This window comes from Parabacteroides caecihominis (genome assembly GCF_023656785.1).
In the GTDB taxonomy this organism is placed as follows: domain Bacteria; phylum Bacteroidota; class Bacteroidia; order Bacteroidales; family Tannerellaceae; genus Parabacteroides; species Parabacteroides segnis.
This window is the reverse complement of record NZ_JAMOKS010000004.1, coordinates 1-57,671: the sequence shown is the minus strand read 5'-3', so window position 1 is coordinate 57,671 and position 57,671 is coordinate 1. Positions and strand designations below refer to the sequence as shown.

Below are 57,671 nucleotides of genomic sequence, written 5' to 3'. Positions count from 1 at the left end.
TTTGTTATTCAATAGTGGTGTACCAATTGCTCTTCATCCAGTTCAAAGGAGCGTACCAGCTGTCTTCCTTACCTCCCAGATGGGCATTCAGGTTGGCTGAGTTATAGTCCTTTTCGTCAGACGGATACTGGATGCGGTCCAGAGGAAGCGGAGTTGCGACAGACTGCGGGTCGCGTTTGAAATAGATTTCCGGATATCCGGTACGGCGGACAACATTCCATGCTTCATATTCCTGGATGGCACCGTGATGGATCCAGCGCTGTGTCAGGATGCTCTTCTGCGGGTTACTGGCATCCCATTGTGTTTCGGCATATGCCTCTACTACAGCCGTAGAAGGAGGAGTCAGCGCGTCACGATAGGTACCGGTTGAATTCAAATCGAAATAGAATTCAGTGGAAAGTTTTATACCGTTGATATATTCGCTCTTGGCATTACCGGTAGCCCAGTTGTTGGCATAGGCTTCCGCCTTCATGAAAGCAACTTCGGCTGCTGTCATCCAGAGTCCCGGGAATCCGGGGTTACGGGTGAAGGTCGATGTATCCAGGGCTGCGTAATATTTAGCCGTACCATGCGTAGAGATACTCATATTCGTTTCCTGTTCCGTGAGTGTTTCAGACGGATCGAGGCCGATATATTCGTTATTCCAGTTACTGTCATACAAGACTTCCAAACGTGGGTCCGGATTATTGGTGTTGGCATTCAGTGCACGTTGCATTGGGCCGGACATGCGGTTGTAAGTTGAATTCTCGATTGCGTTTTGCAGGTCACGGTCAAAATCGAACTGGTCATCGTCGGTTTGTGTCACTGTGATATTATCAGAGTTTAGATCTACCATCGGATAAGTACCGGGATTTTCCAACATCGTTTTAATCGCAGCACGTGCCTCACTTACCAGGTCGCCGTTAGAAGCCAGGTGAGTAGCTACACGTAAACGCAGGGAATTCACATATTTACGCCATAAGGTGATGTCACCGTTGTTCACATAGTCTTCTGCATTCAGGTAAGTACTGGCATTGGCAGTAAGCGAACGTCCGTTGAGGTATGTGTTGACTTCGTCCAGGTCGCTCAGGATCATTTTATACAAGTCGATATCCGAATCGTATTTGGGTTTGGAAGCTTCTACGTCTCCTGTTGCCCATAATGTGCCGGCTTCAGAGAATGGTACTCCACCCCAGGCGGAACAAACTTCATAAAGTTGCTCTTCCATTACTGTACGTCCCAGCAGATAGAAGATACGATAGTCTTCTTTTTCTTCTTCCGGAAGGTTATTGAATTCGGTTTCCAATACCCTATACTGGGTGACAGTGTTGTAAAAGTTTCTCCAACGTTCGTTGAAATACCCCTGACCGGTACCGGCAAAACGGTCTTTACTGTTTGTATGACCGATTATTCCAGAGAAGAGACCGGAAGTAGTGGAAGATACATAATATCTGTAATAGACTGGATTCATCCATGTATTAGAGGCTTGCCATACCCCAACCATCAAGGCCGGGCATGATACCGTCTGTGTCTTTGACGGGTCCTGATATTGATCCGTGAATTTGTCGTCACTACAGGAAGACGTTGCCAGAAGGGCAGTACATCCAAGTGCGAGTGCATATATTTTTTTCATAAATCTTTCAATTTTAATATTCTATATTATTTTTCGTCAATTAGAAGCTTGCACGTAATGAGAAGCCGAATGAACGTGTTGTGGCTGTTGAACCACCAATCTGTGCCTGCGTGATCCAGGTTGTACCGTCTGTACATTCTGCATCGAATTCTTTCAGGCTCTTATAGAAGTAGAATAGGTTACGACCGTATACGGAAACCATCAGGTTCTTACAACCGAATTTGGAAGTGATGTTTTTCGGTAATCTGTAACCAAGGCTCAGTTCACGCATTTTTACATATGAATTCTTCTGTATTGCGTTTTCATAAGTGATGTTTCCGGAATATCCCCAACCGTATTGGTTGTAATATGATTCACCGGCAGTGATGATCGTTTTGTTTTCAGAACCGTCTTGTTTAACACCCGGCTGGATTACACCGTTATCGTAAACCATGTTACCGTTTACTGTAGATCCGGCAGGTTGGTCTGTCAAATGACGTTTTGAAGGGTCTGACAGGTCGTTTCCGTCTGCATACCAGGTAAGACCGCCACGTGAAGCATCACGGTTATCCAATGTACAATCCAGGATACCGAGTTCGGTCATATACTGGTAAGGCAAGTTCAGTACGTCACCACCAATACGGAAGTCGATAGTGGCATCCAGATAGAAATCTTTATAGCTCAATGAAGTGCTGATACCTCCGACAACTTTCGGCATGGCGTTACCTGCTCTCTGGCGTTCTGTATAGTCTACGATATACAGACCGTTATCGCCAACGACTTTGTTTCCGTTCTCGTCTTTTACCGTACCGTAAACATACCAGTCACCCATCGGGCGTCCTACTCTGGATTGCAGCACTGCGGCTCCGTTATCTACTGTAGAATGGTCGATAGAGTTGATGCCGTCTATCAGTTTCGTTACTTCGTTCTTGTTCCATGACCAGTTGGCGCGAATATCCCAGTTCCAGTCTTTAGTCTGGATAACTGTACCGTACATAGACATTTCAACACCGGCGTTCTTTAATTCACCGACATTCATCCAGATGGAAGTACCTCCTGAAGATGCTGATGTTGTAGTCTGAAGGATCTGGTCTTTTACTGTATTCTGGTAATAAGAAAGTTCGAAGCCCAAACGGTTGCCGAGGAACTTGTTTTCCCAACCCAATTCGAATTCGTATTTCTGTTCCGGTTGTATCTCATTGTTTCCAAGTGCCTGTGGGACCTGATTGTAGATATAACTGCCTACAGCGCTCTGGTTGTAACCGGTAGCTGCTTTATATATTTCCGGGGCGTTACCTACAACACCGTAGCTAAGACGAATTTTACCATAATCCAGCCATTCGGGTTTATTATCTTTCAGCAAAGATGAATAAATGACGCTACCGTTCACAGAAGGATAAACGAATGTGTTGGATCCGGGGTACAGTGTAGATGTTTTTTCCTGACGCACAGTTCCTTCCACATAAGCCCAACTGTCATAACCGAAAGAAGCTGTAGCAAAGAAGGCTTGTTTTAACAGCGATGCTTTTTTCATCGATGGATTTGCCGGTGTTAATCCGGAAGAGTTCAGGTGGAACCAGTTTTCAACACTCAGACCTCCGCGGGTACTCACTGAGGTGTCGAACTGACTTTCCTGGCGGGCAGACCAACCTGCGGTTGCAGCAACATTGTATTTTTCAGCAAATGTACGGTCAAACATCAACATGATATCACCATAATAGATCTCATACTTGGAGTTTTTCAATGTATAGGCTCCGGTATAGTTACCCGGCTGTCTGAATACGTTTGGCGTTTCCGTTGAGTTCTTATTCTCAATTACATTGTACGTCAAGTCTGTTGACAGACGGCCTCGCGCGGTCAAACCCGGAATGATTTCCCAACTTGGCGTTACACTCGCGATGAAACGGTTATTGTCTTCCAACTGTTCTTTACCTAAGATATTCCAGAAATACTCTGAAGACATCTGATAGTTGGCCGGATTCCAGTCCCAGGCTTCATCGGGAGTCAGTGTATTGCTGGTATAAGGGACGTTCATGTATCCCAAACTGGTAACAGTGCTGTTCTTCATTGCTGCGATGTCATCATATCCGGTGAACATACCTGCATAGTTTGTCAACAAGCGGCTGATACGGTAGGCACGGTTTTTAACATGCTGGCGCATATAGTTTGCCGAGTAATCCACTTTTAAGTTTTTCAGGATATTGGCGCTACCAGAAAGAGCAAAGTTGTGCTTGTTGTTGTGCGAGTTCAACTGTGTTGGCGTATTATCCATATAGGTATAGGAGAAACGCAGGTTGCCTTTTTCCGTTCCGTTGGTGATAGCCAGGTTATAAGTCTGGTTGATACCTGTCTGGAAAACATCGTTCCACTGGTTGTGGTCGATAGGCGCGTGAGTACGAATTGCCCCGTTATAATTGTATAATTGGGTGGTATAGTCGTATGGACGTCCCCATGAATAATAGGTATTACGCGGAGAGATTACCTGGTTTCCGTTACGGTCTGTACGGGTATTCTGGAAACCGGTTTGCTGTTCGAATTCACTTGCGGTGGCCAACAGGGCATTGTCGTATCCCGGACCGAATTCTTTCTGGATGCTCGGCATGTAGGCTACTTTGTCAAAGCTGACATTTGCACTGAAGTCTACACCGAGACCACTCTGGCCTTTACCGCTTTTAGAGGTAATCATCACAACACCGTTGGCTGCTTCAGATCCGTACAGGGCAGATGCGGCGGCACCTTTCAAGATAGAGATGCTTTCGATATCTTCCGGGTTGATGTCCACCATACCGTTGGATTCTACACGCTGGTTAGTCCAGTAACCGTCTTTGTTGGCGTCGCCGTTATGGATGGGCACACCGTCCATTACGATCAGCGGCTGTGTCGTACCGGTGATAGAAGACAGACCACGTACGGAGATGGATACGGAGGAAGTACCACCACCTGGAGCTGCCTGGATGCGCACACCTGAAGCCTTACCGTACAATGATGTGGCGAAGTCCGGAGTACCCGTTTTGATCAACTCTCCGGCATCGATTGTACTTACGGCATAACCTAGTTTTTTGGCGTCTTTCTTGATACCCATGGCGGTAACGACTACCTCGTCCAGTTTTTGAGTATCTTCAGCCAGTAGGACTGATAAGGAAGATTGACCGGTGTATGTCACTTCCTTTGTTGCATACCCGATGAAAGAAATCTGGATGACGCTTCCGTTCTTTACATCGTTCAGGCTAAAATTACCTTCTGTGTCGGTAATTGTGCCGTTTGTGGTTCCTTTCACAACTACAGATGCTCCGGCGATCGGGCCGAATTCATCTTCTACGGTACCGGTAACTTTCCCGTTCTGCTGGGAAATCGCGGTTTCATGCTTCTCTGGCGCAAAGTCAGCGGATGCACTTACGGGAAGTGTCATTGCTCCTGCGACAAGAATCAAGCTGACAGGTTTGAAGTTTTTCAACATAATAATTGATTTTATTAATAAATGAGGCGTTCTCTTTGTCCCCCTTCTTTTTCTTTTACTCTATTTTGTTTAAAATGTGTATAGAAAACTTTAGATCCTGACGTTTAATAGTTGGCGAATTCATAGTCCTAAAAGAACTCACGTGCTTTTATTATGTTGATTAATTGGGTTTAATTTGCATATTATCAACTTGTTAAACACGTGTTGGACTTGGTGTGTATTCGACCTGTTGGAATTTGAAAAAATCAGAGATATATCAGAATGAAAAAATTAGTCCGTTTATGTCTGAATTATTGAAAAAAGCGCCTGTTTTTAACACAATCTCCCTGTTTCATAAAGAAAATTAACAGTTTACTCCCGGATAACAGATTGTTCTTCTACTGCGGTTCAATATTAATCTCTGAGCTGCTTTTTGTAGTTATATTACATATCTATAGTGATTTATGGAAGATATTTATACTGCCTGAAAAGGTCGTGTTGTGCAATGTTTTCTTTTTTAACAATATGTATCGCTTTAATGTTTATTTTATATATTGATAAATAAATCTTCGCGATTTTTAGGATTGAGATATGAAAAAATATTATTTACGGTTAGTTAGGGGCATAATCGTTGGCGATATGTTAAAAAACGGACTATCAATCATTTTTTTTAAACAAAATGCAATATAATGAAACAATTATTCTATATATTTGCACTGTAATAATTGTATAGAGTTCTTTTAGAACTATGTTATATATCAATGAATTAAAGTCCTTTCCTGCCTTGTTTTTTATGTTTTTACCGGAATTCTTCCATTGTTTTAATTTCCTAAAAGATGTAACCCATATTTAAGTATTGAGATAAAGAGAGTTTATCTTAGGCTGCAAAACGAACTTTTCTGATAAAAAGATTGTATTTGTTTGAAAACTCACTGATTATTTGTATATTTGCGGGCGATTAAGCGAAGATGAGGAGGGGGCGGGTAGTCCCCTTCTTTTGTTCTTAACAGTATGTTTATGATTGAAAAGGGAGTAATAACTCAGTTGGTTGAAGAAAAATTGGCTTCTTCCGACAATTATTTGGTTGACGTAGTAGTTAAGCCGGGAAACCTTATTATTATTGAGATTGATAATGATGAGGCAGTTTGCATTGATGATTGTGTGGAATTGAGCCGGTATGTAGAGGAGCATCTGGACCGGGATGTGGAAGACTTCGAGTTGGAAGTCGGTTCGGCAGGGGTTACTTCTCCTTTTAAAGTGCTTCGTCAATATGTAAAAAACATAGGGAACGAAGTGGAGATGCTGCTGAAAAGCGGTGTGAAACTGACCGGAGTATTGAAATCGGCTGACGAGAACGGTGCAGTAGTTACCGTTGAAAAGCAGGTAAAACCTGATGGTGCCAAACGCAAAGTTACTGTCCGGGAAGATCAATCCTATACATTCGATGAGATAAAATATACAAAATACCTAATAAGATTCAAGTAAAGAAAGATTATGGCCAAGAAAGAGGAAACAATCAGTATGATTGACACACTTGCGGAGTTCAAGGAGTTGAAGAATATAGATAAGGATACGATGATCAGCGTGCTGGAAGATTCCTTCCGTAACGTAATCGCTAAAATGTTCGGTACGGATGAGAACTACGACGTAATTATCAACCCTGAAAAAGGTGACTTCGAGATCTGGAGAAACCGCACGGTTGTGGCTGATGACGAACTGGAAGATCCGAATCTGCAACTTACGTTGACCGAGGCCCGTAAGATCGATGCCGACTGTGAAGTTGGAGAAGAAGTAACCGATGAGGTTCATTTCGCCGATTTCGGACGTCGTGCTATCCTGAACCTGCGTCAGACGCTGGCTTCAAAGATTCTTGAATTGCAGAAGGATAGTTTGTATGCTAAATATAAAGATAAAATAGGTACAATCGTAGCAGCTGATGTATATCAGGTGTGGAAGAAAGAGATCCTGTTGCTGGATGACGAGGGTAATGAGTTGCTGCTCCCGAAATCAGAACAGATTCCTTCCGATTTCTATCGCAAAGGTGAAACCGTACGTGCGGTTGTACAAAAGGTGGATAATTATAATAATAATCCGAAGATTATCCTGTCCCGTACAGATAAAATGTTCCTGCAACGTTTGTTCGAACTGGAGGTTCCCGAAATTAATGACGGCCTGATCCTGATCAAGGCTATCGCGCGTATCCCGGGAGAAAGAGCAAAAGTGGCCGTTGAGTCATACGATGACCGTATCGACCCGGTAGGTGCTTGCGTAGGAATGAAAGGTTCTCGTATCCACGGAATTGTGCGTGAGTTGAGAAACGAGAACATCGATGTTATTAATTATACATCCAATGCGTCGCTGTTTATCCAGCGTGCATTAAGCCCGGCTAAAATTTCCTCTATACGAGTGAACGAAGAAGAACATAAGGCAGAGGTTTATCTTCGTCCTGAAGAAGTATCACTGGCTATCGGTAAAGGCGGTTTGAATATTAAACTGGCCTGTATGTTGACTGAATACACGATCGATGTATTCCGTGATGTGGAAGGAGCCGACGAGGAAGATATTTATCTGGATGAATTTACAGATGAAATTGATAGCTGGGTAATCGACGCACTGAAGAATATCGGTTGCTATACGGCCAAGAGCGTGCTTGCTTTGAGCCGTGAAGAACTTATTGAACGTGCCGACCTTGAAGAAACAACAGTCGACGAGGTACTTGCTATCTTATCTGCCGAATTTGAAGATGAAAGTCAGGAATAAAGTATTACGACAAAGTTAGATATGCCTATAAAATTAATACAAGTACAAAGAAAATTAAACGTAGGGATCAACACGGTTGTTGAGTTTCTACACAAGAAAGGTCATCCTGTTGAGGAGAATGCAAATCCCAACACGAGGATCAGTGATGAACAGTATGCTTTGCTCGTAAAAGAGTTTGGAAAGGATCTGCCTGAGGGTGGTTTTGAACGTCCGCGGGTAGAACGTCCTCACAGAGAGAAAGAGAGAGAGGCCGCTTCTGTGAAAGAAGAGAAGACCTCGGAAATAAAGACCGTGATCCCGGAAGAGTTCAAGCCTAAAATCGTAACGAAAGGCCGTATCGACCTGGACGGACAGCATAAAAAAGTTCAGGAGACTCCTGAAGTGAAAGAAGAACCGGTAGTAGCCAAGCCGCAGCCTGTCGTTGAACCGCAGCCTGTCGTTAAGCCTCAGCCGGAAGTCAAACCGCAGCCTGTTGCAGAACCGCAACCGGTTGTCGTTTCTGCTCCTGCTCCTGAAAAAAAGACAGCAGAAGCCCCTGCAAAACAGGAAAAACAGGAGGTTGCTCCTGTTGAAAAGCCTGTGGAGAAAAAAGAAGTAAAAGAGATAGTTGTGGAAAAAGAAAGAATCGAAGAGAAAAAACCGGAAGTTAAAGTGAAGCCGGAAACGACGACAAGCTCTTCTGAAGAAGTGAATAAAACGGCTGCAGAGGGTCAGACTTCTGCTGAATCGGAAGACAGTAGCTTGTTCCGTTTGAACACTCCGAAGTTCGAGTCGAATATCAAGGTAACCGGCAAAATTGACCTGAATGCCTTGAACCAGTCTACTCGTCCTAAAAAGAAAACAAAGGAAGAGAGACGGAAAGAACGCGATGATAAACGCGAAAAGTTCAACAACAATAACAGACCCGGACAACCGGGATTCCATAAAGGACCGAAAGATCCGAATGCCAAACCGGGTGCACCGGTGAAGCCGGGAGCTCCTGTTAAACCGGGCGAAGCTAATGCGGATGCGAAAAAGAAACGTAACCGTATCAAGAAGGACCGTGTGGATGTGAACAACACTCCGGGTACGAATTACAGCCGTCCCGCTAATCAGCATCAGCGCGACGACCGTGGCAAACCCCGTCTGAAAAAGCCGGTTAAGGCCGAAGTAAGCGAGGAGGATGTACAGAAGCAGATCAAAGAAACCCTGGCTCGTCTGACGAACAAGGGAAATAAGAATAATAAAGGTGCCAAATACCGTCGTGATAAACGTGATGCAGCCGTTAAACGCGAGCATGAATTGCTGGAACTGGAAGAACAGGAAAGCAAGGTATTGAAGCTGACCGAATTTGTTACGGCAAACGACCTCGCCAACATGATGGATGTGCCTGTGACGAAGGTTATCGCTACTTGTATGAGTATCGGTATTATGGTTTCAATCAACCAGCGCCTGGATGCGGAAACGATCAATATCGTGGTCGAAGAGTTCGGGTTCAAGACTGAATATGTCAGTGCGGAAGTGGTGGAAGCCATCAATGCCGACGAAGAAGACGATAACGAAGAAGACTGGGTAGCACGTCCGCCTATCGTAACAGTGATGGGGCACGTCGACCACGGTAAAACGTCTTTGCTGGATAATATCCGTAAAGCGAACGTTATTGCCGGTGAAGCCGGTGGTATCACGCAGCATATCGGTGCTTACAATGTGAAGTTGGCCAGCGGACGCCGTATCACCTTCCTGGATACTCCGGGGCATGAAGCGTTTACCGCTATGCGTGCCCGTGGTGCCAAGGTAACGGATATCGCTATTATTATTGTAGCTGCCGACGATGCCGTTATGCCGCAGACCATTGAAGCGATCAACCATGCTTCGGCTGCCGGTGTACCTATCGTATTTGCTATTAATAAGGTAGATAAGCCGCATGCCAACCCTGAAAAGATCAAAGAAGAACTGGCTAACATGAACTACCTGGTGGAAGACTGGGGTGGTAAATACCAGAGCCAGGATATTTCGGCCAAGAAAGGCATGGGCGTTGAAGAACTGCTTGAAAAAGTATTGCTTGAAGCCGACCTGCTGGATCTGAAGGCTAACCCGACAAGACGTGCAGTCGGTTCCATCATCGAATCATCCCTGGATAAGGGACGCGGATATGTTTCTACCGTATTGGTTGAAAACGGTACCCTGAAAATGGGTGATATCGTCTTGGCCGGTACACACCACGGACGTATCAAGGCTATGTTCAACGAGCGTAACCAGCGTGTGGAAAAGGCCGGTCCTTCCGAACCGGTTCTGATCCTTGGATTGAACGGTGCGCCTCAGGCCGGTGATACATTCAATGTATTGGAGACTGAACAGGAAGCACGCGAGATTGCAACCCGTCGTGAACAGTTACAACGTGAACTCGGTATCCGTACACAGAAAATGCTTACGCTGGACGATATCGGCCGCCGTATCGCTGTGGGTAACTTCCAGGAACTGAATGTGATCGTGAAGGGTGATGTGGACGGCTCCGTAGAAGCATTGTCCGACTCTCTGATCCGTCTGTCTACCGAAGAGATCCAGGTGAACGTGATTCACAAGGCTGTCGGTCAGATTTCCGAATCGGATGTGGTACTGGCTGCCGCTTCGAATGCGATCATCATCGGATTCCAGGTTCGCCCGTCCGTACAGGCTCGCCGTAATGCAGAGAAAGATGGCGTTGAGATCCGTCTGTACTCTATCATCTACGATGCGATCGAAGAGGTGAAGAGCGCTATGGAAGGTATGCTTTCTCCGGAAATCAAGGAAGAGATTACCGCTTATGTGGATGTACAACAGGTATTTAAGATCACGAAAGTGGGTACGGTTGCCGGCTGTATGGTTAAGGAAGGTAAGATCAAGCGTACAAACAAGATCCGCCTGATCCGCGACGGTATCGTTATCTATGCCGGCGAACTCGGATCGTTGAAACGCTTCAAGGACGACGTGAAAGAGGTTGTGGCCGGATTGGATTGCGGTTTGAATATTACGAACTTTAATGATATCCAGGTAGGCGACGTGATCGAGTCGTACGAAGAAACTGAAATAAAGAAAACTTTATAAACATGAACTGGTTAGACATTGTACTAGTATGTCTGGCAGGAATTGGATTTGTGAAAGGCCTGTTTGATGGAGTCATCAAACAGGTTGTTTCGCTTATAGCCCTGGTTGTTGCCATCTTTTTTTGTTCGAAGGCGGCAGCCTGGTTGAAGGGATATATCGTCGCCCTGAACTGGTTTCCGCCTGAAGGGGTGACCATACTTAGTTATGTGGCCGGTTTCCTGCTGATCGTGGGAGTGATCATGCTGGCTGGTGAGATCATGAGCCGGGTTGTCGGAGTTACGCCCCTCAGTGTGCTGAACCATCTGGGAGGAGGAGTGGTCGGGCTTTGTTTTATGTTAGGATTTGTCAGTCTTATACTGAATGCACTCGAAGGCATAGATAGGGGATCCGTGCTGATCCCGCGTCAGGCTAAGGTGGAATCCCACTATTATAACCCGGTTAAAGAGATTATTCCAACCATTTACTTCGATAAATTGTTTTGGGGAAAAGAGTAAATATCTTGAAGGTTTGTTATCCGGCAAGATGTATAATATATATAAATGTATATGGAAGATTCGAATAAGATAATAAATGAGGTAACGAGCAGCGACTATAAGTATGGTTTTGTTACTGATATAGATACGGAGATGATCCATCGCGGTCTGGATGAGGAGACCGTCCGTATCATCTCGGCCAAAAAGAATGAGCCTGACTGGCTGCTTCAATTCCGCCTGAAGGCTTTCCGCCACTGGCAGACGCTGGAGATGCCCACATGGCCTCATCTGAATATTCCGCCGATCGATTATCAGGACATAATCTATTATGCTGCTCCGAAGAAAAAGGAAGGTCCGAAAAGTCTGGATGAAGTAGACCCGGAGTTATTGAAGACATTCGATAAGCTGGGTATTCCTTTGCACGAACGTGCCCAACTGGCCGGTATGGCGGTCGATGCCGTTATGGATAGTGTCTCCGTAAAGACAACTTTTAAGGAAACGCTGGCAGAGAAAGGGATCATCTTCTGTTCGTTCAGTGAAGCGGTACTGCATCATCCGGACCTGGTACAACAGTATCTGGGAAGCGTAGTGAGCTATCGTGATAATTTCTTTGCGGCATTGAACTCGGCAGTCTTTTCTGACGGTTCGTTCGTTTATATACCGAAAGGCGTACGTTGCCCGATGGAGTTGTCCACCTATTTCCGTATCAATGCGGCCAATACCGGACAGTTCGAACGTACACTGATCGTGGCCGACGATGAGGCATATGTAAGTTATCTGGAAGGATGTACCGCTCCGATGCGCGACGAGAACCAGTTGCATGCGGCCATCGTTGAGATTGTAGCCAAAGAACGTGCGGAGGTGAAATACTCGACCGTACAAAACTGGTATCCGGGTGATAAAGAAGGTAAAGGCGGTATCTATAACTTCGTGACCAAGCGCGGCCTGTGCAAAGGTGAAGGCAGTAAGATCTCGTGGACACAGGTGGAAACCGGTTCGGCCATTACCTGGAAATACCCGAGTTGCATCCTGGCCGGTGATAATTCTGTCGGTGAGTTCTATTCTGTTGCTGTAACCAACAATTACCAGCAGGCGGATACCGGAACGAAGATGATCCACTTGGGTAAGAATACGAAAAGCACGATCGTGTCGAAAGGTATTTCGGCCGGTCATAGCCAGAACAGTTACCGTGGCCTGGTGAAAGTATCTCCGCGTGCGGAAGGTGCCCGTAACCATAGCCAGTGCGACAGTCTGCTGCTGAGTTCTACCTGTGGTGCCCATACGTTCCCTTATGCCGATATACAGAATGAAACGGCTGTGGTGGAACACGAAGCTACAACGAGCAAGATCAGCGAAGAACAATTGTTCTATTGCCAGCAACGCGGTATCTCCGTCGAAGAGGCCGTCGGCCTGATCGTAAACGGCTATGCCCGTGAGGTAATGAACAAGCTCCCGATGGAGTTTGCCGTCGAAGCACAGAAGCTGCTGACCATCTCCCTGGAGGGAAGCGTTGGGTAAAACGGAATCGCGCGACGTCCGCGATGGGTATCGAGTGATGTCCGCGATAGGGATTGCACATCATCCTCGATGAGTATGGAATAAATATAGAGAAATAACAACAGATATGTTAGAGATAAAGAACTTACATGCCAACGTGAATGGCAAAGAGATATTGAAAGGTATCGACCTTTCTGTAAAGGCTGGTGAGGTACATGCCATCATGGGTCCGAACGGTTCGGGAAAGAGTACACTCAGCAGTGTACTGGTAGGTAATCCGGCTTTCGAGGTAACTCAGGGCGAGGTGATCTTCAACGGGAAGAACCTGCTGGAGTTGGAACCCGAAGACCGCAGCCGTGAAGGTGTTTTCCTGAGTTTCCAGTATCCGGTGGAGATCCCGGGCGTAAGCATGGTGAATTTTATGCGTGCTGCCTTGAATGAGCACCGTAAATATAACGGTCTTGAACCGGTTTCCGCAACCGATTTCCTGAAACTGATGCGTGAGAAACGTGCTATCGTCGAACTGGATAATAAACTGGCGAGCCGTAGCGTGAACGAAGGATTTTCCGGTGGTGAAAAGAAACGTAACGAAATTTTCCAGATGGCTATGCTCGAACCGAAACTGGCTATCCTGGATGAGACGGACAGCGGCTTGGATATCGATGCGCTCCGTATCGTGGCAAACGGTGTCAATCAGTTGCGTACTCCGGAAAATGCAGCGATCGTGATTACTCACTACCAACGTTTGTTGGATTACATCAAACCCGATGTGGTACATGTATTATACAAAGGACGTATCGTAAAAACAGCCGGTCCGGAACTGGCTCTCGAACTGGAAGAAAAAGGTTACGACTGGATCAAGAAAGAGATGGGGGATGAGTGAGATGAGAGCCGAACAACAATATATCGATCTTTTTACCCGGTATGAGGACCTGGTGTGCCGTCATAGTACTGCGGTGATGAATGCTCCGCGTGTTGAGGCTTTGGCTGATTTTGATCGCCTGGGTTTTCCTTCGGTAAAGAGTGAAGATTATAAATATACAGATGTAGCGCAGGCTTTTGCTCCTGATTATGGGGTGAACATAAACCGCCTGGCTATTCCGGTCAATCCTTATGACGTATTCCGTTGTGATGTCCCGAACCTGAGTACTTCTTTGTATTTTGTCGTGAATGATACTTTTTATGACAAGATGATGCCGAAAGCGCATTTACCTGAGGGGGTATACGCCGGTGGTTTGAAAAACTTTGCAGAGAAATATCCGGAAGTGGCAGCCCGCTATTACGGAAAAGCTGCTAAAAGTAGCCATGACGGTATAATCGCATTGAACACAATGCTGGCGCAGGATGGTTTCGTGCTTTATGTGCCGGAAGGTGTGGCTGTGGAACGTCCTATCCAGCTGATCAATATATTCCGTAGTGATGTGGATGCGATGGCTAACCGGCGTATCCTGGTTATTATGGAACCGCGTTCGGAAGCTAAATTGCTGATCTGCGATCATAGTATAGACGATGTGAAATTCCTGGCTACCCAGGTCGTTGAGATATTTGCCGGCGAAGGTGCTTACTTCGATTACTATGATCTGGAAGAAAGCAGCATTTCCACTTCCCGCTTTGCCTCGGTCCATGTGAAACAGGAGGCTTCCAGCAATGTCCTGGTAAACGGTATTACCTTGAATAACGGTCTTACGCGTAACAACTATTATATTGAACTGAACGGCGAATATGCAGAAACAACCCTTTGCGGAATGTCCGTTATGGACCGTGAGCAACAAGTGGATACGTATAGCCATATTACGCATGCTGTACCCAATTGTACAAGTAACGAGCTATTCAAGAATGTATTGAACGATCATGCAGTCGGTGCTTTCAGCGGCCGTATCCTGGTAAAGGAAGGTGCCCAGAAAACGGCAGCTTTCCAGACAAACCGTAATCTCTGTGCTACCCGTGAAGCCCGTATGTATAGTAAGCCGCAATTGGAGATTTATGCGGATGATGTGAAATGTTCGCACGGTATGACGACCGGGCAGTTGGATGAGAATGCTTTGTTCTATATGCGTAGCCGTGGTATTCCATTGAATGAGGCACGTATGATGCTGAGTGTTGCTTTTACATCGGATGTGATTGATCATGTGCGTCTGGATGCGTTGAAAGACCGTCTGCATAAGTTGGTTGAAAAACGTTTTCGCGGAGAGTTGGCACGTTGTGCCGATTGCCGTATCTGTAAATAAGATATTATTCTGATTTTTATAAAGGCCCGGATAGATGTTATGTCTGTCCGGGTTTTTTTGTCTATCTTTGTATTTCACCAATCATTTATTATCATATGCAATTGAGTCATATAGCGATTTGGACGAAAGAATTAGAACGTTCCCGCGAATTTTATACAACGTATTTTAATGGGAAAAGCAATGAAAAATACGTGAATCCCAAGAAAGGGTTTGCTTCTTATTTTGTGACTTTTGAGGGAGGTGCTTCCCTGGAAATTATGCAACGGATAGATATTACAAAAGAGAGGGATGGGCTGTTTATAGGTCTTGCCCACTTTGCTTTCTCTGTCGGTTCAAAGGAAAAGGTAGATAGTATGATAGAACTGTTTCGTGAAAATGGTTATACAGTACTCGGTGAACCACGAACGACGGGAGATGGTTTTTATGAGGGGGCCATTGCTGATCCTGACGGAAATATTGTGGAAATAATTGCCTGATATGGAGATACATATTGAACAAACGACAGACTATCCTTATGATTTGCTTCTGTTAGCGGATCCGAACCGCGAGTTGGTAGATCGTTATCTGAAAGCATCCGATTGTTTTGTCGCTTTGTGTGAAGGACAAGCCGTAGGAGTGATTGTCGTTCAGAAACAGTCTATAAACGGGGCAGAAGTATTGAATCTTGCCGTAGGTGAGTCTTTCCAGCGGAGAGGTATTGCACGCCGTTTGCTTCGCTTTGTCTTTGATGAATGGGCTCGATCGAATCGAATCGCTCTGTTGAAAGTCTGTACCGGCACTTCTGCTCCCGGTCCCATGATGTTGTACCAGCAGGAAGGTTTTGACCTGAAAGAGTTGGACCGTGATTATTTTGTACGTAATTATCCGGAACCGATCTGGGAAAATGGCATTCAGTGCCGCCACCGGTTAATCCTCGAAAAAGAACTGTAACAACTAATTTATATAAAATAAATACAGGAAAACCGGATAATAATCTTTCAAGCTGGTATGCAGCTTTTTCAAGGCTTTGGAAATATGATACTCGACCCCTTTAGTGGTTATTCCCAACGTTTCCGCAATCGTTTTATGAGATTTGTTTTCATAACGGCTCATAATGAATACGACTCTGGTTTGTTCTGGTAAACCGGCCAGGGTTTTATTGACTATTTCTTGTGCTTCGGCAGTAAATAGTTCGCCGGGATCACAGGCCTCCAAAGTCGATATGCGGGTATTCAGTTCCCATTCGGCATGATTCAGTAATTGTTCGTTGACATCTTCTCTTACCTGCAGGTGCTGCAAATAGTTCAGGCATTTGTTTTTTATGATAGTAAGAATATAGGCAGGCACATTCGAATCTTTTTCCAATGAATGACGATTCTCCCAGTAATACATCAGGGCTTCGATAGTAAAGTCTTCAGCAACAGCTATATCCCTTACATACGTATTAGCAAAGCGGATGAACCGGCCCTGATAATCTGTAAATAATTGATTGAATGCTTTTAAGTCTGTTGTATTCTCCATTCCCCGAGATTTGTAATCGGTCGTAAATATAATAAAAATAATGTTACCGTTTCTCTCTTTGTTTGGGGGATTCTTATATAAAACAAAAGAACGACCTTCAATTGTTCTGAAAGATCGTTCTTTTATTTGGATTAGACTCTATTTTTCAACGAATATCCTCGTTCATTAATTTAGCCCAAATATTTCCTGGATACAGCTGAATAGCCTGATTAAAATCATTCTTTGCTGCCGACGGATTATTCAGCAGCAGATGTATCAGACCGGAATAATAGGAGATATTGCTCTGTTGTACGTTCTGATTGGCTTCACCGAACTTAGCATATGAATCCATCAGGTTTTGTTGCATGCGTTCCAGTGTTTTTTGCATATTGCTTAAAACAGCATCAGCTTTTTCATTTTTATTTAATTTCCTGAGAGATTTTATTTTGTAGTAATTCAGATCTGTCAGGTGGTCCCTGAAGTGTGTTTCAGCAGATTTTTCGAAACATTCCCTGGCTTTGTCTGCTTGTTTCATAGCTTCGTATGCAATACCGGATAAATAATATACCTTGGCTTCATAACCACCCCGGAGAGACGGAGCTACTTCCAAATTGGCAGGATACTGATTAGCCAGGTCGAATTCCCGGATCGCTTCTTTATACTGTTTTCCTTTTAGAAGTTGCATTCCTTTCAACATATGCGAATCGACATAGATGTCGTGTACCTGTCCGCCGCCTTCCCATAAATGGAAATGTCTGGTATCCATTATTTTTATTGCTTTATCATATTTTGCTGTGGCATTATAGAGCGTAAGCAACCGCATTACGGCATCGTCATGTTTCATGACGGTTTTCAGATGGGATTCCAGTCTTTTTAATCGCTGGGCTGCCGGAATATTCGCCTGCTCATATATTTTATCCGATTCTGTTAGTAATAACGGATCATTCGGGTTAGCATTGATTGCTCTGTCATAATACTTCATGGATTTTTCCAGGTCGTTCAGACATCCGTATCCGAAACCAACATTACGCGCTGCGATAGCGAAGGTAGGATCAGCCTCTGTTGCGTGTAGCCAGTGTTCTAGACCACTCTCTTTTTGTCCCAGATAATAGAGTAAGTTCCCCAGGTGATAGTGGAGGAGTGCATCATTCGGTCTTTCCTGCAATAGCGTTGTGAAAAGAACTATTTCTTCGATCCGGAAAGGATAGTTGTTCAACGGCGATAATGATGCGGCTTTATCCAGACAAGCCTGGAACTCTGTTGTATTCTTTCCTTTCAGCAGGTTATATGCTTTGTAATAATAAAGCAGCGGATAAGAAACATAGGGTTCACCTAAAGAAATGGCACTGTTCAGTAAGGTCAGTGCATCTTCTGTGGCTCCGATTGTCATGTAATTGTTCACGACCTCCAGCAATTCCTGTACGGCAATGATCCCTTTGCTGTTATGATTCGTTCCGGCTTTTAGGAAAGAAGCACCTTGTGAAACGGATAAGTTGGTTTCGGCAGCACTCCAGTAATCGAGCGGATCGATCTGCTGGATATAACGGATCGTTTCCTGTGCTTCCTCTTTCTTACCCTGCATCCGAAGAATGTAGGCTTTGAGAGTAAGTGCCTGTAAGTCGCGTCCTCCTACGTAAAGCGATTGGATAATCATGTCCATAGCCCGCTTGTAATCCTTGTCTTTCACTGCCAGGACAGCCAGTTCATAGAAAGAACGATGTTTGAAGTCGGGAGTCCAGGTAGCAGCCCAATAAGCATCCGTCGCTTTGCCGATATTGTCTGTCATCTGATATAGATACCCCAGATAATAAAGCGCTTCCGTGTTCTTTACCGTTGTATAATCGTGAGACAAACGCGCCTGGGCACGTAACAGATGTTGTTCCGCTTTCTCCCATTTCCCCTGACGGATATAATGTTTCCCTACTTCGATATTTACGCGGGCATCCATCGAGTCACGTAAAAGAGCTTCGTTATAGAAATCCATATAATCCAGACGGGCATTGTTGAACTGGTCGACGCGGAGACCGGCTAGGTAAAGCTCTTCGTTTGTCTTATATTCTTTGACTGGTTTGGTGCCGTCGATGACTTTAGGCAGCGGTTTTTCTTCCTGTACGATCGGACGGTAATCGACCAGCAGGTTACCTTCAGCATCGTAAAGTGCAGTATAAAGTGTCGAGGGATCTGACGGATCGGGCACGGATACCTGTTCGAGGAAATATTTGTCTGGATCGATGTTGATCCGCCTATCCATTATTATCCGGTCTTTATATTTTACGACAACACGGGCGTTTTCGTACAAAGTAGTCGCGCAATAACCTACACGATAGTTGTTGCCTTCGGTCGGTTCAAAGTTTACGGCTGCATCATTCGTGGCATTCTTTACACCTTTGATACCTTTTACCGGATACCATATTTGGCTGAATTCGCGGATTTCGCCCGGGTTTATCCAGCTGTAATCCGGTTGGTTATCGGAATAACCGCCTACCATCAACTCCAGGTAATGTCCGTCGTTGTCGGATAGTATTTTGTTCCACATCTCGCCGTTCGCGTTGTTTCCCCATAAGAAGAATTTCTTTCCGGGTACGACATGGCGGTTGGCCACATGTACTGTTCCTGCATCTTTTCCATAGTCGTAACCGGCAAGGAAAGACATTTCGCTTCCCCAGGCAAAAATAGAGCGGGAGTTCCCTGTAAAGTTTTTCCACCAGGATAAATCGTCATTTTCCCCACTGCCGAGGTTTGCTTCTCCGATCGGCCAGTTTGTGAAGTATACTTTATGGTGGTCGGCTCCGAATTGTACATCAGGCGGGAATATCACCTGATATTGATCGTTACAATGGACGGATACATTTGCCCAGTACAGCATCGACTGGATCATCGGGGTCGGGTTGATCACTTTGATTTTTGCTTCCACCCAAGAACGGTTGGGGTATACCGATACACCTACCGACCATTTTAGCCGGTGACGTAATTCTGTTTCTCCCACCCAAATTGTCTTGCTTCCGTCTTCATTTTCTTTCATTGTCCAGTTGATGGGCATGTAACTGCTGGCACGGTGATGGTCGGGGATATTCCATTCGACACCTCCCGAAAGCCAGGCACCTAACATACCGATCAAGGCAGGTTTTACTCCTGTTTGGGTGTAAAAGAAAGGATAGTCGTTGGTTTTGTCGGAGGCGGCAAAGATACGACCGCCGATCTCTGGAAGAATGGCAATGTCGACATACTGATTGTCCAGCCGGAGTACATTGTAATCTTGCTGAACTTGCTTTTCTGTCAGGACATCGTAAAGGGGATAAGGATAAATATATCCTTCTGCTCCCTGATAAACACGGCCGGTAAAGAAGATCGGATCGATTTCCGGGGCACCGATCTGATAGGTCGGAATTTTTTCTGTTACAGACTTCATGTGAACCTCCTGACCTAAAAGAGGAGTTGCACATAACAATAATGCTGATAGAAGTTTAGAATTCATGGTATCGCAACTTTGATTTGTTATTAAGTATACTAAAAATAGAGTGAATTTGAGAGAGTAAAGAACTGTCCGGGATCACTCCCGGGACAGTTCCCAACAAGGTATAAGCCTTAAAAACACACTTTTGACTAATACTTTATTTGAAGGAGCAATTCATCGAGTCAGGTTCGAATTCAGCTGGGCATCGGATGCTGGATACGGCAGATATATAGATTTTTCACCCTGCCAGGTTAGAGAAGCCGGTAATTCCACTTTTTCTTTTCGCACAATACCCGGAGCTACTTCGATAGCCGCATTGGCTTTACGTTCATTGAATGTTTGTTCCAGCAATTCCATACGCATCTGATCATCGCGGCGGGTTACCAAAGCGACAAAGTAACCGGCTACTTCCCAACCGTGTTCTTTCAAGGCAGCATTGGCAAATGTTTCTCCATTCATACCTGATTGTAGTGGTTCCAGGCCAGCGCGTTCACGTACCAGGTTTATACATTCGTAAGCCATTGCGTTCGGTGTACCCTCAGCACGTGCTTGTGCTTCGGCATACCATAACAATACTTCCGAATAGCGGATCAGGCGATGGCGATGATCGTTGGTCATTAAAGAAGTATTGGCAGGCTTCGTATAATCGTAATCACCTCCGTCTTCACTGATGGTAAAGGCACAGAACATAGGCTGCTGCTCGGGAATACTTTCGTCCCACCAATCCAGTAACTTTCCACCCTCTTTATTCCCTTCTAGAATCTTCGGGTTATAAGTTGCATCTTTTCTCGGACCGGTAGGGAATTCTTTCCAGAATTTGATTTCGCCCAGTGCATCGCCCCACCCGGTAAGCGATTCGAACAAGTGGCTATTTGTCATTTGTGAATCTTCAGACCATGTTCCTACTGCACTGGAGAAATTGATGCCGACAACTGTTTCATTTGTATAATTATGGCTTGGAGCATATACATATTTATATTCCGGTTCCAGAATATATTCATATGTTCCGCTATTTACACCATCAATAACAGCTTTTGCCTGTTCTGCAGCCGAAGCATAATATTGTGTCTGTTTTAAAGGCCATCCTGCCATAGCCATATAGACGGCAGCCAGTGTTGCCTGGGCTGCCTGTTTGGTAATGAAGATGTTGGCTCCCTGGAATTTCTGAGGAGGTTTGGAATAGTCGGTCGGAAGTGTAGCAACGCAGTCTTGTAAATCTTTGACAATCTGGTTATATACATCTTGAATATTGGCTAAAGGACGTTCGTAGTTAACTTCGGTGTCCAGAATCAGAGGAATGGCCCCCCAACGACGAACCAGCCAGAAATAATGTACTGCACGCCAATATTTGGCCTGACCTAATGCTATATTTATTTCTTCTTGTGTCGTAGGGGTTTTAGCCCCATTTTCGATGATATAATTGGCAGCCTTGATCACGACGTAAGAGGTAGACCATGCAGCTTCTACCCCCTTATTGGCATCTGAGCCGCGGAATGCATCTACTTCAGCATAAGCTTGTTTATTACTGCCGGGATTAGCGGTTACGTCGTCACCTAACCAGGAAGGAATTGTTGGGTTTGTGTTGGTCTGTGTCAGACAGACATTCTTATACAATGCATAGGTTGCCATTGTTAATTCCTCCTGTGTAGAGAAGAAGGTGCCCGGTGTCAGTTTGCCTTTTGGATCTTCGTCAAGAAAATCACTACATGAGCTTGATAACAAGGCTATGCCTAAGGTATATAATATATATTTCGCTTTCATGATAATTATTCTTTATTTAATATTAGAAATTCATACGAACTCCGAATGTATACGAACGAGTCAACGGATAAGCTCCCAAGTCGATACCGTCGTTTACATCTACACTACCTGTTCCTGTATCCACAAATGAAATACCGGCTGGATCCATTCCTTTATAACTGGTTATAGTGAATAAATTCTGGCAACTGAATGTAAAGCGTAGATCGGCAAATTTGGATACAGCTTTCGGTAGGTTGTATGATAGGCTGATATTATCCAGACGAAAATAATTTGCTGATTCCAAATACTTGGTAGAGGTTGCCGCTGCCTGATAATTATTCCCTTTAACATTTACAGAAGGATAGCGGGCCGATTGTCCTTTTGTATCGAAATTATCATTCAAATACTCTTTTAATGTGATGAAGGCAAAGTCGCCAGTCATGGATGTTCCAGTATAACGTACCATATTAAAACGTTCTGCTCCGAATGAACCGGTAAAGAATACGTTCAAGTCCCAGTTTTTCCAATGCAAGCTATTATTCCAGCCCAAAGTAAAGTCAGGAGTGGCTTTACCGATAAAGGTACGATCTTTACTGTCGATTATACCATCCTTGTTCCGATCGACAAATGAATCATTACCTGCAGCATCCAATCCAGTCCATTCATAGCCGTAGAATGCACCGATCGGTTGCCCTACTGTTATACGGGTAACGCCGTCTGTTGAAAACATGCCGCTAGCAATATTTGCTCCCTGGATAAAGTCCAGACCCGCCAGATCTTTTACTTCATTCTTTAGATAAGTGCCGTTGAAGGTCGTGTTCCAACTGAAATCCGAGCCTTCGAAAATATTTGCATTGATAGAAAAGTCAATACCTCGATTACTTATCTCTGCCGCATTCACCCAATAGGAACCTCCACCGTCATAATTCGGAATTGTCCGTTTTAACAGACCGTCTTTTGTTCGTTTGTCAAAATAGTCGAAAGAAACGTTCAATCTGCGATTCAAAATGGAAAAGTCCAAACCTAAGTCGAATTGGTGGGTTGTTTCCCACGATAGATCCGGGGTTGCGACAGTTTGTCCAATCCAATAACCTGTGTAATAGGCATTTCCTCCGAATGCATACATGGCTTGAGACATCAGTCCCAATGTTTCATACGGGTCAATGGCCTGACTGCCGATTAAACCGTAGCTGGCTCGAATTTTGAGGTCTTGTATAATATTCTGATGTTGCATAAAGTCTTCATTACCCATTGACCAGGCGGCAGCAATAGAGGGAAACCAACCCCATTTGTCGTTAAAAAATTTTGATGAACCGTCCGCGCGAATCGTTCCGGTCAGCATATAGCGGTCTTTGTAGTTATACATTATGCGGCCTACACCGGACATCAGAGCCCATTTTGAATAATCATTTTTCGCATTGCGGGTACCAGCCATTTCTGCGTTCCACCATCCGACACTTTCGGTCATCAGATTATTTCCGCTGATATCCATATAGCGGTATTCGGATTGTGTAGCTTCATAAACGGCTGTGGCAGTCAAAGCATGGTCACCCCATTTCCCATTATAAGTCAGGTTGTTTGTCGTTTGTAAAGTCATACGATACGCATCATTGTTTCCCATACTGCTTGAACTGGACACCTTTGTTGTTGCGAAAGAGTAATTTTTCACGTCGTTGTAATCAATACCATTACTGGTAGTAAAAGTCAGACCAGGAAGAATGTTGAATTTTAAATCGATATGAGCATTGACGATATCTCTCATCGACTCTCCTATTTGTTCATTAAGCAGACCAACCGGATTTAACTGTGTAATAGCACTGTACGGGTCACGTGTATAAGTACCGTTTTCATTCATGATACCAAGTACCGGTGCATAATTCATTGCGATATTGACAATGTTACCTTTTGCTGCACTGAAATCTGCACTTCTTTTCACATTATGAGAGGCATTCACGTCGGCTGTCAGATGTAACCAGTCTGTCAGCTGCGAAGTGATATTAGCACGTGCTTGGTAGCGTTTGTTTGTATTTTCCTTTACGACACCTTCCTGACCGACATAGTTTCCGGAAACAATGTACTGGATTTTATCGCTACCTCCGGAAAGAGTCAATTTGTAATCCTGTGTGATACCATTTTGAAAGATTTCGTCCAGCCAATCCGTACCGGCTGTTCCGTTCTGGAATGCAGATAACTGTTCCGGAGAGAAGGTATCTTTCCGATATGTGTTATATAATGTAGCAAACTCATACGGGTTGAGTGTTTCGTAACGTTTGGCTACGGTACCGATACCGATCTGTGCATCGAACATAATCTGACGGACATTCGCTTTACCGGTTTTTGTCGTGATCAGAACGACACCATTTGCACCACGGGAACCGTAGATGGCAGTTGAAGACGCATCCTTTAATATCTGCATAGACTGAATGTCTTCCGGATTCAATCCTGTCAGACCACTTTCGCGCACAATACCGTCGATTACATACAACGGATCGTTGCTGCGATTAATAGAGCCGGAGCCGCGAACACGAATCTTAACGGTTCCTCCCGGCACACCGCTGTTTTGTACCTGAACACCCGACACACGACCCTGCAAAGCGTCTGATACCTGAGTGATCGGTTGATCTTTAAATGCTTTATTATCCAAAACGGCTACGGAACCTGCTAAATCGGCTTTACGAACTGTACCGTAACCTACGACAACAACTTCGTCGAGTGACTGGCTGTCTTCCTTCAGCATGATGTTATAGGAAGATTGGCTACCGACTGTAATTTCTTGCGGAAGATAACCGATATAGGAAATTTGCAAAATAGCATTTGTCGGAACATTTTCCAATGTAAACTTCCCATCCAGATCACTGATTGTTCCGTTTGTAGTTCCTTTGATAACGATATTAGCGCCGGTAACCGGTCCCATGTTATCTCTTACGATACCTGAAATTGTACGAGTGTCTTTCTGTTTTGTTTCAGTGTTTACAGGTGTCTCTTTTTGGGAAATGATTATCTGACGGTCAGATATGGAGTAATTATTTTCCGTACCGAAAAATAATTGATTAAGGATAGTATCTATTTTCTGATCTTTTACATTTATAGATACTTTACGGTTCAGATCAATTGACTTGTCTAGGTAAAAGAAGATAAACTCGCTGTTGTTTTCTATTTCATTAATAACTTCTTTAACCGTTTTGTTTTCGTAGTTCATGGAGAATGATGTCTCTTGAGAATATATCTCTGAGGCAAAACATGATCCTGCTGTTAAAAACGCAAAAAGTAAAAAAAACTTCATGACACGTATTAGTCTTTTGGATTGGGTTTTCCTTTGAGTAAACCTGGTGTTCTCATTCATGTTGTGTAACGATTTAAGTTTATAATACGGTTTAATGCATGTAAATTATTAGTGAGGGGAAATTTCTAAAATTTTATCCCTCTAAATCTAAGGTCCCATAATTTTGTGAGTTTTAATGTTTGACAATAATATAAATCTGTTCGCCTGTTTGCTCGACTTTGATCGGGGCGGCATTCTGAAGTGCACTGAGTACTTTCTCGGGGGTTTCCTTCAAATCCAGTTTTCCGCTACAAGTGAGTTCACTGACTTTTTCGTCCCAATGGATTTTAATCCCATAGTATTTGCAGAGCTTCTCAAGAACAACATCCAGCTTCTGGTGATTGAACTGATAATATCCGTCTTTCCAGGCAACATAATCTTGTGTGTTTACGTGGTACACGGATTCTTCATCACTCTTGTTGTCATATAGGAACAACTGATTAGGACTTAATGTATTTTTTCTTTTTCCTTTTGTTTCTATTTCAACTTTTCCTTTTACCAGTACAACATGACTGCTTGTTTCATTATCGTAGGCAGAGACACAAAACTGGGTTCCCAGGTCTCTGACCTCCATTTTTCTGGTTTTTACGATAAAAGGTCTTTTTTCATCGTGTACAATGTCCAGATAAATTTCTCCCTCTACGAATATTTCCCGGCTGTCGGCGGTAAATTGAGCGGGATAAATCACTTTTGAACCAGCGTTCACCCACATTTTACTTCCATCTGTGAATGTAATGGAAGAACGTTTTCCTATCGGGACAATTAATTGATTGAACGATTGAACTTTTTCTTCTTTTATATCTTCTTTTTCAATGTTTACTTCTTCCGAGTTTACATTGATATTTCCTTCCTTTGTATATTCCAACCGGGTGTCTTTCCCTTCAATAGATATCTTTTTTTCTTTTGAAAGGATCAGCTGAACGTTCTCCGACGGATTGTCGGTTTGCGGAATGGTACTTATCATAGCTTCATAATCGATCGCTTGTTCCTGATTGTATAAAGTATGCCATCCATAAGCGGAGATTATCAGCAAGGAGGCTGCTACAGAAACCGCTATTTTCAGGAAATGAATCTTCTTTGTGTGTTTATCGTATACCGTATTGGCTGTTTGTATACGTTTCCATAATTCTTTTTCATCGTCGACTGATAGAGCTGAATTGTAGGATATCCTTTTGATACTTTTTAAGAAGAAACGAGCAGATTCTATCTCTTCAGCAAGAGCGTTGTCAGCTTGCTGAAGTTTATGCCAGAACTTTCGGTCTTTTTCTGTCGGATATAATTCCGATAGCAGGAAATAATCGTCGTTCAGTAACTCGTCTGCTTTATATTTTGTATAATCTTTTCTCATTTATATCAAGAAGGATTTTATATAAGGAGACGTTGTTACCTATTTTATACTCACTAAAGAGAATTTTTTTTGAAAGAGTCGTTTTTTGTTGTACTATTTCATTGATAGGTAAAGTAATAAAAGGAATAATCCGGTAGAACTATAATTTTGTCTGATTTTTTTTAATGATCGTTGTATCAGGTTTTGTGCAGACTGATAATTCATATCCATTAATATACATATTTCTTCCATGCTCATTTCTTGAATAAACCGATAGTATATGATCTCTTTTTGGCGGGGAGTCAGTATGGAGAGAATCTCTTTGACTTTCTTTTGCTGATTTTTGTATTGTTCATTATTGATGAACTCGTCTTCCACTGTGGGTTCGAGTAAGAACGGAACTTGTTCCATCGTACTTCTTTCGTAGATTGATTCTTTATAAAGAGCACGTAATACACAGTTCTTTATGGTAACAAACAAATATACTTTAATATTATCGGGAACGATGAGACGTTCTCTGTTTTTATACAGTTGAGTAAAAACTTCCTGTATGCAATCTTTTATTAGTTCAGGGTTTGAGGTAAAACGAAGGCTGTACTGATATAAGGTTTGTACATATTCATTATACAACCAACTATACGAGTCGTTATCCCCTGCGATAAACTGTCTCCATTTTATTTTAGTCTCATTATCCTGCATATTGCTGTTTTGACATACAAATATAAAACAAATAAAATATAATCAAAACGTTTGATTTATGGATAAGTCAGCTTCTTTCCAAAAATTCGTCCTGTCCTTATTTTAGATAGAGGTAGGTGTAAATCAATTTAGACGTACCTCTAAATCAATTTACACCTACCTCTAATTTCAATTAGACGTACCTCTTTTGGAAAAGACTTTTTGATGAAGTCAGGAAATGTCCGTTATTTTCCGGGTAGGTCGTTCAGATGGTTTCAAAAACTGAAAAGTTCATGATCAGGGGATCAGCTTTTGATTCGTCTACAACTAATTTGATTGCATCGAGCGTTTGTGCTTCAAACCTGTTTATATGTTTATGGCCGATGCAGGTACCCGAAGAAAGGTCAATCCATTCATTATTCATTTTACCTTTCAGGGTATATTTCAGAACCCGTTCTCCTTTTGAGATATCTTCCTGCAGGATGACACGGTTGATGCTGACCGGTTTGTCGAAAGAAATGACAAATTCCGATCCGGTGCCCGATGTTTGTTGCAGCGGACTACCATATTGGCGTGTAATCTCTTTGCCCAGCGCTTCCACTTGGCGGACGTCGGCATCCGGAATAAGTCCCTTGTCATCGATAACTAATCCCAACAGCATATTTGTGTTTCTTCCTACACTGGTCTCATATTTTGTCAGCAGTTCAGGGAGAGTGAACATCATGCTGTCCTGTCCGGCCGTCCAGAACCAGCCGCCCTGGAAGGAACGGTTCCAGCGCAGGGTGAAATCTGATTCCCCCGGACACCAGAACGGGGCGAAAGGATCGCCGTTCAAGCCATTTATGACACGCGTGCCGTCGGCATTGGTTGTCGAATCGGCAGTAGACCAGCACGGATAAGGGGCGACACCTTCCTCATTGCCTACCCATCTGATCAGGTTTGGATGACCGTACGGACCCTGGAAAGCGATGGCATTGGGTTGTAGTTTCTGTACCAGGGATAGTACGTCTGCACCGCCCTGGTCTTTGGAAAGCACGCCGCCATCAAACCATATTTCAAATAATTCCCCGTAATTGCTCCATAACTCAGTCAATTGCTGAGTCACAATTTTGTTGTATTCTTCCTGAGTGACCGGACTGCCTTCCTGGACAACGCCGGGATTGTCTACATACAGATAACCGTTTGCCGTTGTGCTGGCATAGATTCCCGGTTTGATATTATACTTTTTACAGGAAGCGATAAAATCGGCAACAATATCACCTTCGCCGTTTTTCCAGGGAGATTGTTTGATACTGTAATCATGTGCTTCCGTTGGCCACAGGCTGAAGCCGCTGCAATGCTTGGCTACCAGTACGGCATATTGGGCTCCCAGTTTGTGCGCGGTTTCCAGCCATTGGTCGGTATTCAATTCTGTCGGGTTGAAAATGGATGCGTCCGGATGCGTTCCCCATTTCCTGAAATTGTAGTCCGGTTGGTAAACAGGCATATCAAAATGGATCAATACGCCAACTTCGGCATTGGCCCAGGCCAGTTGCCGTGCGTTTGGGGTGACAACGTTCGTCGGTTCGTTGGATGAACAGGAAACAAGAACTGACAAGGCTGCCAGTAATCCTACAAATGTTTTTTTCATGATTGAGTCAGATTTTTATGTAAAAGAATAAGTCAATAAATATATAGATAATTACTATTTACTGAATAGTAATAACATATAATAATTGAAAAGTATATTGATAATATACTTGCTGAAATATATATTGTTACCTAAATGCTTAAGTAAGTGGGAGTTCTTGCTTTAACAAGAGAGAAAGAACTCTAGGGGAAGATAGTATACTTTTCAAATGTTTTGAAGAACTCTTTTTACTGACTACTTATAGTAATAAATAGTTCCATATTTACAAAGATTGAGTTAAAGGTCCCTATTTGAATTGGGGTATTAACATCGTATTTTATTGTACCATAGATGTTTCCACTACTAATTACACCAATATATTGCTTTCCGGTACTATTTTCAAGATTTAGATATAAAGTAACAGGAGCTAATACATTGCCGAAACTATCAGTAATTTTTCCATTAGTAGGATAAGCTCCATTAGAATTTAGATCTACGGTGAAACGATATTTGTTTTCACCGGATGCGAAAAAAGTATAGGTACGTATACTACTGTCACGGTATGTATAGGAATCACTTGCAGTCTCGCGAATTTGATAAGTGTAACCATAAACAGACATAAATAATGAACAAAATAGAATGGAGAGGAATAACTTTTTCATGATAATTGAATTTGAAATTGATATTGCTGTAAGGGACTAAGTCCTCAATTGTACTAGTAATAAATCAGATATAAAACATTGAGTTTTTATTAATTTAAATATGTCATTCGATGTTTTATATCTGATCTATATAATAGAACTTTAATTAGTTTGCCCAACCCGGATTTTGAGGTAATAAGTTCGGATTGTAAGTAAACTCGTCTGTCGGGATCGGATACAGGTATAAACGATCGTACCATGTGCGGGTCATACCCGGATAAACAACACGGTATTCACCTGTTGCCGGATCGCGCGGACCTAAATAAGTTTTTATGTTTTCCAGTAACTTCCCTGCTTTCCATCTGCACAAATCGTTCCAACGGAGGCCTTCGCAAGCCAACTCTACACGACGTTCGCGACGAATTTCGTTTAATAGAGGAGAGATGGGAACTTCCCATGCCGGCCAGTTCGGATCGGTAAATCCTACATCTGTTGTCAGATGTTTCATGCCTACACGGTCACGCAGTTTATTGATCGTTTTGTCCAGAACCGCCTGGTCGCATTCACCCAATTCGGCTTTTGCTTCAGCATAATTCAGAAGAACTTCACCGTATCGGTAGATCAGGTCGTCCAGTGTACATTTAATATATTCGTTATCTTCCGCTAACGGAGAATACATTTTGTATAAGCGGTAACCTGTATTTGAGAGATTACTGAATACCGGAGAATTTTCATATTCTTCAGAACCATCTGCCAATATAGCTATAGGACGTTCTGGTGTGTATATACATTGTTTCAAACGCGGGTCACGATTTTCAAACTCATCAGTGAATTTTACGTCACCTTTATACCGGTCGCTTAGAGCAATAGGTTTACCATCATCGCATAAGAATGATTCTACAAAGTCCTTGGTCATACCAGTTTTTGCTTCACGGACTGTACGAGGTCTGTTATTCATGCGTTTATCTGTCACATAGGCAGCAAAAAAGATTGCTTCCTTATTGTTTGAATAATCTTGTTGGTTGAACAGTGCATGATAGTCGTCTTCAATATTACCGGTAGAGTAAACAGTAAAATTACCACTATTGATAATTTTTTCGGCAGCATCTACACTAATACGTAGATACTTATCTGCATTTTCAAGATTTCTGTATTTTCTCCAGGTTCCTTCAAACAGACATACCCTGGATTTCAGAGTCAATGCAGCATATTTACTTAGACGTGAGTCTTGCATTGTTTCCGGCAACCATTCGCTGGCTTTGTCCAGGCAAGCATAGATAGAGTCGATAACAGCTCCGCGATCATTACGTGGATTGTATAGTTCTTCGGAAGAAGTAGTCAGGTCTGTTGTCAACCAGGGTACATCACCGAATCGAAGAACTTTTTCGTAATAGAACTTGGCTTTAAAGAAGTAAATCTCCCCTACATACTGGTTGATCTTTTCAGCATTCCCCTCAACGGTATGATAACGGCTCAAAAAATAATTACAACTTCTGATATTAGCCCAATCGCCTTTAGCCCAACCCCCTCCGGCTGTAGGGATGGTGTAATCACTCCAAACAAAGTCATCCTTAGATTGAGGTGCCTGATTGTCTGAGGCATTGTCACTGTTATATATACCGGTATTATCCAGTGTTGTATAGAACTGGTTGGCAAAGTTTTTCAAGTCGCTTTCAGTCTTCCAATAAGTCTCGTCATTGATCTTATCTTCCGGATACAAGTCCATAAAGTCGTTATTACATGCGGAAAATCCAAGTAATAAAGACATGCTTGCTATATAATATACTTTTTTCATTCTGTTCTTAATTTTAATTATTCTACAATGTTTCATCTTAGAATGTCAGGTTAGCACCAAAAGAGAATGACCGGATAAATGGATAAGCATTTACTGTAGCCAATTCAGGATCGAAAGTGTCAGGCATTCCGGAGAATTCAAACAAGTTGTCTGCATTGAAGTAAACTCTCAGCTTGGAGATTTTAGCCTTTTCCGTGATATATTTAGGAATAGTATAACCAAGAGCGAGCTGTTTACAACGGATATAAGCACCATTCAACATGAAACGGGTCTGGTTTTCATTTACAGCAGAACCGTTCATACGGGCACGTGGAAAGAACGCATCGCGGTTGTCTTCTCTCCAATAGTCATAATTCATCTTTTGGGGAACAGACCACTCAGATGTATAATGAGACAGATAGAATGTCTTTGACGGTATAATATCACGTTTCATAGTGCCCTGGAAGAATAACGTGAAATCGAAGCCCTTATACTCGGCTGTACCACGGATACCGAAGTTATAACGCGGTGTTTCATTACCGATGATCTTCAGGTCACCTGAGTTGTTGACCGTGTTTTCGCCTCTTGTAACCTCTCCGTCACCATTCAGGTCGGCAAATTTGATATCACCGGCATATTGCGTATAACCGACTATTTTTGACTGGTTCCATGAAGAGGCTTCTTCGTCAGACTGGAATAAACCATCTGTTACGAATCCCCAGATTTCACCCAGCTTTTTACCTTCATAATAATTGTCAGACAAGTTTTTTGTCGGATTATCATATTTGGTGATTTCAGCCTGATAGTCTGATAAAGATAGCGTCGCGCTATAGGCCAAACCATTCTGTAAGGCCGATTTCCAGGTTAAAGCAACTTCCCATCCACTGGTTCTCAAATCGGCAGCATTCATCTGAGGTTCAGAAACACCTAAAATGGAAGGTAATGTTTTTGATTTTGTCAACATGTCTTCTGTTGTTCGAACGTAATAGTCGAATTCTCCGGTCAGCTTGCTGTCAAACATAGAGAAGTTAAAACCTAAGTCCCATTGTTTAACTGTTTCCCAGGTTAGCTGGTCGCTTACCAATCCCGGAGCATATACACCCATCTGTTTTTCACCGCTAAACAGGTAGCCTACTTCACCTGTGGTATAGGTAGAAATATAGGGATAATACATGTCATTACCACCTTGCAGTAATACCTGATTTCCTAAAGCTCCGTAAGAACCTCTGATCTTGAAGTCATTTACGATATGGGCGATCGGTTTCCAGAATTTTTCCTGTGAAAGTCTCCAACCCAATGAGAATGTCGGGAAGAATGCAAAGCGGTCATCTTTCGGGAAACGTGAAGAACCGTCGTAACGGCCATTTACCTGTACCAGATATTTGTCGTCGTAAGCATAGAACAGACGGAAGAAAGCACCACGGATGGCCCACTGGTTCATATAATCACTGGTCGAGCGGTCGCCGGTTGCCAGGTTCAGAAATGGAATATCGTTGGCGATCAGATTATTTCTGCTCAGACCCACACCTTTATAAGTCGCATTTTCCTGGTTGAAACCGATCATTCCTTCCAAAGCATGTACTTTGTTGATTTTCTTCTTATAAGTAGCATATGCATTGAATACGTCGTACTGCGATTCTCTTTTGTTATAAGAGACCTGATTCGGAGATGTATGCGGGAAGATTGAACCCTGATTTCCATCAGCGTCATAGTCGATGTATTCACGTACATGGTTCTTGAAAGAATAGTTATAGTAGTTATATGTATAATCGAAGTTGATTTCCAATCCTTCGAACGGGTTCAGTTTAGCGAATGCCGTTGCATACATATTATTGTTTCTCATTTCGGCAGAACCACCTTGTGATAACCAGGCTGCCTGATTCGTAAAGTAACCGTCGCCACAGTAACCGGCAAAATGTCCGTCCGGATGATAAACCGGCATCAGAGGGCGGCTGTCGCCCGGAATCGTAGCTCCCAAAGAGTTGCTACCATATTTATTTTGTGGACCGGTATTCATTTTTACCATTGACAGAGTTGCTCTCAAGCCAACCTGCAACCAGTTGTTCACTTTGTAGTTTACGTGTTGCAATACATTGAAACGTTTGTAATCTTCGTCTGTCCATTTAGAGATACCGTCCTGCTGGAACATACCGGCCGATGTCATATATTTTGCTGTTTCGCTACCGCCTTGTACACTGATGTTGTACTGTTGCATCGGATAACTTTTCTTATTCAAGGCTTCATACCAGTCGGTATTGCCACAATAACGGTATTTGCTGGCTGCATCGTCCGGATGATGGAATACCGGAAGATTATTGACCGGATCATTGTAATAATTTCTGACATGCTCCATAGTAATGTCATCGAAATAGTTACTACCGTTGCTTGTCGTGTTGGCATCATTCATCCATTGGGTATATTCCATGGAGTTCATATAATTGGCATGAACGGTCGGAACGTTGATGGAATAGTTTGCGCTCAGTGAAACGACCGGTTTTTGTGATACGAAACCTGTCTTAGTGGTGATCAGGATTACACCGAAAGCGGCACGTGCGCCATAGATAGACGCGGAAGCCGCATCTTTCAGAACGGTTACATCCTTCACATCCTGCGGGTTAATCAGGTTTGGGTCCATTTCGATACCGTCCACCAGGACCAGCGGACCTCCGCCGGATAAGTTTGTCGTACCACGGATATTGAATGTCGAGCCTGTTCCCGGAGCACCGTTGGAAGAGCTGATATTCAAGTTGGCAATTGCGCCCTGCAACCCCGCTCCCAGGTTGGTCAACGGACGGTCTTCGATCACTTCCGAGCCGACAGTTGCCACAGAACCTGTCAAGTCTGCTTTTTTCATGGTACCGTATCCTACGACAACGACTTCTTCCAATGTCTCGGAGTCTTCCTGTAAGATGATTTCCATTCTTCTTCCGGCGTTAGCTTTCACTTCTTCTCTGACATAGCCGATGAAAGTGATTACCAGCGTTGAACCTGACTTTGCGTTAATAGAAAAATTCCCTTCTACGTCCGTTGTAGTTCCGTTGGTTGTTCCTTTTTCAACAATGTTGGCTCCGATAACGGGGTCTCCATTGGTGTCGATTACTTTACCTCTGATTGTACTACTTTGTTGCGGAGCGGCAGCCATAGTCTGTTTACCAAGTACGATATGGTTTCCTTCTACAGAATATGTGATACCCGAATCAGCCAACAATTCTTCCAGTACTTTTGAGACAGGCTGGTTTTTAGCCTTTAACGACACCTTCTTGTTTACGTTTACCTGGTTGTTGTAGATAAACAGGTAATCAGTCTGGTGTTCTATCTCGTTCAGTACTGTTTCCAGTTGAACATTTTTCTTGTTAATACTGACCCTCGCATTTTGTGAATGTGTATTTTCTGCAAAAGTGCAGAACACACATACTAAGAGCAGGAATGTCGTGATTCTCATAATTCTGAAAATTTTTAAGGGTCGCGGTGCCCGATAATTACACCTCGACAAAGTGTTTTCTTTCATACTTTGTTGTGATTTGAAATTAATAAATTAATAATTTAGTTTGTGTTAATTGGATGTCTGCCGGCTATTGCCCCCCAGCTTTCACCGGCATTACGGTTAACAAATTTTTTATCCCATAAGCATTTTAATTTAGGTGAAACATATTGTTAAAATCATTTGATATAAATAATGTGATTGTCGTCATCCCGTTCATAGGCAAACTTTATATCTTTTTGTAAAACCCTCAATGCATAATCAACGCCGTCGGTTTGTCTGAACTTTCCTGTATACAAGTATTTTTGTACTTGTTTATTTGTGATATAGATGTTTATCCCATAGTATTTCTCAAAATCTTTCATGATCGATGCAAATGTCTCGTTCTTGAAACAGATCAGGCCTTCCCGCCAGCGGTAAGGCGTATAATCGTCTACCGGTTTCACCCGTAGTTTGCCTTCATATAGATAGGCTTTGTTATTTGGGGTGAGCATCAGGCTTTCGTTTGCATCGGTCAGGGAAGAAATCCTCACACTTCCTTCCATCAGGGTTGTTTCAAATATTTCTGTTTCCGAATAAGAATCGACATCGAATTTAGTACCCAATACCTCTACGTTATAATTATTTGTTTGCACGATGAACGGTTTGTTTTTATCTTTTGTCACATCGAAATAGGCTTCGCCGTCCAGTTTTACCAGACGTTCCTTTTCGTTAAAGGTGATTGGGTATTGAATGGTAGTCCGTGCGTTCAGCCAGACATTTGTTCCGTCAGCTAATGTAATATTGATGCGTTGTCCTGCCGGGACAGTGATTGTTTGCAATGTTATCGGAGTCTGTTCCGTTTGCATTTGCCGGTAGATAAAACTCCCGCCAAGCGTAAGGGCGATGACTGCGGCTATTTTGATTAACTCAGTTCTAAGAGAACTAAGGTTTATCTATTTCTCTAGAAAGAGTTTTAATATTTCTTTGGAAGGATTCAAAAACAGGCCCGGCAGGATAAAAAAAGAAATAAAATGTAAAGTATCATTTTATTTCAGCTCTATTGGGCGGATCGGATTTCTACCGCAGAAAGTTTCTTTCGCTAAAATTCCCCACTGTTTTTGTTTATGTGGGGAATTTTCCCCACTACAAAGGGGAATAATCCCCATTACAATGGGGGAAAATACCCAGTGCAATGGGGTGAGAGTTAGGCTTCGCAAACAAATTTGATAAAATCAGAGCTGTTTCTGTCTTTATTGACACCACTGGAGACAATATCATATAAAGGAAAAATTGAGTTTGTAATATTTTTTTTATATTTTTACTAGGGATATGCAAGTGTGAACTGCTATTAATATAGAAGGGTAATCCTAAACGATATAAAATGAACAAAGATATATTATATAAATTTTTTGAAGGCAACGCATCATTCGAGGAGGAAGCGGCTGTAAAACAGTGGATGGAAGAGTCTGCTGAGAACCGCCTGGCCTTTTTGAAAGAACGGAAATTGTTTGATGCCATGTTGCTTTTGGGGAATGAAGAAATAATTAAGAACGGAAAGAAAAGATTTTCTATAAACCTTAGTTCTCTTAGAACTGAGTTAATCAAAATAGCCGCAGTTGTCGCAATCACTTTGGGAGGAAGTTATTTTTATTATCAGTCTTCGTTGGAAAAAGAATTGATGGCGATGCAGACAATCACTGTCCCGGCAGGCCAACGTATCAATATCACATTGGTCGACGGCACAAATGTCTGGCTAAATGCCAGGACTTCACTGTCATATCCGGTGAAATTCGGTAAAAATAATCGCCAGGTGGTATTGGATGGCGAAGCCTATTTCGATGTGACAAAAGATAAAAGCAAACCGTTCATCGTGCAAACGGATAATTATAACGTAGAGGTATTGGGCACCAAATTTGATGTAAATGCCTATTCAGAAACAGGCGAGTTTGAAACAACGTTAATGTCGGGTAGCGTAAAGGTAGCTTCAGCAAGCGACTCCACACAAAAAATAACTCTGAAACCGAACAATAAGGTTTATCTGCAAGATGGAAAATTGCATGTAACCGCTGTGGACGACTATAATCCTTACCGATGGAAAGAAGGCTTGATTTGTTTTAAGAATGAAACGTTTACATCCATTATGAAAGATTTTGAAAAATACTATGGATTAACAATTCAGGTGAAAAACAAGAATGTCTTTAAATACGTTTACACGGGTAAATTCCGACAGACAGACGGTATCGATTATGCGCTGAGGGTATTGCAGAAGGATATAAAGTTTACTTATCAGCGGGATGACGAGAACCAGATAATTTATATAGAATAAGATTGTAATAATGATATTTATTAACTTTAAAAGAATGCTTATGAATAATATACATGATCACTAGCTGAAAAATGCCGGCAAACGCTGGGGGGCAATTACCGGCATTCAATCAACACAATTCAATTAAAAACTGTATTAACTTCAAATCATCAACAAAGGTATGAAAAAAAACTCTTTGTCGGGTAGGTATTATCCTAAAAGCCCGAAACTTAAACAAATCTTTAGAATTATGCGAATCACCACGTTCTTACTTTTAGTATGTGTGTTCTGCTCTTTCGCAGAAAATACACATTCACAAAATGCCCGGGTGAGTATTAGTAAACGTAATGCCCAGCTGGACGAAGTATTAGGCGAAATCGAAAAACAGACCGATTATCTGTTTATCTATAATAATCAGGTAGATGTGAACCGCAAGGTCTCTGTCAAAGTTAAAAATGAGCCGGTATCGGCAGTCCTTAAAAACATCCTGAAGAATTCGGAAATCGATTTTGATATGGAAGGTACGCATATCGTACTAACCAAAGTAACAGGAAAAACGGATGCTGAAATCCAGCAACAGGCAAGAAAAATCGATGGAACGATACTCGATTCAAACGGCGAACCGGTTATCGGGGCGAATGTAGTTGTGAAAGGAACTACCAACGGAACGGTTACAGACATAAATGGCGAGTTTTCAATTGAAGCGGAAGCTGGTTCTATATTGAATATTTCTTATATTGGTTATTTGACAAAAGAAATACCGGTAGGAAATGAGACGAATATCCGTGTGGTATTGGTGGAAGATTCCAAAGCACTGGATGAAATTGTCGTAATCGGATACGGTACACAGAAGAAAGCCGACCTTACCGGTTCCGTGGCAAATATCAGTACCGAGAAGCTGAGTACGCAGAGTAATGTGAATATCGGGCAGGCCCTTCAGGGTAAAATTGCCGGGGTCGATATTGTGTCCCAGGGTGGCGCTCCGGGACAGAGCAGCCGTATCATGGTTCGTGGTATCGGTACCTTGAACAATGCCAGTCCGCTGTATATTGTGGATGGAATGTATATGAGCAGCATGGACCATCTGAATCCGAACGATATTGAAAGTATAGATGTGCTGAAAGATGCTTCTTCTGCTGCCATCTATGGTTCACGTGCTGCCAATGGCGTTATTATTGTTACCACAAAATCCGGTTCCAATACGGAAGGAAAACCGATTATCGATGCTTCGGTAAATGTCGGTGTGCAAACTCCGTCCAAATATCTGGATATGCTGGGTGCGGAAGATTGGGCGCGCCTGACAACCGTTTCCCGTCAGGCTATCGGTGCCAGTCCGCTTGAAATGGCAACCGATATGAAAGAAAGTAATGACTGGCAGGATGAAATGATGGGACCTGCCCTGATGCAGAATTATAACCTGACGGTCAGAGGCGGCACAAAGTATTTTACTTATTATACAGGTCTTGGTTATGTCAATCAGGACGGAACAATAAAAGGTACGAATTACCAACGCTATAATGCCCAGTTTAAATCGGAATATAAGCGTGGTTGGTTTACTTTTGGAAACAATGTCGTGTTCAGTTCACAACAGAATAATCCTTTGTACGGTTTTGCACGTGGTGGTTATCTGGGTATTATTCTTCAGTCTATACCGACTCTTCAAAAATATGATCCGACCAACGAAAAGGGAGGCTATGGTAAAGTGTATGGTGATGCAACCGATATTCCTAATCCGCTGGGTATCCTGGATGAAAACCTGACGCGCAGGACATGGAATGCTTACAATGCTTATATCAACCTGTATGCAGAGGTTAAATTGCCTTTAGGATTTAAATACCGTCTGAATGCAACTCCTGATCTCTCCTTTGAGCGGAATACGTCTTATGAAAATATTTATGATTTCGGTTTGCGTAATAATGCAGTGTCCAACATGACCGAATATCGTTATCAAAAGAATAATTTCCTGATTGAAAATCTGTTGACATTTGATCAGACATTCGGTAAACATAAAATCAGTGCTTTGTTGGGATATTCTTATCAGAATTATCATACCCGTTATATACTGGCTTCCGGTAAGGGGTTGCCTGAAGGAATAACTGAAGTAGGTGCTGCTACACAGGACCGTATGAATGATACATGGTCGAAAGAGAGCGCGTTGACCTCAATCATTTCCCGTGTATTCTATTCATATGATAATCGTTATTTGATTACGGCAACTTATCGCCGGGACGGTTCTTCCAAATTTGCCAAAGAGAATCGATACGGACATTTCCCCTCTGTTTCGGTCGGTTGGAATATCGCAGAAGAACATTTTATGGAACAGTCAAAGGATTGGATGGACCAGTTGAAGTTGAGAGCGGGATATGGTATCCTGGGTAATCAGGAAATTGACGACTATATGTACACCAGTGTTATTACATCCAATATTAATTATCCGGATGGCAACGGCGGTTTGATCAGTGGTGCATTCCCCAAAGATTTTGCGAATCCGGCAATTAAATGGGAAGAAACGGAAATGACCAATATCGGTGTAGATATGGCTTTTATGAACTCACGGTTGATGGTCACGGCTGACTGGTATCGTAAGAATACTAAAGATATTTTGTTGACAGTGCCTATTCCTATCTCGACAGGCGGTGCAAACGATCCCGTCCGTAATGCCGGTAAAATCAAAAATACAGGTGTGGAATGGACTGTGGGTTGGAATGATGCCCCTTCAAAAGATTTTTCTTATGGAATTACCTGGACCGGTAATGCGATGAAAAATGAAGTAGTAGAAATGGGAGATGCCAATCAAGTTATCGAAGGTGGTAAAAACCGTACCAATGTAGCTACAACCCGTACGTTGGCCGGCTATCCGATCGGTGGTTTCTGGTTGATCCCAACAGAAGGTCTGTTCCAGAACCAGGCGGAGATAGATGCATATGTAAAGGATGGTAATTTGATTCAGCCGAATGCAAAACCCGGAGATATCCGTTTCAAGGATTCTAATGGTGACGGAAAAATTACGGATGACGATCGTGTCTATTGCGGCAGTCCGTTCCCGACACTGACTATGGGATTAAATCTGAATGCAAGCTACAAGGGATTTGACCTTTTATTGGGCATGCAGGGTGTTTTTGGCAATAAAGTGTATAATGGAACCCGTTTAGAGTTGGAAGGTGTAAACAAAGGAACGAACTTCCTGGCTTCTACGCTCGATTACTGGACTCCGGATAATCCCGGTGCATCGCATCCCCGTTTAGTTTGGGATGATCCGAACCAGAACACCCGGCCCCAGAGTGATCGTTTCCTTGAAAACGGTTCATTCTTCCGTCTGCGTAATGTCCAGTTAGGATATACATTCCCGAATCGTTGGTTCCAGGATAAAATACAAAAACTGCGTGTATATGTGAATGCGGAAAATTTGTTTACAATCACAGGATATAGTGGTTACACTCCTGACATCAATAATGCAGACAATGCAACGTCCCGTGGTTTCGATAATTTTGTTTATCCGACAAACAGAGTATTCATGTTGGGACTTAATCTTACATTCTAAAAAATCATGTCATTATGAAAACATTAAAATTAATCATATTCGTTTTTATTGCCGTTGCACTCAATAGTTGTGAAGGCAAACTGGATCTGACTAATCCGAATAAGCCGACCGGAGAAACTTTCTGGAAGACGGAAGCCGACTTCAGACAGGCTATGGCCTCTTGTTATACGCCGCTAAAAAACTGGAATGGCGGATATTATGGAACCCGTGGACTGATGACCCGTATTTCACGTGCGGATGATATTGAGTTCCGTAATGATATTCAGGAAATATATTCAATGCATCGTTTCACGAATGATCCGAACAATGCAGTGGCAAATAATATCTTTTATCAGTTCTACAATGCTATTTACAGGGCTAATTCTATTTTGCAAGAAATAGACGGTAAAGATTTTACAGAAGAGTTCATTGACCAGATTCGGGGCGAAGCTCTTTTTATCCGCGGTATGTATTATTTCCAGCTGGCAAAAGAGTTTGGTGATGTTCCTCTGCGGTTAACAGCTTCTCAGGACCCGGCAACTTTCCAGTTGGCTAAATCGAGCCAGGCAGAAGTGTACGGGCAAGCCGAAAAAGACTTTATCGAGTCAGCATCTCTGCTGCCTTTGGCAAATGATAAAGGGAAGCCGACACGGGGAACTTCGTATGCTTATTTAGGTAAATTGTATGTGTATATGGAAAAATGGCAGGAAGCTAAAAATACCCTGGAACCATTGACTAAAGCTCCGTATACGTATAAACTGGTAGATGATTTTACCTGGAATTTCGATGAGGAGCATGAAAACAATGCAGAAAGTATTTTTGAGATCCTCTATGAACCGGTTGGCGGATCGGACCAGTGGGATAATGGTGAAACAGCCAATTCTGCCCAGTCGACCACCATTGCCGTTGAATATGCGGCCGGTGCTGTTGGCGGATGGTTTGAGGCAAAACCGACCCAGAAGATGATGGATATTTTCAGGAAAGAAAGAGCGGCAAACGGAGAGTATGATTATCGTACATTGACATCTGTGGCCTGGGATTATCCCGGTTGTATGTATTATATGAAGCCTATTCAGGAAGTATTATCCGGTGAAGACCTGAGTTCATACTGGATCCTTAAATATCAGAATTCCAAAACTCGTGAACAGGAAGTGGAAACAATTCCTTCCTATATCAACGAACGTGCCATGCGTTTTGCCGATGTGATTCTGTTATTGGCTGAGTGTGAGCTGAATCTGAATAATACGGCGCAGGCAATCGGTTACATAGACCAGATACGTACCCGTGGAGGTAACTTGCTTCCTTATTCCGGCAAGACAGATGCTGCATCGGTTAAGGAAGAACTGATCCATCAGCGTGCTATCGAGTTCTTTAAAGAAGGGGAACGTTTCTATGACCTTCGTCGTTGGGGGTTGCTTGAACAGGAGTTGAAAGCGCAGGACCCAATTCGTTTTGCCAGCTTCCAGAAACGTCATTATTATTTGCCCATACCGGCTAAAGAGATACAAACCAACTTGTTGTGTACTCAGAATGGTGACTGGTAATTGAATAGAATAAGTTGACAGGATAAGGCCGTTACCGTCTGGCAACGGCCTTATTTGTCTCTGATAACAACGTAAAAACATATTTGTATGAAATCGAATAAAATAATAGTTGCTGTATTTTTAAGTATCAGTTTTAGTATACAGGGACAGGCGCAATCAATGGTAGGAGCCACTCATTCCGGCCAATCTACCGGGCAAACACCTTTTCCCGTAGATACGTATGCAGAATTGCCTAATCCGGCAACAACGGATCCGGGATTATGGAAAAATGTAAAAGGGACAAGTGTAAGTTGGGGTTCTACCGATATACGGTATAAAAAAGAAGAACCGGCACCAGTCGGCCGGATAAGTAAAGAGATCGAACTGACGGCATGGAAGGGAGAACGTGTTGCTACCCAGTGGGTTGTATGGAGTGATCAACCTTTACATAGTCTATCCTTTTCTGTAACGGAACTGGTTCATAAAAATAAGAAAAGCAAGATTGGTCAGGATCGGTTGCTGTCAGGTTTTGTTCGTTATGTAATGACAGACGAACTGAATAAGGATGGAATGGGGGGATGTGGCTCCCGTCCGGATGCTGCTGCATTTGATTCGTCATTGGTTGCTGATCCGATAGATCACCTGACAAAAGTGCTTTCTTTACCGGAGCGTACTACCCAGGGAGGATGGGTACGCGTATGGGTTCCTCAAGATAGCCCGGCTGGTATTTATGAGGGCAAAGTGGTTTTGAAAGATGGGGATAAAACACTCGGGGAACTTATTTTAAAAATCAATGTGAAAGATCGCATCTTACCTATGCCGTCCGAGTGGACTTATCATCTTGACTTATGGCAGAATCCGTTCGCAATAGCACGTTATCATCAGGTTGAACCCTGGAGTAAGGCTCATTTTGATTGTATGCGTCCCTATATGGAGATGTATCGCCAAGCGGGAGGAAAGGTCATAACTGCCTCCATCATGCATAAACCCTGGAATGGGCAAACGTACGATTATTTTGAAACGATGATTACCTGGATGAAGAAAGCAGACGGTAGCTGGTCTTTTGATTACACTGTTTTCGATCGGTGGATAGAGTTTATGATGAGTGTCGGTGTAACGCAGGAAATAAACTGTTATTCGATGGTTCCCTGGAGGTTATCTTTTCAGTATTTCGACCAGGCAACCAATAGTCTGAAGTTTATAGAGATGAAACCCGGTGATCTGGAATATGAAGATATATGGGGAACTATGCTGAGATCGTTTGCTGCTCATTTGAAAGAAAAAGGCTGGTTCGATATTACCCATATTTCTATGGATGAACGTCCTATGGCGGTTATGCAGGAAACATTGAAAGTGATACATAAGGCCGATCCAGGCTTCAAGGTTTCTTTAGCCGGTGCTTTACATGAAGAACTGTCTGACGAGCTGGATGATTACTGTGTGGCATTACGGATGAAATATTCAGAAGAGATGAAGGCTAAACGCAGAGCTGAGGGTAAAGTCACTACCTTTTATACCAGTTGTGAAGAACCTCGTCCGAATACATTTACCTTTAATCCGCCTGCCGAATGTGAATGGTTCAGTTGGTATGCGGCGAAAGAAAATCTGGATGGTTATTCCCGCTGGGCATTGAACAGCTGGGTGATCGAACCGTTGCTTGACAGCCGCTTCTATACCTGGCCGGGAGGAGATACTTATTTTATCTATCCGGGTGCAAGAACCTCCATGCGTTTTGAACGTCTGATTGCTGGTATTCAGGCATTTGAGAAAATCAGGATTTTGAGAGAGGAGTTCAATTTGTCGGGGAATCAACAGGCAAAAGCTAAAATAGATAAGGCATTGAGTCTGTTTGATGAAAATACGCTGGAAACTGTTCCCGCTTCAGTTGTTATATCTAAAGCAAATAAGATCATAAATAGTTATTGATATCGATCAGCCTTATAAATTGTAATAGGAAATGCCGGATAAAATACTTTGTCCGGCAAGCATAATAATGAAGATTAGAAGAGGGAAAGGTTGTAGTCTTTCCCTTTTTACTTTTATGTGGCATAGGAACAAAACTTGGAGGTTTAACATTATATACAAAAAAAATTCCTATGTTTGTAAATAACTTTATTTAGAGAGACGGGAGACAATAAGTACCTTAGGTGTGAGATCTGTGATTATGGGAATGAATGTAGAGATTGAAGAAAAATATTTGAAAGAACTTGCAGGAGGCAGCCGTAAAGCCTTTGAAGTACTTTATATGACGTACGCTCCCCGTGTCGAGTATTTTTTGCGTGGCTTGCTTAAAAACGATCTTGAAGCGGAGGATATAACACAAGACATATTTTATAAGATATGGAGTAATCGTGAAACGATTGCCCAGATCGATTCGTTTAAGTCTTACCTGTTCCGTATGGCGAAAAATGCCGTATACAATCATTATTCCCATTTGCTGGTTAAAGAAAACTATATCGAGATCGAGAAGAACAAACAAAATTATGAGGATTTGATCGAGGAGAAAATACATGCCGAAGACCTGGAACTGCTCATCGTTATGTCAATAGAGAAAATGCCGCCTCAAAGAAAGAAAATATTTAAGATGAGCCGGTTTGAACATTTATCCAATGATGAAATCGCACAACAGTTGAATATTAGCAAACGTACTGTGGAGTCTCACATCTCGCAGGCAATGAGTGATTTAAGGAAGCTTTTGGTTTTGTATGTGATCACTTTCATGTAAAAAAATAATTTTTTTTTCAATAAGACTCCGTGTGTACAGTTACTTGGCTGTCTTATATATGTAACACCACTAAGAATGAGAACAAATTATATATATTCCATTATTACGAAATTTTTTGGCAACGATATGCCAAAGGAAGTTCAACTCCGTTTCCAGCACTGGTTTCTTCAAACTGAAGACAGCCTGGAAAAAGAGAAGGCTCTTCATAAAATATGGGATGGGATAGAGGTAAAAGCAGATGAGAAAACACGCAGGAAATATGCGAAACTGAATGCCCGTATCGATCTGGCGGAAGGGAATAGGAAATATTTTGCAGTGAAACGGATTGCGGTTGTCGCTGCCATGTTCCTGCTGATGTTGGGATCGGCTTGGATGGCGTGGAATATGAAAGATACGCAGGATGAAGAATCCTTCTATATCGTAGAAGCGCCGCTGGGTGAAAAAAGTAAACTGACCTTGCCCGACGGAACAGTTGTTTGGTTGAATGCCGGTTCGCAATTGCGATATTCCAGTCATTTTAATAAAAATAACCGGGATGTCACTCTGGAAGGAGAAGGTTATTTTGAGGTCACCAGGCAACAGAAAAAAGAATTTGTCGTTTATTCTGCCGGATGCGGGGTGCATGTTAAGGGAACAGTATTCAATGTAAAAGCATATCCGGAAGATCCGACCATGGAAGTCCGTCTTTATGAAGGTTCGGTTTGTTTATCCACACCTTCTGTCAGAGAAGAAGACGGAATTTATATGGAACCTGGCGAAAAGGTCAATTATAATAAAATGAATAAGACCACCAGAAAAGAAAAATTACTGTATCAGGATGATTTGTCCTGGAAAGACGGATATTACCATTTTGCAGATAATTCATTGAAAGAGATTGCAGCAGAACTGGAACGTATATTTAATGTCCGCATCAAAATAGAAGATGACGATATTGAAAAGTATAGGTATCATATATCCTTTGTAAATCATGAAGTGTTGCCTGATATGCTGGATGCGATCAACAATGATAAAAAGTTGATTATAACGTATAATAAGGATACGATTGAAATAAGGAAGAGAAGATAATAATTCAATTTATTTAGTGGAGATATAGGTAGTAAGCTGGAGCGTACGGTCAGCTGACGGATATTTCTATGCATGAATGTAAACTTTGTATAAACAATTAAATTAATTAACATGAGAACAAGACAGTCCTTTTATGAAAAACCGCTTCTTCTGTTTTTCCTGTTGATGATCTTTGTTTCTTCTACAGTGACGGCACAGGGTGCTGAAAAGATTTCCATGAAGTTAACAAATCTCACGATAGAACAGGCATTGGAGCAAATCACTAAACAGAATGGCTATTCGTATGTGATAAAAAGTTCAGATCTGAATATGCAGAAAAAAACGTCTGTAGATGTCACGGATGAACCGATCAGGGAGGTCCTTTACAAGGTGTTTGAAGGGCAGCCGGTTTCGATAGAGATTGTAGGGAAGAGTATCCGTATTTCAAAAGAAAACCGGAATGCTCCGACAGGAACTTCGCAGAAGAAGGTGGTGAAAGGAACCGTTACCGATGAGACGAACCAGCCGGTAGCCGGAGTGAATGTGGTCGAACAGGGAACGACAAACGGTACGATTACGGATATGAACGGGAATTATTCCCTGGAAGTAAGCGGTCCGAATGCGGTATTGCAATATTCTTTTATCGGCTCCAGGACAATTACGCAAAAAGTAGGTAATCAAACTTCCATTAATGTTGTTTTGCAGGAAGATTCGCAGGCTTTGAGTGAAGTGGTCGTGGTTGGTTTCGGTACGCAGAAGAAAGTGAATCTTACAGGATCTGTTTCTACCGTTGCTTCAAAAGCCTTGGAATCGAGACCTGTAGCGAATGTCAGTCAGGCGCTTCAGGGATTGGTTCCGGGATTGAATTTCTCGTATGCCGGTTCCGGAAACGGGGGAGAGCTGAATAATGATATGAAACTGAATATCCGCGGTGGTGGTACGATCGGCGATGGTTCGAAATCGTCTCCGCTGGTATTGATCGACGGGATGGAAGGTGATATGAATGCGCTGAATCCTCAGGATATCGAGAGTGTTTCCGTTTTGAAAGATGCAGCGGCTTCTTCTATCTACGGATCAAGAGCTCCTTTCGGAGTGATATTGATCACAACCAAGAAAGGGAGTGCCGGAAAAATATCAGTGAACTATAATAACAGTTTCCGCTGGTCTTCGGCAATCAATACGCCCGACATTGCAGATTCGTATACTTATGCCCAATATTTTAACCGGGCAGCAGAAAATATGGGAGAAACCGGACGTTTTACACCGGAATGGCTTGAACGCATTAAAGCATATCAGGAAGGAACGTATCTTCCGACAACCGTACCGGATCCTAATAATCCGACCCGTTGGGATTGGCAGGGAAATTCCAATAACGATTGGTACGATATCTATTTTAATAATGCCGCGTTTTCACAGGAACATGCCGTCAGTGCCAATGGGGGAAGTGAGAAATATCAATTCTATGTATCTGCCAATTATCTGGACCAGAGCGGTCTGCTCAAATTTAATACGGATAAGATGCAACGTTATACCGTTACCGGTAAAATCAATGCTAAGCCGACAGATTGGTTAAGTTTCAATTACAGTTCGAAATTTATCCGGAATGATTATAAGAAACCCTCTGCGGTGGATGATAATGTTTTCTATCACAATATAGCAAAACGCTGGCCTATGGAACCGTTCCTCGATCCTAACGGACACGGAATGAGTATGGCTGAAAGCTTGTTGCAGGGTGGGGATTATAAGACTCAGAAAGACAACCTGTACCAGCAGTTTCAGCTTATCCTGGAGCCAATTAAGGACTGGAAGATTTTTGGAGAACTGAATTACAGGACTACAACGGAGTTTTTGCATAAAGATGTGAATCTGGTAACCAAATATGACGTGAGCAACAACCCGTGGACGAATCCGGCTGAACAGTCTTCCGTATTGGAACAGGCAACTAAGAATAACTTTTTCAACCCGAACGTCTATACGGAGTATTTCAAGGAACTTAATGGCGGTCACGCTTTTAAAGTGATGGTCGGTTTCCAGGCGGAACTGAATAAATACCGGGAACTGGGAGCTTCCAGAACAGATATGATCACTTCTAATTTGCCGACCCTGAATACTTCCACCGGAACGGACAAGATCACGAAAGGCGGATATTCACATTGGGCTACAGCCGGTTTCTTCGGTCGTATCAATTACAACTATAAAGAACGTTATTTGCTGGAAGTAAATGCCCGTTACGACGGAACGTCTCGCTTCTCCCGCGATAATAGATGGAATGTTTTCCCTTCTGTGTCTGCCGGTTGGAATATTGCACGCGAAGCATTCTGGGAACCCTATACAGATGTTGTGAACAATCTGAAGTTAAGAGGATCGTGGGGTGAATTGGGAAATCAGAATACAACCAATTTGTATCCTTACTACCAGTTACTCAAATTCGTAGCGAACGATGCAAACAGTCATTGGCTGCTGAACGGAATGAAACCCAATACCGCTAATGCTCCTGATCTGATCTCCACATTATTATCGTGGGAAACAATGCGCTCATGGAATATCGGTATCGATGTCGGCGCTTTGCAGAACCGTCTTACGTTTAGTTTTGACTATTTCAACCGTAAAACACTGGATATGGTAGGACCGGCACCCGAGTTGCCTGTTATCCTGGGGGCAACCGTTCCTAAAACAAATAATGCCGATATGGAATCGAAAGGTTTCGAACTGGATGTCGCGTGGAGAGACCGGATCGGTAAAGTTGATTACGGTGCACATATTCTCTTGTCGGACGACCGTCAGCGGGTAACCCGGTATTCAAATCCGACAGGAACATTAAACACTTGGTATGAAGGACAGTATTCCGGAGAAATATGGGGATATGTAACTCATGGTATTGCTAAGACGGATGAAGAAATGCAGAGCTGGCTTGCCAACCATAAGCAATCATTCGGAAATAGCTGGGCTGCCGGTGATATTATGTATGAGGACTTGAATGGCGACGGTGAAGTGAATGAGGGCAGTAATACGATTACCGATTCGGGCGATAAGAAAATCATCGGTAATTCCAGTCCGCGTTATAAATTCGGTATCGACCTGGATGCTTCCTGGAACGGTTTTGATATCCGTATGTTTTTCCAGGGCGTAGCAAAACGGGATTACTGGTTAGGCGATAATATGTTTTGGGGGGCAAGCGGTGGATTGTGGCAGAGTACTTGCTTCACGGACCATCTGGATTTCTTCCGTTCCGAAGGTGACGACTGGGGAGCGAACCCGAATGCTTATTTTCCTCGTCCGATATTGGATGGCGGAAAGAATCAGAAGAAACAGACCCGTTATCTTCAGAATGCGGCTTATCTGCGTTTGAAGAACTTGCAGATAGGTTATACCTTGCCTGCCAGTCTGACAAATAAAGCGGGACTGTCAAAGTTAAGAGTCTTCCTTTCCGTGGAGAACCTGTTTACTATCAGTGGTTTGCCTGATAGTTTTGATCCTGAAACATTAGGCTCGGGATACGGAAACTGGAATGGTACGGTAACGGAGTCTGCCAAATCATATCCTTTGTCAAGAACGGTTTCGACCGGATTAAGTGTAACATTCTAAAATTAATACATTATGAAACTAAAATATATCTTACCCATACTGATAGGAGCATTTTCCTTCACATCATGTAATGATTTTCTGGATAGGGAACCTTTGGATAACGTCACGCCCGAAGCTTTCTTCTGGAGTGAGAGTGATCTGGCTGCTTATACAATCAAGCAGTATAGTTTTACAACCCATGACGGTTGGAATCTGGGCACATGGAAAGATGACAATAATACCGATAACCAGGTCGCTGGTTCTTTCAATAACCGTTGGGTGCCGGGTGAATGGCGGGTAAGCGAATCGTTTTCCAGCCGGAGCGATGACCCGTGGAACTTCGATAAGATAAGAAATCTGAATTATTTCCTCGAGATTGCAGTGCCCCGCTGGCAGAATGGAGAAATAAAAGGGACTGATGCCAATATCAAGCATTATATCGGAGAAGCCTATTTTATGCGTGCCTGGCAATATCTGGGTAAACTTCAGACATTGGGCGATTTCCCGATTGTACGTAACACATTGCCGGATGAACAGGAGGCTTTGACCGAAGCCAGCCACCGTCGTCCGAGAAATGAAGTGGCCCGTTTTATTATTTCAGACCTGGATTCGGCTATTATGTTATTGAATAACAGTCCGGCTGGCGGTAAAAACCGTATAACACGCAATGCCGCCTTATTGGTGAAGTCGAGAACCGCCCTGTTTGAGGCAAGCTGGGAAACGTATCATAAAGGTACGAACCGTGTACCGGGAGGTTCCGGATGGCCGGGCGCTTCCGCTACTTATCTGAAGGATTATTCGATCAACATCGATAATGAGATCAATTATTTTCTGGATGAAGCGATGAAAGCTGCTGCTGAAGTTGCTGATAATGTTCCTTTGACTGCAAATAACTTCGGGAAGAAGATGGATAACCCCTATTATGCACAGTTTGCCGCAGAAAGTATGGAAGGATATGAGGAAATACTTCTTTGGCGGGCATATGATATGGAGTATAAAGAGAAGCACTCCGCCGGCTATTATTTACAGCGTGGAGGTGGTAATTCCGGTTTTACCAGAGATTTTGTAGAAACATTCCTTTGTGAGGACGGCCTTCCGATTTATGCCTCTTCCAACTATGTGAGCGATAATACGATTGCCGAAGTGAAGGCAAACCGTGATTTTCGTCTGCAACTGTTCATGAAAGAACCGGGTGAGCTGTTAAGTGAACTGTCCGACGTCGATACGTTCGGATATCCGGATATCCTGGCAAAGCAGGAGGTGCGTGCCGTAACAGGTTATTGCCTGCGTAAAGGAATGCCGCATACCTGGTATCGCGACGGAGACTATTGTGTGGAAGGATCACCTGTCTTTCGTGCGGTAGAAGCCTATCTTAATTATATAGAGGCTTCCTGCATGAAAAATGGCGGAAGCAGTATCGACAGTAAAGCCGATTCTTATTGGAAAGCGATTCGCGAACGTGTCGGTCTGCCGGCAGATTACCAGATGACGGTAGCAGCCACCGATCTGGCAAAGGAAAAAGACTGGGCTGTATACTCCGGGGGCCAGCCGGTATCCAAACTGTTATACAATATCCGTCGTGAACGTCGTTGTGAACTGATGGAAGAAGGTTTCCGTATGAACGATCTGAAACGTTGGAGAGCGCTGGATCAGATCAAGAATTATCAGGTGGAAGGATTCAAATTATGGGGACCGATGCAGTACAACTATGTGGATAGTCAGGGTAATTCGTCTTTGATTCCGGAGGGAACTGAAGGCAAAACAGCCAACGTGTCCAGTCCCAGGAACAGTGAATATCTGCGTCCTTACCAGATCGTTAAAACATCGAACCTGGTCTATGACGGATACAACTGGTGTGACGCCCATTATTTAAGTCCGATCGCCATGCAGCATTTCCGTATTACGGCAACAGATCCGGAAAACGGGGAAACCTCCGTGATATATCAGAATCCGGGATGGCCTTTGAAAGCAAATGCCGGAGCAATCGGTTATTAAACGCGTAATCCGAAAAAAATATAGTACTTTAGCCAGCCTGGAGGACACAATTGTTGTGCCGGATTTCCAGGCTGGCTTTTCATTTTAAATCTTACATGCCATGAATACATATTTAAAGAAGTCTTGCTTGATTTTCATCTCTTTGTTTGGGATGTCCCTTTCTTTGTCATTTGCCCAGTTGAGTGAGCCGTTACCTTTTATGACTCACGCTAAGCCTCTTTCAGCCGAGATAGTGGATATCGGGATGCTGGATACGGTGCCTTCTACGGCTGCATTAGTTCGTTTACCTAATCGGAAAATCGTTTATATGGTAAAGGAACAAGGGAAATGGGAACCTTTCTATGTGAAGGCGATTGAAACCGGTTATTGGGATACCCGTTATGAAAAAGATACCGATTATGATTCGGTATTTGCCGATATGCGGGAGATGGGAGCCAACACAGCCTATGTCATGTTGCATTGGGAAGATATAGAGCCGGCCGACAACCGGTTTGATTATTCTTTTGCCGATTCGGTGGTTACGGCGGCCGGAAGACAGGGCTTGAAGGTCGGATGGGTCTTGTTCCTGCATGCCCAGAAAGAACGGGTTCCTTCATTAAAACCTGAAACAGCCTGGACGTTTCATCTGGATGACCGTGACTCGTCAAACTATACGATGCAGTGGGTGAAGCGGGACGGTAAGTTGTATTCGAATATCAAGGATATTTTAGATTATGGGGTACGTCCGCTACATGTGTATGGTCATAAGGAAATCTTTTACAGGGTGAGAAGGATGCTTTATCAGTTGGCTCAGCATTACAGGTTTGACGAAACGGTTATCGGTGTCCAGCTAGGAAATGAAGAAGGATTCAGCTTTTTGGATGAAAGCGATTTTAATCCGGTAACGGCTGAACTTTATAAAGAATGGATGCGTAAAACCAATAAAACGGATTATGCCCAGTTTAAAAAAGAGGCAATAGATTGGTGGTGGCAACAATTCACTTCTGCTTATCATGAGGGCGATCCGTATAAAATAATATCGTTCAACCTGGATGCGGCACAAGCGGAAGCCGGAGATCCCGAACGGGTAGCTATGACCGGAACAAGCGCCTCTACCTATGCCGACGGAAATCTGGATGTGATAGGCACTATGTTCTATAAAGGGTGGGGCTATAAAGCTATTCTGGGGTTAGACCACAGGTATAATAATTCATATAACTATCAGTTGCCCATATTGATCCCTTCTGAAATAGGTATCGGCCGTTTTAACTCACCTGTCTGGTTCCGTCATTTTATAGCGCATACCCTGGAAAGGGCGGCACAGGGATTCGGCGTTTATTGTTACGGGGAAGTTCGTAAAGAATTGCCGGAACTGGGGGACGTACGGAATGAACTGATCCGGATGCTGAAGAATATATCTCTGAATGAAGATATCATCTGGGAGGGATTACCCGGACCGGGTACTGTGTCCTGTCAGGTGGATGAACCGGGGGTACAGGTAAGCCATCTGAATAAAAACGGTCAGGAGACATTGGCCTTGATCTATTTCCCGGAAGCAAAAGAGATGACGGATAGTAGCCAGGTAAGTAATCTCCGGACTTTAAAATTGAACTGTATGACACAGAAAGAGGGGCAGTATAAAGTGGATATTTATAAGAATGGCGAATGTATAAAGAGTAATTCGCTTTCTCTGAAAGCCGGAATATCCCGGTCGATAAGGCTGGAGGGAATAAGAATGGATGATATTGTATTTGTTTCTATCCGCTAAATAAGCCGAAAAAATGCGATTGTTGTTTGTATATATTGGTGATGATGCGGTAGAATTAGTTTTTTATAATGTATCTTTGGATGCCCAACCTTATGATAGTAATATGCGAGAGGAAAGAAAATTATATTAGATATAAAATAACTATAGAAAATGAAAACTCAACTTGTATTATGTATTGGCGGTTCCTTGTTGGCCGGGATGTCCGCCTGTAAAGACAAAGCTCCGGAAAAAGAAGTTCCGATGAATGTTATTTACATTTTGGCCGACGATCTGGGATATGGGGATATCGGTTGTTATGGTCAGCAGAAAATCAAGACACCGAATCTCGATAAGATGGCGCGGGAAGGAATGCTGTTTACCCAGCATTATGCCGGCTGTACGGTCAGTGCCCCTTCCCGTTGTTCATTGATGACCGGTTTGCATACCGGACATTCGCAGATACGCGGAAACAAAGAAATTGCTCCGGAAGGGCAACAGCCGATGGGGGCTGATACCTATACTTTGGGTAAACTGATGAAGTCGGCAGGATATGCAACCGGTATCTTCGGCAAATGGGGGTTGGGGTATCCGGGTTCTTCTTCTGTTCCTTCTACGATGGGATTCGATGAATTTTTCGGTTATAATTGTCAGCGTCAGGCTCATTCTTATTATCCGGATCATCTGTGGCATAATAATGATACGGTATTCCTGAGTGAGAATGATAACAATGGACGTAAAGTGTATTCGCAGGATCTGATCCACGAACAGGCCTTGAAATTTATTCGTGACAACAAGGATAAGCCGTTCTATGCCATGCTGACGTACACCTTGCCGCATGCGGAATTAAATCTGCCGCACGATTCTATCTACCAGATGTATGAAAATACTTTTGAAGAAGTTCCTTATGATAAAGGAGGATATTATCCGTCAGAAAAGCCATATGCGTCTTTTGCGGCTATGGTAACACGGTTGGATAAATATGTAGGCGATGTAATGGCGGAATTGAAAGAACTGGGATTGGATAAGAACACGATCGTGATCTTTACCAGTGATAACGGCCCGCACAGGGAAGGGGGAGCCAATCCGGATTATTTCCTGAGTTACGGTCCGTTGAAAGGGGTGAAGAGGGATGTCTACGAAGGCGGTATCCGTGTTCCGATGATTGCCTGGAATCCTGCCAAGATCAAAGCCGGAGTGAAAACGGAACATATCAGTGCCTTCTGGGATGTGATGCCGACTTTAGCAGAACTGACAGGTGTCGCTTTGCCTCAGGCAGGCGATGGCATCTCTTTCCTGCCGACCTTATTTTCTAAAGAAGGACAGAAGCAACATGAATATCTGTATTGGGAATTTCATGAACAGAATGGCCGTGAGGCTTTGCGTTGCGGTGACTGGAAACTGATCCGTCAACCGATCGTCGGTGAAACGATTCTGGAACTTTATGATCTGAGCAGCGATCTGCATGAAGATAACAATCTGGCTCAACAAAATCCGGAAAAGGTAAAAGAGTTGGAAGCGTTAATGGATGGTGCCCGTACCGAATCGCCTTTATTCAATTTCGGCAGGTAATATCAATACATCTTAGTCACAAATAAAATAAATAATAATGAAGAAGCTAGTAACGTATCTTGTATTGCTTTTTTGCAGCCTTCCTTTATGGGCGGCACATCAACCGGAGTTCTCGACTGCCGGATTCTTCCGTATGGATAATTCCGGACGTGAGGTTTTCTCGATGAATCCTGCCTGGCGTTTTTATAAAGGAGGTCTGGCTGGTGCAGAAGCCAAAGATTTTAATGATAAAGACTGGACGGTGGTTTCCTTGCCGCATGGCATCGAATACCTGCCGACAGAAGCCAGCGGCTGTATCAACTATCAGGGAGAATCCTGGTACCGCAAGCATTTCACACCGGATGTTGTTTTGAAAGGGAAAAAGCTGTTCCTGCATTTCGAAGCCATTATGGGTAAGAGTAAAGTATTTGTGAACGGAAAACAGCTGACGGAGCATTTTGGCGGTTATCTGCCGGTAGTGGTAGATGTGACAGAGGCACTGGACTGGAACGGTGATAACGTGATTGCCGTCTGGACCGACAACAGCGACGATCCTTCCTATCCTCCCGGAAAGGCACAGGATGTATTGGATTATACTTATTTCGGAGGAATTTACCGCGACTGCTGGCTGGTAGCCCATAACAACATCTTTATCACAGACCCGAATTATGAGAATGAGATTGCCGGAGGCGGCTTGTTCGTCGCTTTCGATAAGGTCTCGGATGCTTCGGCCGAAGTTTTGTTGAAAATACAGGTATGTAACGAAACGAAGAAAGCATTTACCGGTGTGGTAGAATATGAATTGCAACAACCGGATGGCAAGCAGGTCGCTTTTTTGAATGATAAGATCAGGATAAAAGCAGGTAAAGCCATGACAAGTTCGGATAAATTGCTGGTGAAGGAACCGTTGTTATGGAGTCCTTCTTCTCCTGCATTATATAACCTGTTGGTTCGTATCCGCGATGAAGAAGGGAATGTGATTGATGGTTATCGCCGCCGTATCGGTATCCGTAGCATTGAGTTTAAAGGGAAAGACGGCTTTTGGCTGAACGGCAAACCTTATGATAAGCCATTGATCGGGGCAAATCGTCATCAGGACTTTGCCGTTGTTGGCAATGCCGTGGCAAATAGTATCCATTGGCGTGATGCCAAAAAACTGAAAGATGTCGGTATGGAGGTAATCCGTAACGCCCATTGCCCGCAAGACCCGGCTTTTATGGATGCTTGCGACGAACTGGGGTTATTCGTTATTGTGAATACGCCCGGCTGGCAGTTCTGGAACGATGCGCCTGAGTTTGCGCAACGTGTTTACAGCGACATCCGTAATCTGGTGCGTCGTGACCGTAACCATCCTTCGGTATGGCTTTGGGAACCGATCCTGAATGAGACCTGGTATCCGGCAGACTTTGCCAAAAACACCAATGATATCGTGCATGCCGAATATCCTTACCCCTCCTGCTATTGCGGCAGTGACAGCGAAGCACGTGGTCATGAAGTATTTCCGGTGCTCTTCGCTCATCCCCAGAATGCGGACAAAGAGTGGGCCTTGAAACAAACGGACGATTCAAAGACTTATTTTACCCGTGAGTGGGGAGATAACGTAGACGACTGGAACTCTCATAATTCTCCCAGTCGTGTTGCCCGCAATTGGGGTGAACAGGCCATGCTGATACAGGCACAACATTATGCTTCTCCGTCTTATCCTTATACTAGCTATGACGCTTTGTTTCAGACTTCCCGCCAGCATGTGGGTGGTTGTTTGTGGCATTCGTTCGACCATCAGCGTGGTTATCATCCGGATCCTTTCTACGGAGGAATCATGGATGTATTCCGCCAGCCTAAGTTCTCTTATTATATGTTTATGGCACAACGTCCGCCAGTGAAAACCGGTCTGATAGCCGAAACGGGTCCGATGGTCTTTATTGCCCACGAAATGACACCATTCTCCGGAAAGGATGTGGTTGTCTATTCCAATTGCGATGAGGTGCGGCTGACTTACAACAAAGGAGGAAAAACATATACTCATAAGAAGGATAAGAACCGTAAGGGGATGCCTTCGCCTGTTATCACTTTCCCCGATGTCTATGATTTTATGATAGATAAAGCCTTGTCGAGAGAACAGAAACAAGCTGATGTTTATCTGCTGGCAGAAGGACTGATAGACGGAAAAGTAGTTGCTACCCATAAAGTAACCCCTGCTCGCCGTCCTGAGAAACTATTGCTTTGGGTGGATAACGCAGGTACGAACCTGGAAGCAAACGGCTCTGATTTTGTAACAGTTGTTGCCGCCGTAGCCGATAAGCAAGGCAATATTAAGCGGCTGAACAATTACTTTATCAAGTTCCATATCGAAGGTGAAGGTCGTATCCTGGGAGGTTCCGATGTGATGGCAAATCCGGCTCCGGTGAAATGGGGAACAGCTCCGGTACTGGTACAGTCTACCTTGAAACCGGGGAAGATCAAAGTCATAGCCAGTGTCCTGATGGAAGGCTCCCAGATGCCGATCAGCGCAGAACTTGAACTGGAAAGTATCTCGGCCGTTTATCCATTACTCTATAATCAATCGGAGGCCGCTCTTATTCCTCTGACTGTAACCGGCAAGGCAGATATGCAAATGAGCAAATCCTCAGCCGAACGCGAAGTAGAACGTCTTCAAAAAGAAGTGAATGCCTTGAAACTGAAAGAGGTGGAAAGACAGCAGACAGAGTTCGGAGAACAGAGATAGGGTTATTATAGAATATGAGCCAATATGGTAATATGCCAATGTGCCAATTTAGAAAGATTTGAGCTATCTGCTAATTATAGTATGAACCAATTAGTGACGGTGCCTTCAGGCTGTAGGCCTGTAACAAACTAGCCCAGGGTTCTAACCCTGGGTTCCCTTGAATCCTTCTCTTTTTGAGGCACCCTGTAGGGTAGGGTGTTCAGTAAAGTGTTCTCAAAAACGCATTTTAGCATGGCAAAGTATAGACTTCCTCTAACGGAAAATAGGGCAAGTATTGTCTAATATGTTCACCGTAAGACTTGTTTTATTGGTTGATTATCAGTATCTTTGAGTATTAACAACAAATTAATTAATCATGGGGAAGAATAATCAAGAAGTGGAAAATATCCGCCTTCGAGAAGAAGTAAAACAACTAAAAAAAGCGAATAAGTCTCTTGAGAAAAAGTTGGCCACTGCCAATT

33 protein-coding genes are annotated in these 57,671 nt (G+C 43.3%); 20 read left to right on the top strand and 13 right to left on the bottom strand.

From position 1 onward, the window contains the following. Nucleotides 1–4: 4 nt before the first annotated feature. The gene (locus NBH14_RS04090; RefSeq protein ID WP_186959887.1) at nt 5–1,612 is read right to left on the bottom strand and encodes a SusD/RagB family nutrient-binding outer membrane lipoprotein; all 1,608 of its coding nucleotides are present in this window, start codon (nt 1,610–1,612) and stop codon (nt 5–7) included. Between the two features lie 40 nt (nt 1,613–1,652). After that, entirely contained in the window at nt 1,653–5,048 is a 3,396-nt protein-coding gene (locus NBH14_RS04085; RefSeq protein ID WP_186959886.1) for a SusC/RagA family TonB-linked outer membrane protein, read from the bottom strand. 996 nt (nt 5,049–6,044) lie between these two features. On the opposite strand from NBH14_RS04085, the gene rimP reads away from it, so the two are divergent. The 9 genes from rimP (at nt 6,045) to NBH14_RS04040 (ending at nt 15,978) form a co-directional block, all read left to right on the top strand. Continuing rightward, nucleotides 6,045–6,512 (top strand): ribosome assembly cofactor RimP, encoded by a 468-nt coding sequence (rimP, locus tag NBH14_RS04080; RefSeq protein ID WP_186959885.1) that lies wholly within the window; start codon nt 6,045–6,047, stop codon nt 6,510–6,512. Between the two features lie 9 nt (nt 6,513–6,521). Continuing rightward, nucleotides 6,522–7,787, top strand: a complete 1,266-nt coding sequence (nusA, locus tag NBH14_RS04075) for a transcription termination factor NusA (protein WP_007655272.1) — start codon at nt 6,522–6,524, stop codon at nt 7,785–7,787. A gap of 21 nt (nt 7,788–7,808) precedes the next feature. Further along, nucleotides 7,809–10,850 carry a translation initiation factor IF-2 gene (gene infB, locus NBH14_RS04070; protein WP_186959884.1) on the top strand — a complete coding sequence of 1,014 codons (3,042 nt, stop codon included), beginning with the start codon at nt 7,809–7,811 and terminating at the stop codon, nt 10,848–10,850. Nucleotides 10,851–10,852: 2 nt separating this feature from the next. After that, a complete protein-coding gene (locus NBH14_RS04065; protein ID WP_007655270.1) occupies nt 10,853–11,344 on the top strand; it encodes a CvpA family protein in 492 nt (163 codons plus the stop codon). A gap of 51 nt (nt 11,345–11,395) precedes the next feature. Continuing rightward, nucleotides 11,396–12,841: a Fe-S cluster assembly protein SufB gene (gene sufB, locus NBH14_RS04060; protein WP_222622107.1), complete on the top strand. Its 1,446-nt coding sequence runs from the start codon at nt 11,396–11,398 to the stop codon at nt 12,839–12,841. A 106-nt stretch (nt 12,842–12,947) separates the two neighbouring features. Continuing rightward, the gene (sufC, locus tag NBH14_RS04055; RefSeq protein ID WP_186959882.1) at nt 12,948–13,703 is read left to right on the top strand and encodes a Fe-S cluster assembly ATPase SufC; all 756 of its coding nucleotides are present in this window, start codon (nt 12,948–12,950) and stop codon (nt 13,701–13,703) included. 1 nt (nt 13,704) lies between these two features. Next, the gene (sufD, locus tag NBH14_RS04050; protein ID WP_186959941.1) at nt 13,705–15,048 is read left to right on the top strand and encodes a Fe-S cluster assembly protein SufD; all 1,344 of its coding nucleotides are present in this window, start codon (nt 13,705–13,707) and stop codon (nt 15,046–15,048) included. A gap of 95 nt (nt 15,049–15,143) precedes the next feature. After that, nucleotides 15,144–15,524 carry a VOC family protein gene (locus tag NBH14_RS04045; RefSeq protein ID WP_186959881.1) on the top strand — a complete coding sequence of 127 codons (381 nt, stop codon included), beginning with the start codon at nt 15,144–15,146 and terminating at the stop codon, nt 15,522–15,524. Between the two features lies 1 nt (nt 15,525). Continuing rightward, nucleotides 15,526–15,978: a GNAT family N-acetyltransferase gene (locus NBH14_RS04040; RefSeq protein WP_128134729.1), complete on the top strand. Its 453-nt coding sequence runs from the start codon at nt 15,526–15,528 to the stop codon at nt 15,976–15,978. Nucleotides 15,979–15,981: 3 nt separating this feature from the next. Here the strand turns inward: NBH14_RS04040 and NBH14_RS04035 are convergent, their stop codons facing one another. The 11 genes from NBH14_RS04035 to NBH14_RS03985 form a co-directional block, all read right to left on the bottom strand. Then, nucleotides 15,982–16,548 (bottom strand): RNA polymerase sigma-70 factor, encoded by a 567-nt coding sequence (locus NBH14_RS04035; protein ID WP_128134730.1) that lies wholly within the window; start codon nt 16,546–16,548, stop codon nt 15,982–15,984. Between the two features lie 145 nt (nt 16,549–16,693). Further along, entirely contained in the window at nt 16,694–20,002 is a 3,309-nt protein-coding gene (locus NBH14_RS04030) for a DUF5107 domain-containing protein (protein ID WP_186959880.1), read from the bottom strand. A 153-nt stretch (nt 20,003–20,155) separates the two neighbouring features. After that, nucleotides 20,156–21,742 carry a RagB/SusD family nutrient uptake outer membrane protein gene (locus NBH14_RS04025; protein ID WP_128134046.1) on the bottom strand — a complete coding sequence of 529 codons (1,587 nt, stop codon included), beginning with the start codon at nt 21,740–21,742 and terminating at the stop codon, nt 20,156–20,158. 22 nt (nt 21,743–21,764) lie between these two features. Then, complete coding sequence (locus NBH14_RS04020) at nt 21,765–25,064, bottom strand: TonB-dependent receptor (RefSeq protein ID WP_186959879.1); 3,300 nt, start codon at nt 25,062–25,064, stop codon at nt 21,765–21,767. A 112-nt stretch (nt 25,065–25,176) separates the two neighbouring features. Further along, a complete protein-coding gene (locus tag NBH14_RS04015) occupies nt 25,177–26,391 on the bottom strand; it encodes a FecR family protein (protein WP_186959878.1) in 1,215 nt (404 codons plus the stop codon). A 93-nt stretch (nt 26,392–26,484) separates the two neighbouring features. Continuing rightward, complete coding sequence (locus tag NBH14_RS04010; protein ID WP_186959877.1) at nt 26,485–27,069, bottom strand: RNA polymerase sigma factor; 585 nt, start codon at nt 27,067–27,069, stop codon at nt 26,485–26,487. Nucleotides 27,070–27,313: 244 nt separating this feature from the next. After that, nucleotides 27,314–28,678 (bottom strand): alpha-L-fucosidase, encoded by a 1,365-nt coding sequence (locus tag NBH14_RS04005; protein WP_186959876.1) that lies wholly within the window; start codon nt 28,676–28,678, stop codon nt 27,314–27,316. Nucleotides 28,679–28,905: 227 nt separating this feature from the next. Then, nucleotides 28,906–29,319, bottom strand: coding sequence for a hypothetical protein (locus NBH14_RS04000; RefSeq protein ID WP_186959875.1), 414 nt, complete (start codon nt 29,317–29,319; stop codon nt 28,906–28,908). Nucleotides 29,320–29,464: 145 nt separating this feature from the next. Continuing rightward, nucleotides 29,465–31,093: a RagB/SusD family nutrient uptake outer membrane protein gene (locus NBH14_RS03995; RefSeq protein WP_186959874.1), complete on the bottom strand. Its 1,629-nt coding sequence runs from the start codon at nt 31,091–31,093 to the stop codon at nt 29,465–29,467. Nucleotides 31,094–31,130: 37 nt separating this feature from the next. Then, on the bottom strand, nt 31,131–34,514 hold the full coding sequence (locus NBH14_RS03990; protein ID WP_250817150.1) for a TonB-dependent receptor: 3,384 nt from the start codon (nt 34,512–34,514) through the stop codon (nt 31,131–31,133). 218 nt (nt 34,515–34,732) lie between these two features. Next, a complete protein-coding gene (locus NBH14_RS03985) occupies nt 34,733–35,401 on the bottom strand; it encodes a FecR family protein (RefSeq protein ID WP_186959873.1) in 669 nt (222 codons plus the stop codon). A gap of 515 nt (nt 35,402–35,916) precedes the next feature. Between NBH14_RS03985 and NBH14_RS03980 the strand changes: the two genes are divergently transcribed. From NBH14_RS03980 to NBH14_RS03930, 11 genes are all read left to right on the top strand, one after another. Beyond that, nucleotides 35,917–36,861 (top strand): FecR family protein, encoded by a 945-nt coding sequence (locus tag NBH14_RS03980; protein WP_186959872.1) that lies wholly within the window; start codon nt 35,917–35,919, stop codon nt 36,859–36,861. 160 nt (nt 36,862–37,021) lie between these two features. Further along, on the top strand, nt 37,022–40,381 hold the full coding sequence (locus NBH14_RS03975) for a TonB-dependent receptor (protein ID WP_186959871.1): 3,360 nt from the start codon (nt 37,022–37,024) through the stop codon (nt 40,379–40,381). Nucleotides 40,382–40,395: 14 nt separating this feature from the next. Continuing rightward, nucleotides 40,396–41,904, top strand: coding sequence for a RagB/SusD family nutrient uptake outer membrane protein (locus NBH14_RS03970; RefSeq protein ID WP_186959870.1), 1,509 nt, complete (start codon nt 40,396–40,398; stop codon nt 41,902–41,904). Nucleotides 41,905–41,991: 87 nt separating this feature from the next. Continuing rightward, a complete protein-coding gene (locus NBH14_RS03965) occupies nt 41,992–43,809 on the top strand; it encodes a DUF4091 domain-containing protein (protein ID WP_186959869.1) in 1,818 nt (605 codons plus the stop codon). A 223-nt stretch (nt 43,810–44,032) separates the two neighbouring features. Continuing rightward, a complete protein-coding gene (locus tag NBH14_RS03960) occupies nt 44,033–44,608 on the top strand; it encodes an RNA polymerase sigma-70 factor (RefSeq protein ID WP_250817148.1) in 576 nt (191 codons plus the stop codon). Between the two features lie 75 nt (nt 44,609–44,683). Next, a complete protein-coding gene (locus tag NBH14_RS03955) occupies nt 44,684–45,673 on the top strand; it encodes a FecR family protein (RefSeq protein ID WP_186959868.1) in 990 nt (329 codons plus the stop codon). A gap of 111 nt (nt 45,674–45,784) precedes the next feature. After that, complete coding sequence (locus tag NBH14_RS03950) at nt 45,785–49,237, top strand: TonB-dependent receptor (RefSeq protein ID WP_186959867.1); 3,453 nt, start codon at nt 45,785–45,787, stop codon at nt 49,235–49,237. A gap of 12 nt (nt 49,238–49,249) precedes the next feature. Continuing rightward, nucleotides 49,250–51,211 carry a RagB/SusD family nutrient uptake outer membrane protein gene (locus NBH14_RS03945; RefSeq protein ID WP_122328129.1) on the top strand — a complete coding sequence of 654 codons (1,962 nt, stop codon included), beginning with the start codon at nt 49,250–49,252 and terminating at the stop codon, nt 51,209–51,211. Between the two features lie 100 nt (nt 51,212–51,311). Then, the gene (locus NBH14_RS03940; RefSeq protein WP_186959866.1) at nt 51,312–52,958 is read left to right on the top strand and encodes a hypothetical protein; all 1,647 of its coding nucleotides are present in this window, start codon (nt 51,312–51,314) and stop codon (nt 52,956–52,958) included. A gap of 150 nt (nt 52,959–53,108) precedes the next feature. Next, nucleotides 53,109–54,506 carry an arylsulfatase gene (locus NBH14_RS03935; RefSeq protein WP_186959865.1) on the top strand — a complete coding sequence of 466 codons (1,398 nt, stop codon included), beginning with the start codon at nt 53,109–53,111 and terminating at the stop codon, nt 54,504–54,506. A gap of 37 nt (nt 54,507–54,543) precedes the next feature. After that, a complete protein-coding gene (locus NBH14_RS03930; RefSeq protein ID WP_186959864.1) occupies nt 54,544–57,210 on the top strand; it encodes a glycoside hydrolase family 2 protein in 2,667 nt (888 codons plus the stop codon). The last annotated feature ends 461 nt before the right edge of the window (nt 57,211–57,671 follow it).

What these genes read in the sequence shown, in the direction of transcription:
- NBH14_RS04090 (WP_186959887.1), bottom strand. Translation starts at nt 1,612, where the DNA reads ATGAAAAAAATATATGCACTCGCACTTGGATGTACTGCCCTTCTGGCA.
- NBH14_RS04085 (WP_186959886.1), bottom strand. Translation starts at nt 5,048, where the DNA reads ATGTTGAAAAACTTCAAACCTGTCAGCTTGATTCTTGTCGCAGGAGCA.
- rimP (WP_186959885.1), top strand. Translation starts at nt 6,045, where the DNA reads ATGATTGAAAAGGGAGTAATAACTCAGTTGGTTGAAGAAAAATTGGCT.
- nusA (WP_007655272.1), top strand. Translation starts at nt 6,522, where the DNA reads ATGGCCAAGAAAGAGGAAACAATCAGTATGATTGACACACTTGCGGAG.
- infB (WP_186959884.1), top strand. Translation starts at nt 7,809, where the DNA reads ATGCCTATAAAATTAATACAAGTACAAAGAAAATTAAACGTAGGGATC.
- NBH14_RS04065 (WP_007655270.1), top strand. Translation starts at nt 10,853, where the DNA reads ATGAACTGGTTAGACATTGTACTAGTATGTCTGGCAGGAATTGGATTT.
- sufB (WP_222622107.1), top strand. Translation starts at nt 11,396, where the DNA reads ATGGAAGATTCGAATAAGATAATAAATGAGGTAACGAGCAGCGACTAT.
- sufC (WP_186959882.1), top strand. Translation starts at nt 12,948, where the DNA reads ATGTTAGAGATAAAGAACTTACATGCCAACGTGAATGGCAAAGAGATA.
- sufD (WP_186959941.1), top strand. Translation starts at nt 13,705, where the DNA reads ATGAGAGCCGAACAACAATATATCGATCTTTTTACCCGGTATGAGGAC.
- NBH14_RS04045 (WP_186959881.1), top strand. Translation starts at nt 15,144, where the DNA reads ATGCAATTGAGTCATATAGCGATTTGGACGAAAGAATTAGAACGTTCC.
- NBH14_RS04040 (WP_128134729.1), top strand. Translation starts at nt 15,526, where the DNA reads ATGGAGATACATATTGAACAAACGACAGACTATCCTTATGATTTGCTT.
- NBH14_RS04035 (WP_128134730.1), bottom strand. Translation starts at nt 16,548, where the DNA reads ATGGAGAATACAACAGACTTAAAAGCATTCAATCAATTATTTACAGAT.
- NBH14_RS04030 (WP_186959880.1), bottom strand. Translation starts at nt 20,002, where the DNA reads ATGAATTCTAAACTTCTATCAGCATTATTGTTATGTGCAACTCCTCTT.
- NBH14_RS04025 (WP_128134046.1), bottom strand. Translation starts at nt 21,742, where the DNA reads ATGAAAGCGAAATATATATTATATACCTTAGGCATAGCCTTGTTATCA.
- NBH14_RS04020 (WP_186959879.1), bottom strand. Translation starts at nt 25,064, where the DNA reads ATGAATGAGAACACCAGGTTTACTCAAAGGAAAACCCAATCCAAAAGA.
- NBH14_RS04015 (WP_186959878.1), bottom strand. Translation starts at nt 26,391, where the DNA reads ATGAGAAAAGATTATACAAAATATAAAGCAGACGAGTTACTGAACGAC.
- NBH14_RS04010 (WP_186959877.1), bottom strand. Translation starts at nt 27,069, where the DNA reads ATGCAGGATAATGAGACTAAAATAAAATGGAGACAGTTTATCGCAGGG.
- NBH14_RS04005 (WP_186959876.1), bottom strand. Translation starts at nt 28,678, where the DNA reads ATGAAAAAAACATTTGTAGGATTACTGGCAGCCTTGTCAGTTCTTGTT.
- NBH14_RS04000 (WP_186959875.1), bottom strand. Translation starts at nt 29,319, where the DNA reads ATGAAAAAGTTATTCCTCTCCATTCTATTTTGTTCATTATTTATGTCT.
- NBH14_RS03995 (WP_186959874.1), bottom strand. Translation starts at nt 31,093, where the DNA reads ATGAAAAAAGTATATTATATAGCAAGCATGTCTTTATTACTTGGATTT.
- NBH14_RS03990 (WP_250817150.1), bottom strand. Translation starts at nt 34,514, where the DNA reads ATGAGAATCACGACATTCCTGCTCTTAGTATGTGTGTTCTGCACTTTT.
- NBH14_RS03985 (WP_186959873.1), bottom strand. Translation starts at nt 35,401, where the DNA reads ATGCAAACGGAACAGACTCCGATAACATTGCAAACAATCACTGTCCCG.
- NBH14_RS03980 (WP_186959872.1), top strand. Translation starts at nt 35,917, where the DNA reads ATGAACAAAGATATATTATATAAATTTTTTGAAGGCAACGCATCATTC.
- NBH14_RS03975 (WP_186959871.1), top strand. Translation starts at nt 37,022, where the DNA reads ATGAAAAAAAACTCTTTGTCGGGTAGGTATTATCCTAAAAGCCCGAAA.
- NBH14_RS03970 (WP_186959870.1), top strand. Translation starts at nt 40,396, where the DNA reads ATGAAAACATTAAAATTAATCATATTCGTTTTTATTGCCGTTGCACTC.
- NBH14_RS03965 (WP_186959869.1), top strand. Translation starts at nt 41,992, where the DNA reads ATGAAATCGAATAAAATAATAGTTGCTGTATTTTTAAGTATCAGTTTT.
- NBH14_RS03955 (WP_186959868.1), top strand. Translation starts at nt 44,684, where the DNA reads ATGAGAACAAATTATATATATTCCATTATTACGAAATTTTTTGGCAAC.
- NBH14_RS03950 (WP_186959867.1), top strand. Translation starts at nt 45,785, where the DNA reads ATGAGAACAAGACAGTCCTTTTATGAAAAACCGCTTCTTCTGTTTTTC.
- NBH14_RS03945 (WP_122328129.1), top strand. Translation starts at nt 49,250, where the DNA reads ATGAAACTAAAATATATCTTACCCATACTGATAGGAGCATTTTCCTTC.
- NBH14_RS03940 (WP_186959866.1), top strand. Translation starts at nt 51,312, where the DNA reads ATGAATACATATTTAAAGAAGTCTTGCTTGATTTTCATCTCTTTGTTT.
- NBH14_RS03935 (WP_186959865.1), top strand. Translation starts at nt 53,109, where the DNA reads ATGAAAACTCAACTTGTATTATGTATTGGCGGTTCCTTGTTGGCCGGG.
- NBH14_RS03930 (WP_186959864.1), top strand. Translation starts at nt 54,544, where the DNA reads ATGAAGAAGCTAGTAACGTATCTTGTATTGCTTTTTTGCAGCCTTCCT.